The sequence below is a fragment of the Gordonia sp. 852002-51296_SCH5728562-b genome (assembly GCF_001665475.1).
GTDB lineage: Bacteria > Actinomycetota > Actinomycetes > Mycobacteriales > Mycobacteriaceae > Gordonia > Gordonia sputi.
This window is the reverse complement of sequence record NZ_LZMI01000134.1, coordinates 1-50,586: the sequence shown is the minus strand read 5'-3', so window position 1 is coordinate 50,586 and position 50,586 is coordinate 1. Positions and strand designations below refer to the sequence as shown.

The 50,586-nt window shown below is 66.0% G+C and carries 46 protein-coding genes and 1 pseudogene; 37 read left to right on the top strand and 10 right to left on the bottom strand.

Annotated elements, in window-relative coordinates; all coding sequences use genetic code 11:
- Nucleotides 1-209: 209 nt before the first annotated feature.
- Nucleotides 210-1,757: an MFS transporter gene (locus tag A5766_RS23115; protein ID WP_005204433.1), complete on the top strand. Its 1,548-nt coding sequence runs from the start codon at nucleotides 210-212 to the stop codon at nucleotides 1,755-1,757.
- Between the two features lie 472 nt (nucleotides 1,758-2,229).
- Here A5766_RS23115 and yaaA read toward each other — a convergent pair whose 3' ends face one another.
- A complete protein-coding gene (gene yaaA / locus A5766_RS23110) occupies nucleotides 2,230-2,970 on the bottom strand; it encodes a peroxide stress protein YaaA (RefSeq protein ID WP_039855077.1) in 741 nt (246 codons plus the stop codon).
- A gap of 83 nt (nucleotides 2,971-3,053) precedes the next feature.
- Between yaaA and A5766_RS23105 the strand changes: the two genes are divergently transcribed.
- Complete coding sequence (locus A5766_RS23105) at nucleotides 3,054-4,784, top strand: proline--tRNA ligase (protein ID WP_064906609.1); 1,731 nt, start codon at nucleotides 3,054-3,056, stop codon at nucleotides 4,782-4,784.
- Nucleotides 4,785-4,846: 62 nt separating this feature from the next.
- Here the strand turns inward: A5766_RS23105 and A5766_RS23100 are convergent, their stop codons facing one another.
- Nucleotides 4,847-5,281, bottom strand: a complete 435-nt coding sequence (locus A5766_RS23100) for a ferritin-like domain-containing protein (protein ID WP_005204438.1) — start codon at nucleotides 5,279-5,281, stop codon at nucleotides 4,847-4,849.
- Nucleotides 5,278-5,844: a hypothetical protein gene (locus A5766_RS23095; RefSeq protein ID WP_051993769.1), complete on the bottom strand. Its 567-nt coding sequence runs from the start codon at nucleotides 5,842-5,844 to the stop codon at nucleotides 5,278-5,280. The genes A5766_RS23100 and A5766_RS23095 overlap by 4 nt, the downstream gene beginning before the upstream one ends.
- 259 nt (nucleotides 5,845-6,103) lie before the next feature.
- On the opposite strand from A5766_RS23095, the gene rimP reads away from it, so the two are divergent.
- The 7 genes from rimP (at nucleotide 6,104) to A5766_RS23060 (ending at nucleotide 14,046) form a co-directional block, all read left to right on the top strand.
- Entirely contained in the window at nucleotides 6,104-6,649 is a 546-nt protein-coding gene (rimP, locus tag A5766_RS23090; RefSeq protein ID WP_005204442.1) for a ribosome maturation factor RimP, read from the top strand.
- Between the two features lie 69 nt (nucleotides 6,650-6,718).
- Nucleotides 6,719-7,759 (top strand): transcription termination factor NusA, encoded by a 1,041-nt coding sequence (nusA, locus tag A5766_RS23085; RefSeq protein ID WP_005204444.1) that lies wholly within the window; start codon nucleotides 6,719-6,721, stop codon nucleotides 7,757-7,759.
- 46 nt (nucleotides 7,760-7,805) lie between these two features.
- Entirely contained in the window at nucleotides 7,806-8,237 is a 432-nt protein-coding gene (locus tag A5766_RS24190) for a YlxR family protein (RefSeq protein WP_312029785.1), read from the top strand.
- Between the two features lie 79 nt (nucleotides 8,238-8,316).
- Nucleotides 8,317-11,130, top strand: a complete 2,814-nt coding sequence (infB, locus tag A5766_RS23075; RefSeq protein WP_039855059.1) for a translation initiation factor IF-2 — start codon at nucleotides 8,317-8,319, stop codon at nucleotides 11,128-11,130.
- A gap of 119 nt (nucleotides 11,131-11,249) precedes the next feature.
- Entirely contained in the window at nucleotides 11,250-11,708 is a 459-nt protein-coding gene (gene rbfA, locus A5766_RS23070; protein ID WP_064866821.1) for a 30S ribosome-binding factor RbfA, read from the top strand.
- Nucleotides 11,705-12,664 (top strand): DHH family phosphoesterase, encoded by a 960-nt coding sequence (locus A5766_RS23065; protein WP_005204453.1) that lies wholly within the window; start codon nucleotides 11,705-11,707, stop codon nucleotides 12,662-12,664. The genes rbfA and A5766_RS23065 overlap by 4 nt, the downstream gene beginning before the upstream one ends.
- Nucleotides 12,661-14,046, top strand: a complete 1,386-nt coding sequence (locus A5766_RS23060) for an MATE family efflux transporter (protein ID WP_051993773.1) — start codon at nucleotides 12,661-12,663, stop codon at nucleotides 14,044-14,046. The genes A5766_RS23065 and A5766_RS23060 overlap by 4 nt, the downstream gene beginning before the upstream one ends.
- A gap of 38 nt (nucleotides 14,047-14,084) precedes the next feature.
- Here A5766_RS23060 and A5766_RS23055 read toward each other — a convergent pair whose 3' ends face one another.
- Nucleotides 14,085-14,576 carry a hypothetical protein gene (locus A5766_RS23055; RefSeq protein WP_141630825.1) on the bottom strand — a complete coding sequence of 164 codons (492 nt, stop codon included), beginning with the start codon at nucleotides 14,574-14,576 and terminating at the stop codon, nucleotides 14,085-14,087.
- Between the two features lie 346 nt (nucleotides 14,577-14,922).
- Here A5766_RS23055 and A5766_RS23050 point away from each other — a divergent pair, with 346 nt between their 5' ends.
- Genes A5766_RS23050 through truB form a run of 3 tightly spaced genes read left to right on the top strand, consistent with a single transcriptional unit; the run spans nucleotide 14,923 to nucleotide 17,463 of the window.
- Nucleotides 14,923-15,909, top strand: a complete 987-nt coding sequence (locus A5766_RS23050) for a metallophosphoesterase family protein (protein WP_005204458.1) — start codon at nucleotides 14,923-14,925, stop codon at nucleotides 15,907-15,909.
- Complete coding sequence (locus tag A5766_RS23045; RefSeq protein ID WP_005204461.1) at nucleotides 15,906-16,562, top strand: 4'-phosphopantetheinyl transferase family protein; 657 nt, start codon at nucleotides 15,906-15,908, stop codon at nucleotides 16,560-16,562. The genes A5766_RS23050 and A5766_RS23045 overlap by 4 nt, the downstream gene beginning before the upstream one ends.
- Before the next feature lies 1 nt (nucleotide 16,563).
- Complete coding sequence (truB, locus tag A5766_RS23040) at nucleotides 16,564-17,463, top strand: tRNA pseudouridine(55) synthase TruB (RefSeq protein WP_005204463.1); 900 nt, start codon at nucleotides 16,564-16,566, stop codon at nucleotides 17,461-17,463.
- Nucleotides 17,464-17,502: 39 nt separating this feature from the next.
- Here truB and A5766_RS23035 read toward each other — a convergent pair whose 3' ends face one another.
- A complete protein-coding gene (locus A5766_RS23035) occupies nucleotides 17,503-18,207 on the bottom strand; it encodes a metal-dependent transcriptional regulator (RefSeq protein ID WP_005204465.1) in 705 nt (234 codons plus the stop codon).
- Nucleotides 18,208-18,412: 205 nt separating this feature from the next.
- On the opposite strand from A5766_RS23035, the gene A5766_RS23030 reads away from it, so the two are divergent.
- From A5766_RS23030 to A5766_RS25580, 6 genes and pseudogenes are all read left to right on the top strand, one after another.
- A complete protein-coding gene (locus tag A5766_RS23030) occupies nucleotides 18,413-19,387 on the top strand; it encodes a bifunctional riboflavin kinase/FAD synthetase (RefSeq protein ID WP_039855079.1) in 975 nt (324 codons plus the stop codon).
- Nucleotides 19,388-19,554: 167 nt separating this feature from the next.
- Nucleotides 19,555-19,824, top strand: coding sequence for a 30S ribosomal protein S15 (rpsO, locus tag A5766_RS23025; RefSeq protein ID WP_005204469.1), 270 nt, complete (start codon nucleotides 19,555-19,557; stop codon nucleotides 19,822-19,824).
- Between the two features lie 792 nt (nucleotides 19,825-20,616).
- Nucleotides 20,617-22,905: a polyribonucleotide nucleotidyltransferase gene (locus A5766_RS23015; RefSeq protein WP_005204471.1), complete on the top strand. Its 2,289-nt coding sequence runs from the start codon at nucleotides 20,617-20,619 to the stop codon at nucleotides 22,903-22,905.
- Between the two features lie 123 nt (nucleotides 22,906-23,028).
- The gene (locus A5766_RS23010) at nucleotides 23,029-24,525 is read left to right on the top strand and encodes a putative nucleotidyltransferase substrate binding domain-containing protein (protein ID WP_064906607.1); all 1,497 of its coding nucleotides are present in this window, start codon (nucleotides 23,029-23,031) and stop codon (nucleotides 24,523-24,525) included.
- A gap of 28 nt (nucleotides 24,526-24,553) precedes the next feature.
- Nucleotides 24,554-25,315 carry an NRDE family protein gene (locus A5766_RS23005; protein WP_005204474.1) on the top strand — a complete coding sequence of 254 codons (762 nt, stop codon included), beginning with the start codon at nucleotides 24,554-24,556 and terminating at the stop codon, nucleotides 25,313-25,315.
- Between the two features lie 155 nt (nucleotides 25,316-25,470).
- Nucleotides 25,471-26,096, top strand: a pseudogene (locus tag A5766_RS25580) (GAP family protein).
- A gap of 73 nt (nucleotides 26,097-26,169) precedes the next feature.
- Here the strand turns inward: A5766_RS25580 and ald are convergent.
- On the bottom strand, nucleotides 26,170-27,285 hold the full coding sequence (gene ald, locus A5766_RS22995) for an alanine dehydrogenase (RefSeq protein ID WP_005204479.1): 1,116 nt from the start codon (nucleotides 27,283-27,285) through the stop codon (nucleotides 26,170-26,172).
- A gap of 170 nt (nucleotides 27,286-27,455) precedes the next feature.
- Here ald and A5766_RS22990 point away from each other — a divergent pair, with 170 nt between their 5' ends.
- The 6 genes from A5766_RS22990 (at nucleotide 27,456) to A5766_RS22965 (ending at nucleotide 31,312) form a co-directional block, all read left to right on the top strand.
- Nucleotides 27,456-27,938, top strand: coding sequence for an Lrp/AsnC family transcriptional regulator (locus A5766_RS22990; protein ID WP_005204483.1), 483 nt, complete (start codon nucleotides 27,456-27,458; stop codon nucleotides 27,936-27,938).
- Nucleotides 27,939-28,013: 75 nt separating this feature from the next.
- The gene (dapB, locus tag A5766_RS22985; protein ID WP_005204484.1) at nucleotides 28,014-28,766 is read left to right on the top strand and encodes a 4-hydroxy-tetrahydrodipicolinate reductase; all 753 of its coding nucleotides are present in this window, start codon (nucleotides 28,014-28,016) and stop codon (nucleotides 28,764-28,766) included.
- A 6-nt stretch (nucleotides 28,767-28,772) separates the two neighbouring features.
- Nucleotides 28,773-29,288, top strand: a complete 516-nt coding sequence (locus tag A5766_RS22980) for a hypothetical protein (RefSeq protein WP_005204486.1) — start codon at nucleotides 28,773-28,775, stop codon at nucleotides 29,286-29,288.
- Nucleotides 29,285-29,854, top strand: a complete 570-nt coding sequence (locus tag A5766_RS22975) for a maleylpyruvate isomerase N-terminal domain-containing protein (RefSeq protein ID WP_005204487.1) — start codon at nucleotides 29,285-29,287, stop codon at nucleotides 29,852-29,854. Before A5766_RS22980 ends, A5766_RS22975 begins: the two co-directional genes overlap by 4 nt.
- Nucleotides 29,855-29,870: 16 nt before the next feature.
- Nucleotides 29,871-30,323, top strand: a complete 453-nt coding sequence (locus A5766_RS22970; protein ID WP_005204489.1) for a flavodoxin family protein — start codon at nucleotides 29,871-29,873, stop codon at nucleotides 30,321-30,323.
- A 311-nt stretch (nucleotides 30,324-30,634) separates the two neighbouring features.
- Entirely contained in the window at nucleotides 30,635-31,312 is a 678-nt protein-coding gene (locus A5766_RS22965; protein ID WP_064906605.1) for a GAP family protein, read from the top strand.
- A 38-nt stretch (nucleotides 31,313-31,350) separates the two neighbouring features.
- Here the strand turns inward: A5766_RS22965 and A5766_RS22960 are convergent, their stop codons facing one another.
- On the bottom strand, nucleotides 31,351-31,722 hold the full coding sequence (locus A5766_RS22960; RefSeq protein WP_039855063.1) for an HNH endonuclease: 372 nt from the start codon (nucleotides 31,720-31,722) through the stop codon (nucleotides 31,351-31,353).
- Nucleotides 31,723-31,828: 106 nt separating this feature from the next.
- On the opposite strand from A5766_RS22960, the gene A5766_RS22955 reads away from it, so the two are divergent.
- The 5 genes from A5766_RS22955 to A5766_RS22935 all read left to right on the top strand — a co-directional run bounded on the left by A5766_RS22955 (nucleotide 31,829) and on the right by A5766_RS22935 (nucleotide 37,207).
- A complete protein-coding gene (locus A5766_RS22955; protein ID WP_005204498.1) occupies nucleotides 31,829-32,662 on the top strand; it encodes a thymidylate synthase in 834 nt (277 codons plus the stop codon).
- Between the two features lie 229 nt (nucleotides 32,663-32,891).
- Nucleotides 32,892-34,583, top strand: coding sequence for a PE-PPE domain-containing protein (locus A5766_RS22950; RefSeq protein WP_005204500.1), 1,692 nt, complete (start codon nucleotides 32,892-32,894; stop codon nucleotides 34,581-34,583).
- Nucleotides 34,584-34,592: 9 nt separating this feature from the next.
- On the top strand, nucleotides 34,593-35,117 hold the full coding sequence (locus A5766_RS22945; protein ID WP_005204503.1) for a dihydrofolate reductase: 525 nt from the start codon (nucleotides 34,593-34,595) through the stop codon (nucleotides 35,115-35,117).
- Between the two features lie 11 nt (nucleotides 35,118-35,128).
- On the top strand, nucleotides 35,129-36,373 hold the full coding sequence (locus A5766_RS22940) for a winged helix-turn-helix domain-containing protein (protein WP_039855082.1): 1,245 nt from the start codon (nucleotides 35,129-35,131) through the stop codon (nucleotides 36,371-36,373).
- Nucleotides 36,374-36,442: 69 nt separating this feature from the next.
- The gene (locus A5766_RS22935) at nucleotides 36,443-37,207 is read left to right on the top strand and encodes an HAD-IIB family hydrolase (RefSeq protein WP_005204507.1); all 765 of its coding nucleotides are present in this window, start codon (nucleotides 36,443-36,445) and stop codon (nucleotides 37,205-37,207) included.
- 15 nt (nucleotides 37,208-37,222) lie between these two features.
- On the opposite strand, the gene A5766_RS22930 is transcribed toward A5766_RS22935, so the two are convergent.
- A complete protein-coding gene (locus A5766_RS22930) occupies nucleotides 37,223-38,632 on the bottom strand; it encodes an amidase (RefSeq protein ID WP_039855064.1) in 1,410 nt (469 codons plus the stop codon).
- Between the two features lie 147 nt (nucleotides 38,633-38,779).
- On the opposite strand from A5766_RS22930, the gene thyX reads away from it, so the two are divergent.
- The 7 genes from thyX (at nucleotide 38,780) to A5766_RS22890 (ending at nucleotide 48,810) form a co-directional block, all read left to right on the top strand.
- Entirely contained in the window at nucleotides 38,780-39,532 is a 753-nt protein-coding gene (thyX, locus tag A5766_RS22925; protein ID WP_005204511.1) for an FAD-dependent thymidylate synthase, read from the top strand.
- 127 nt (nucleotides 39,533-39,659) lie between these two features.
- On the top strand, nucleotides 39,660-40,565 hold the full coding sequence (dapA, locus tag A5766_RS22920) for a 4-hydroxy-tetrahydrodipicolinate synthase (RefSeq protein WP_005204512.1): 906 nt from the start codon (nucleotides 39,660-39,662) through the stop codon (nucleotides 40,563-40,565).
- Nucleotides 40,565-42,631, top strand: a complete 2,067-nt coding sequence (locus tag A5766_RS22910) for a ribonuclease J (RefSeq protein ID WP_005204521.1) — start codon at nucleotides 40,565-40,567, stop codon at nucleotides 42,629-42,631. Before dapA ends, A5766_RS22910 begins: the two co-directional genes overlap by 1 nt.
- Nucleotides 42,632-42,843: 212 nt before the next feature.
- Nucleotides 42,844-43,614, top strand: a complete 771-nt coding sequence (locus tag A5766_RS22905) for a tyrosine-protein phosphatase (RefSeq protein ID WP_064866807.1) — start codon at nucleotides 42,844-42,846, stop codon at nucleotides 43,612-43,614.
- 35 nt (nucleotides 43,615-43,649) lie between these two features.
- Nucleotides 43,650-44,282, top strand: a complete 633-nt coding sequence (locus A5766_RS22900) for a TIGR03085 family metal-binding protein (protein WP_039855085.1) — start codon at nucleotides 43,650-43,652, stop codon at nucleotides 44,280-44,282.
- Nucleotides 44,283-44,470: 188 nt separating this feature from the next.
- Nucleotides 44,471-47,533 carry an FtsK/SpoIIIE family DNA translocase gene (locus A5766_RS22895; protein ID WP_231894793.1) on the top strand — a complete coding sequence of 1,021 codons (3,063 nt, stop codon included), beginning with the start codon at nucleotides 44,471-44,473 and terminating at the stop codon, nucleotides 47,531-47,533.
- Nucleotides 47,534-47,799: 266 nt separating this feature from the next.
- Entirely contained in the window at nucleotides 47,800-48,810 is a 1,011-nt protein-coding gene (locus tag A5766_RS22890) for a TerC family protein (RefSeq protein ID WP_005204527.1), read from the top strand.
- Between the two features lie 50 nt (nucleotides 48,811-48,860).
- On the opposite strand, the gene A5766_RS22885 is transcribed toward A5766_RS22890, so the two are convergent.
- Both A5766_RS22885 and A5766_RS22880 read right to left on the bottom strand, forming a co-directional pair.
- A complete protein-coding gene (locus tag A5766_RS22885; protein ID WP_005204529.1) occupies nucleotides 48,861-49,145 on the bottom strand; it encodes a YciI family protein in 285 nt (94 codons plus the stop codon).
- 51 nt (nucleotides 49,146-49,196) lie between these two features.
- Nucleotides 49,197-49,730, bottom strand: coding sequence for an amino-acid N-acetyltransferase (locus tag A5766_RS22880; RefSeq protein WP_005204530.1), 534 nt, complete (start codon nucleotides 49,728-49,730; stop codon nucleotides 49,197-49,199).
- A gap of 37 nt (nucleotides 49,731-49,767) precedes the next feature.
- On the opposite strand from A5766_RS22880, the gene pgsA reads away from it, so the two are divergent.
- Nucleotides 49,768-50,454, top strand: a complete 687-nt coding sequence (gene pgsA / locus A5766_RS22875; RefSeq protein ID WP_064906601.1) for a CDP-diacylglycerol--glycerol-3-phosphate 3-phosphatidyltransferase — start codon at nucleotides 49,768-49,770, stop codon at nucleotides 50,452-50,454.
- The last annotated feature ends 132 nt before the right edge of the window (nucleotides 50,455-50,586 follow it).

Below are 50,586 nucleotides of genomic sequence, written 5' to 3'. Positions count from 1 at the left end.
CCCCCACCGAAGCCTTCACCGAACTGCTAACCTCACACACTCAGCCATAGGTGTTGCCACAATCCCTTGAACCCGCCCGTCGAGTGGGCGTCGCATCCCGTCGAGTGGGCGCAGCATCCCGTCGAGTGGGCGTTGTCACCCGCCGTACAGCGGCTATCCGCCAACGAGAATTGGCACATACGCGCAGGGGCGCGGTAGCGTCGAACCCTATGTCGTCACCTGGGCAAGCACACCGGCTGGATTTCGCGGCCGGGGCGTCGGACACCGACAATCAGTACCGGCCGGTGTTCGGGCTCGCGATCCTCGTGCTGTCGGGAATGCAGTTGCTGATGGTGCTCGACGGAACGGTCGCCGCGCTGGCGCTGCCGAAGATCCGTGAGTCGCTGCAACTCTCGGAGTCGGGTGCGAACTGGATTATCAGCAGCTACGTCCTCGCATTCGGCGGGTTGATGCTCCTCGGTGGCCGACTCGGTGACACGTTCGGACGCAAGCGCATGTTCGTGATCGGCGTCGCAGCCTTCACCCTGACCTCACTGCTGTGTGGCCTGGCCTGGGATGAAACGAGTCTCATCGTCGGACGCGCCCTGCAGGGTGCCTCGGCAGCCGTCGCTGCGCCGACCGCGATGGCTCTGGTAGCCACGACGTTCGCGCCCGGTAAACCACGCAGTCAGGCGTTCGCGATCTACGCGGCGATGACCGGTATCGGTTCTGTCGCGGGTCTGATCCTCGGTGGTGTGCTGACCCAGCTCTCGTGGCGTCTCGTCTTCCTGATCAACGTCCCGATCGGACTGCTCGTCGCGGTCGGAGCCTACTTTGTCTTGCGCGAATCCCAGGGCGTGCGACTCTCTCTCGACCTACCGGGAGCCGTGCTCGCGACGTTGGGATGCTCACTGCTGGTGCTCGCGGTGAACGAGGGTCCCAACGGTTGGGGCCGTCCGATCGTCATCGCCTCGTTCATCCTCGGTGGTCTCGCTCTCGTGGCGTTCGTCATAGTCGAGCGTCGTGCGAGTAACCCGATCCTGCCGTTCGTTCTCTTCGACAACACCAGTCGTGTCGCCGCTTTGGTCGCCATCTTCTTCGCCAGCATGATCATGATGTGTATGGCGGTCTTCATCTCGCTCTACCTGCAGGGAATCCTGAAGTACACCCCTGTTCAGAGTGGTCTCGCGGTGGTGCCGTTCGCGTTCGGACTCGGTATCGCCGCGGCGATCGCGTCGAAGCTCGCGCTGCATGTCCAGCCGCGGTGGCTGGTGCTGTGCGGTGGAGCGATCATCCTGGCCGGCTGCGTCTACGCGGCGTCGATCGCGCCGAAGGCTCCGGCGTACTTCCCGAGCATCCTCATCCCTGTCGTGGTGATCGGTGTGGGTGTCGGTTTCGCTGTCATCCCGCTGACCCTGTCGGTTGTCGCGGGCGTCGGGCCGAACGAGATCGGGCCGCTCACCGCGCTCGCGCAGGTCGCACAGAACCTCGGCGGTGCAATCGGGTTGGTCGCGGTCGGAGCGCTCGTGACGTCTCGCGCCCTGTCGCTCGGCGGCACCACCGCGCCCGTGGAGTCGATGAACAAGGCGCAACTCGCCGCGCAGGCCAACGGCTACGGACTGGCGTTCGCCTGTTGCGCGGGCATCGCGGTGATCGCCGCGATCGTCGTATTGTTCATGCGGTTCACGCCGGAGCAGGTTGCCGAGGGGCAGGCCGCGCAAGAAGCCGCCGACGCCGGGCTCGACTCCGACATCGCGCAGAACACCCACGACCACTGATCCGGTCTCAGGTGGAGTCCCAGAGACGCTGGTAGAAACTCATCCGCTCCTCGTCGAAGTCGACGCCGTACGACTCGACGAGCGGTCGTTCCCACCCGGGCCCGTAGACCCCGACCGAGCGCTGCGACGCTGATTTCGGGACGTTCGAGCCACGGCGTGAACACCGCCGAATCCCCCGGCGCTGCGGCCGTCAGCATCCACTCCGCGCTATCGTCGTATCCGGCGTCGAGCACGGTGGGACACGCGACGAACCGCGCCGCCCACGAGAGTCGGTGAGCTTCGGCGCGCAGGGAGACCTCGTCTGTCGGTGGCTGCCATTTCAGGTAGCGGGCGGACGGACCGTCGCCGAGTCGATAGGTGACGCCACCGACATCGTTGAGCCAGACCGGGGTGATCGGGTCGCCCGCCGGAACGCGAGAAGACGACGTCGGGAAATTCGTGCGCGGGGACGGCAGAGGTCATCGGGTGCGCGTCAGTCGGTCAAGACGACGATCTCGTCGGGTCGGGGGATCTCGACGCACTGCCCGGCGTCGGACAGCACGGCGGCGAGGGCGTTGATGTCGCGGACGTTTCGGCGCGTCCGTACCAGTTCGCGGGCCATCAGACCCTTGTAGTGCTTGTTGAAGTGGCTCACCACTTTTCGGGACCCGTCGGGCGCCTCCGTCATCACCGTGGCAGTCACCGCGCCCGAGATGGGCCCCAGCTGCTGGTAGATCCCCGAGCGCAGGTCGACGACGAAATCGTCCACCGCGTCGAGCGTGTTCGAGAGAGCAGGCTTCCACGCCGAGGTGAGCGTGCCGAAGCCGGGCAGCGTGGATCCACCCGAGAGGCGGTAGGCGGGTATCCGATCGCCGGCCCGGATGACCCCGAACAGCGCCGACCCGATCGCGAGGCGGTCTGCCGCTTTCGCTTTGCCCGCGCGGGTCAGCGATCGGTGGTCGAGGGCGTCGTAAAGCACGCCGGTGTAGCGCTCGATCGCAGGGCGCGTCGGGGAGAGCCAGAGGTCGGCGTTGCTGTCGACCTCGGCGAGCTGTGTCTTGCCGAGCCCGAGTGCCTTCACGCTCGCGTCGAGATCGCTCGCGAGGTCGACGACGGCGTCGGCGATCTGTTTGCGCACGGGATTGAGTTCGGTGAACGACAGTGTGTCGAGGTCGAGTGGGGCGCCGGAACCCCCGTCGGACTTGGTTTCCGAGGGCGGGAGGATGACGAGCACGTCGAACACTGTATCCGGCCACGTGGACGGGACCGAAAAGCGCGTGCGGTGGCCGACTAGACTGATCGACCGTGATCACACGGATGTCGACGCTGTTCCTGCGTACGCTGCGCGATGACCCGGCAGACGCCGAGGTTCCCAGCCACAAGCTGCTTGTTCGCGCTGGATATGTTCGGCGTGTCGCGCCGGGCGTGTACAGCTGGCTCCCCCTGGGGCTTCGGGTTCTCAGGGCGGTCGAGAACATCGTGCGCGAGGAGATGAACTCGATCGGCGCGCAGGAGATCCTGCTGCCCGCGCTGTTGCCGCGTGAACCGTACGAGACGACTGCCCGCTGGACCGAGTACGGCTACAACCTCTTTCGTGTGAAGGACCGCAAGGGCACCGACATGCTCCTCGGTCCGACGCACGAGGAGATCTTCGCGCAGCTGGTCAAGAGCGAGTACTCGTCGTACAAGGATCTGCCGGTCATCCTGTATCAGATCCAGACCAAGTACCGCGACGAGGAACGTCCGCGCGCAGGCATCCTGCGTGGACGCGAGTTCGTGATGAAGGACTCGTACTCTTTCGACCTCGACGACGACGGACTCAAGGCCTCCTACATCGCGCACCGTGACGCCTACCAGCGCATCTTCGCGCGCCTCGCGGTGCGATACGTCATCGTCGCCGCGACGTCCGGCGCGATGGGCGGCAGTGCCTCGGAGGAGTTCCTCGCCGAGAGCGAGGTCGGCGAGGACACGTTCGTGCGTTGCCTGGAGTCGGGCTATGCGGCCAACGTCGAGGCCGTCGTCACGCCTGCACCCGAACCGATTCCGTTCGACGGACTCGCGGAGGCGCAGGTTCACGAGACCCCTGACACCACCACCATCGAGACGCTCGTCGCGTGGGCCAACGACGCCCTCGACGGGACGTTCGACGCCGCGGACACACTCAAGAACGTCATGGTCAAGGTTCGCGAACCCGGAGGCGAGTGGGAGTTGCTCGGCATCGGGGTGCCGGGCAACCGGGAGGTCGACGTCAAGCGGCTCGAGGCGTCGTTGGAGCCCGCAGAAGTCGAGCTGCTGACCGAAGCCGACTTCGCGGCCAACTCGTTCCTGGTGAAGGGCTACATCGGACCGAAAGCCTTGCAGGAGAACGGCGTCCGCTATCTCGTCGATCCGCGCGTCGTCGACGGCACGGCGTGGATCACCGGTGCCGACCAGCCCAACCGGCACGTCGTCGGACTCGTTGCCGGGCGCGACTTCACGGTGGACGGGACCATCGAGGCGGCCGAAATCCTCGACGGCGACCTCTCTCCGGACGGCAAGGGACCGCTGGTGGCCGCGAAGGGCATCGAGATCGGTCACATCTTCCAGCTGGGCCAGAAGTACACCAACGCCTTCGAGGTGGATGTACTCGGCGAAAGCGGAAAGCCGGTCCGCCTCACCATGGGGTCCTACGGTGTCGGCGTGTCGCGGCTTGTCGCGGTGATTGCTGAACAGCAGCACGACGACAAGGGGCTGCGCTGGCCCGCAGAGGTCGCGCCCTACGACGTGCACCTGGTGATCGCCAACAAGGACGAGGCCGCGATCGGCGGCGCGACGTCGCTGGCCGAGGAACTCGACGCCGAGGGCCTCGACGTCCTGCTCGACGACCGCAAGTCGTCGCCCGGCGTGAAGTTCAAGGACGCCGAACTGCTCGGCATGCCCACCGTGGTCGTGGTGGGCCGCGGCTACGCCAACGGCGTCGTCGAGGTCCGCGATCGCTTCACCGGCGAGAGCGCCGAGGTACCGGTCGACAACGCAGTGTCGGCGATCGTCGCCGCGGTGCGCGGGTAGCTTCCGGCGGCCGGTCCGGCAACCCGGGTTGACCGGGCTGTCGGGCTACGCGGACTACCGGACTATTGCGGCTGTCCCGGGAATGGGACGGTCACCGGACTCTCGCGCAATGCTGCACGCCAGGTGGCCGCGCGCTGCGCGCAGTCGGTGAGCTGGTCGACGGCCAGGCGGCGCGCCGATTCGGAGTCGGCGCGCTCGAGCGTCGAGCGATATGCCGTGGCGCAGTCATTCTCGGCCGCCAGCGCGGCACGGGCAGCACTCGTCGGGTCAGTGACCTGCACGGGCAGCGTGTACCCGGCGGCCATATCGGGTGGAGTCGCGCCTGCCGCCGTGATGGCAGCGTTGAGTGCGTCGCGTGCCGCGCGGTGGGCGGCGATGTAGTCGGCGACAGTGCCGCGTCGAGTCGCGGAGACAAAAGCTGTCGTGACCCCGTACGTGAAGATCGCGGCATTCTCGGCCTGCGTCGCCGTGGCCAAAGCGTCGGTTGTTGCGGTCATGCGAGCTGCACCTCCACGAGTGTGGCGACCGAGGCGCTGACCGACCCGGCCAGCCCTGCCGAGTAGCCCTTCAGTGAGATCGCGGCGTCGTGTGCTGCACGCGTCGACGCACGGAGCGACGAGCACAGCTCGTCGAGCGTTCCCGCTGTCGACGACGACCCCGGTGTGGACGTCTCGGACGCCCCCGCACCGGTGGAGCCGGGCGTCGCGGAGGCCGACGGCGCTGCAGACAACTGGCTCGCGGTGTCGGAGTCGAGGCGTTGGACCTCCTGCGATAGCGCGGTCGCGTGGGCGTCACGCTGGTCGGCGATCACTCCGAGCGCTGCGCTGTAAGTCGGAAGACGTGGTGCGAGCGAACGAGCTGCCGCAGCGTCGGAGCGGGCAGCCTTGGCCAGGGGGAGCAGGGCGGTGGCGGTGATCTCATTCGGCGTCGGGCCGCTGTCACACGCGCTCGACGCGCCGATCACGAGTGCTCCGGCGCCGATCGCGAGGCTGCCTCGTAAGACGGTGCGACGATTCACGGCGTCGAGTACATCGGGGGCTGCTGGCTTCACCCGACACATGATGCCAGTCCGGCACACCCGTGGTGCGGGCCGCACGGACCACAGGAGGTCCGACGGTCTGCCCGGTGATCGCCAGTAGCCTGCCGGGTCCGGGACCGGTCGCAAGGTGGTCGGGAGCGGGTCGCGGATCGACTAGAATAGGGTGCCGTCGCATGCGGCAGACCAATTGCCGCGACAGCTGACCGACGACAATGAACGCACCTGAAGACCGCAACTGAAAGCACTGCGCGGCAAGCGAAGACGAGGAGTGAGGAGAGCAATGAGCATCGATACGCGACAACTCCGCACGCTCGTCGACACCTTTGTCGCCGACCGCGGATTCGACGTCGAAGACGTCGTGATCACCAACGGTGCAGACGGCGACGCGGTCGTCGTGACCGTCGATCGGGATGGGGGAGGTTCGCTCGACGAGCTCGCCGACCTCAGTCGCGAGCTGTCCGACGCGCTCGACGCCGATCCCGCCTACGCCGACATCGACACACTCGAGGTCACCTCACCCGGCGTCGACAGGCCGCTCACCACCGAACGGCAGTGGCGTCGTGCCACCGGACGCAAGGTGCTCATCGATCTCGCCGGCGACGACGGTCCGACCCGTGTCGCAGGCAGGGTCGGACCGCTCCACGACGGCCAGGTCGACATCGTGAGCAACGACCGCGGCCGTTTCCGAGTCCGCACCGTCGAACTCGACGCCGTCACACGTGCTGTGGTCGACGTCGACTTCTCGCGGCCGGGAGTCGCCGAGCTGCGATTGTGCGGCCTCGACGACGCGCAGATCGCGCAACGTCGCGACACCGTCAACTCGTAGCGACCGACCATAGAACTCAACCAACAGCCGAAAATTCCATAGCAGCCGACAAGTGAATAGGAGCGCCCCATGAACATCGACATCAATGCACTGCGCATGATCGAGGCCGACAAGGGAATCTCGATCGACACGGTCATCACCGCCATCGAAACCGCATTGCTCACCGCATACCGCCACACCGACGGATTCGCGCCGCACGCGCGCATCGACGTCAATCGCAAGAGCGGGGCGGTCAGGGTGATGGCGCAGGAGGTCGACGAGGACGGCACCGTCGTCCACGAATACGACGACACCCCCGAGGGTTTCGGCCGTATCGCGGCCACCACCGCCCGTCAGGTCATCCTGCAGCGTCTGCGTGACGCGGAGAACGAGAAGAACTTCGGCGATTTCGTCACCCACGAGGGCGAGATCGTTGGTGGCGTTGTGCAACAGGACGCCCGCGCCAACGCACGCGGCATGATCGTCGTGCAGATCGGTAGCGACGCCAACAGCGCGGAGGGAATCATCCCGCCCGCCGAGCAGGTGCCCGGCGAGAGCTACAAACACGGCGACCGCATCAAGTGCTACGTCGTCGGCGTCTCGCGTGGTCCGCGTGGACCACAGATCACGCTGTCGCGTACCCATCCGAACCTGGTGCGCAAGCTCTTCGCACTCGAGGTACCCGAGATCGAGGACGGCTCGGTCGAGATCGTCGCAGTCGCGCGTGAGGCGGGCCACCGCTCCAAGATCGCCGTGCACACCGGTGTCAGCGGACTCAACGCCAAGGGCGCGTGCATCGGACCGATGGGTCAGCGCGTACGCAACGTGATGAGTGAGTTGTCCGGCGAGAAGATCGACATCATCGACTACGACACCGATCCCGCTGTGTTCGTCGGGAACGCACTGTCGCCTGCGAAGGTCGTCTCGGTGGAGGTGGTCGACGCGGCACAGAAGGCAGCGCGCGTCGTCGTACCCGACTATCAGCTCTCGCTCGCGATCGGTAAGGAAGGTCAGAACGCACGACTGGCCGCTCGTCTGACGGGGTGGCGAATCGACATCCGCTCCGACGCCGACGACGCTCCCAGCGCACCCGCCGGCCAGTCGGGCGGGCCGGGAGCCGGACGGGCGTGATGAGGTCCGGTTGTCCAGTTCGGTACTCGGCGCGCTAGACTGATCGATGGTCACGCGAATGCGGCCGGCCGCCCCCTGTGGAGTTACTTCCGATGGTGGTGACCGGTCCGGTCGGCGGAACGATTCTTCGCAGAGTCATTCTCCGCAAGGTCCGATCCGTATGTGTCTGGGATGTCGGCAGCGAGCCGGTATCGCAGAGCTGGTCCGTGTCGTCGCCCCTACAGGTGCGAGCGGCCCGAGGATCGTTGTCGACATCGCGAAGACCATGCCTGGGCGAGGTGCGTGGCTGCATCCGGTGGCGGACTGTGTGTCCGCCGCGGTTCGACGCAACGCGTTTGCCCGGGCGCTGAGGAGTCCGGGACTGGTCGTAGACCAGTCCGACCTCAAAGAAGTGCTGTTCACCCGCTCGGGAGATGGCACGGACGAGAGCGGCCCTAACGGGCCAGAACAGGTAGCAGAAGACATGAGCACACCGTGAAGTCACCACGATGAGCACGTATCGGACGTAATCCGAGGCCGTGGCGGGCAAGCCGCTCGGCCTCCAAGTGAGGAGAGCAGTGGCAGGCAAAGCCCGCGTGCATGAACTGGCCAAGGAACTTGGCGTAACGAGCAAGCAAGTGCTCGAACGTCTCAAAGAACAGGGCGAGTTCGTCAAATCCGCGTCGTCGACCGTTGAGGCCCCCGTGGCCCGCCGACTTCGCGAATCCTTCCCCGCAGATAACGGGGGAGCAGCCAAGAACGACTCCACGAAGTCGGCAGCACCCAAGCCTGGTGCCGCGGCTCGTGACAACTCTGCTGCGCCCAAGCCCGGCGCAGCTCGCCCCGGCCCCAAGCCGGCGGCTCCGAAACCTGCACCCGCACCGACGCCTGCTGCCGCGCAGTCGGCACCGGCTCCTGCGCCTGCAGCCACCCCGGCACCTGCTGCGCCCACTCCGGCGCCGGCACAGAAGTCGACGCCCGCGGCAGCTCAGGCTTCCGCACCTGCGCCGACGAGTCCACGTCCCGGGCCAAAGCCCGGACCGCGTGCGCCTCGCGTCGGAAACAATCCGTATTCGTCTGCACCCGCACCAGCTCCGCGTCCGGCGGCACCACGTCCCGGACCCGGCCAGGGCGGACCCCGCCCCGGTGGTGGGCGTCCCACGCAGGGCCGACCCGGCCAGGGTGCAGGGCGTCCCGGTCCCGGCAGTGCAGGCGCACGTCCCGCACCGGGTCAGGGCGGACCTCGCCCGAATCCGGGCAACATGCCCCCTCGGCCCAACCCGGGTGCCATGCCCAGTCGTGCAGCACGTCCCGACGCGGGCCGACCGGGCCGCGGCGGTGGACCAGGCGGTCGCAGTGGCGGCGGTGGCGGAGGCTATCGCGGTGGCGGCGGAGGCGCGCCAGGCGGAGCACCGGGAGGTCCTCCCGGAGGTTTCCGCGGACGTCCCGGTGGCGGCGGTCGCGGTCGTGGCGGCGCAGCCGGTGCGTTCGGACGTCCGGGTGGTGCACCCCGTAAGGGACGCAAGTCCAAGCGTCAGAAGCGGCAAGAATACGACTCGATGCAGGCTCCGGCCGTCGGTGGCGTCAGGCTGCCACGCGGCAACGGTGAGACCATTCGTCTCGCCCGCGGCGCTTCGCTGTCCGACTTCGCCGACAAGATCGACGCCAACCCGGCATCGCTGGTCCAGGCGCTGTTCAACCTCGGCGAGATGGTCACGGCGACCGAGTCGGTCAACGACGAGACGCTGGAGCTGCTCGGCTCCGAGATGAACTACAACGTCCAGGTAGTCAGCCCGGAGGACGAAGATCGCGAACTCCTCGAGAGCTTCGATCTCTCCTACGGTGAGGACGAGGGCGGCGAAGAGGATCTCGAACAGCGTCCGCCGGTGGTCACCGTCATGGGTCACGTCGACCACGGCAAGACCCGCCTGCTCGACACCATCCGTAAGGAGAATGTGCGCGAGGGCGAGGCCGGTGGCATCACCCAGCACATCGGTGCCTACCAGGTGAACACGCACCTCAACGGCGACGATCGACTGATCACGTTCATCGACACCCCTGGTCACGAGGCGTTCACCGCCATGCGTGCCCGCGGTGCCAAGTCGACCGACATCGCGATCCTCGTGGTCGCCGCCGACGACGGCGTCATGCCGCAGACGGTGGAGGCCGTGAACCACGCGCAGGCAGCAGACGTGCCGATCGTGGTCGCGGTCAACAAGATCGACAAGGAAGGCGCCGATCCGTCGAAGATCCGCGGCCAGCTCACCGAGTACGGGCTGATCCCCGAGGAGTACGGCGGCGACACGATGTTCGTCGACATCTCGGCCAAGCAGGGCACCAACATCGAGCAGTTGCTTGAAGCTGTGCTGCTGACCGCCGACGCGTCGCTCGATCTGCGTGCCAACCCCGACATGGACGCTCAGGGTGTCGCCATCGAAGCGCACCTCGATCGTGGTCGCGGACCTGTGGCGACCGTGCTGGTTCAGCGCGGAACGCTGCGTGTCGGCGACTCCGTGGTGGCAGGCGACGCCTACGGTCGTGTGCGACGCATGGTCGACGAGCACGGCGACGACGTCAACGAGGCCCTGCCTTCGCGACCCGTCCAGGTCATCGGCTTCACGTCGGTGCCGGGTGCAGGTGACAACCTGCTCGTCGTCGAAGAAGATCGCACCGCCCGGCAGATCGCCGACCGGCGCAACGCGCGCAAGCGCAACGCGCTGGCCGCACGTAGCCGCAAGCGGATCAGCCTCGAGGACCTCGATTCGGCGCTGAAGGAAACCAGCCAGCTGAACCTGATCCTCAAGGGCGACAACGCAGGTACCGTCGAGGCGCTCGAAGAGGCGCTGCTCGGTATCGACATGGGCGACGAGGTGTCGCTGCGCGTCATCGACCGTGGTGTCGGTGGCGTGACGGAGACCAACGTCAACCTCGCTGCGGCGTCGGATGCGATCATCATCGGCTTCAACGTCCGTGCGGAGGGCAAGGCCACAGAGCTCGCCAACCGCGAGGGCGTCGACATCCGGTACTACTCGGTGATCTACCAGGCCATCGACGAGATCGAGAGCGCGCTCAAGGGCATGCTCAAGCCGATCTACGAAGAGGTGGAGCTCGGCCGCGCCGAGATCCGCGCCATCTTCAAGAGCTCGAAGGTCGGCAACATCGCCGGTTGCCTGGTGCAGTCCGGTCTCATCCGCCGTAACGCCAAGGCTCGTCTGCTTCGCGACAACGTCGTGGTTGCCGAGAATCTCACGATCTCGTCGCTGCGACGCGAGAAGGACGACGTCACCGAGGTTCGCGAAGGCTACGAATGTGGTCTCACGCTGACGTACAGCGACATCAAGGTCGACGACGTCATCGAGAGCTACGAGTTGCAGGAGAAGCCGCGCGACTGACGCGCGGATCGTCGAACACGCTCCCCTTCCGGGGTCTGAGGGCACTTGGTGCCCGACGGCCCCGGAAGGGGAGTACGTTCCTCACTCACAGTGCTTCGATTCTGGAGGAAGGACACCCCATGGCTGACCCGGCACGGGCACAGCGAATGGCCAAGCGGATCTCGTCGATCGTGGCGTCGTCGATCGCCCACGACATCAAGGACCCGCGGCTGGCCCACGTCACGATCACCGATACCAAGGTGACCAACGACCTGCACGACGCGACGGTCTTCTACACCGTCATGGGCGAATCGATCGATGCCGAACCCGACTACGAGGCCGCTGCCGCGGGACTCGCCAAGGCGACCGGGATTCTCCGCTCGAAGGTCGGCGCCGGAACAGGCGTGCGCTTCACCCCGACATTGAGTTTTGTCCTCGACACCGTTCCCGACGCCGCGCGCCACATGGAAGAACTCGTGGCGCGCGCACGCGCCAATGACGAACTCGTCGCGCGCCAGGCGAAACAAGCGCAACCTGCCGGTGACGCAGACCCGTATCGAAGCAAGGACGAAGACGGCGAGGACGGTTCACGCGAGTGACCACTGCCTCCCCTGCGGCGATCGCAGATGTCCTCGGCGGGGCATCGGCGGTGACAATCCTCTGCCACGTCCGACCCGACGCCGACACCATCGGTAGCGGACTCGCGCTGGGACTCGCGTTGACGACACGAGGCCTCGACGTCGAGGTCTCCTATCCCGGTCCCGAGAGCCTGCCCGTGGCCCTTCGTGACCTGCCAGGGGTGCGGGGGCTACTCGTCGAACCGGACGCACTCAAGGGGCACGACGTGACCGTGTCGGTCGACGCCGCCGGACCTGATCGGCTCGGCGATTTGGCCGCGGTCTTCGAGGGCGCGGTCACGTCGGTCGTCGTCGACCATCACATGTCCAACGGGGGTTTCGGTGACCTCGACTTTGTCGACCCCGACGCCGACTGCACCGCCGTACTCGTCCTGCGACTCATCGACGAACTCGACGTTCCGCTGAACGCCGACATCGCGACGTGTCTGTACGCGGGTCTCGCGACAGATACCGGATCGTTCAAATGGGCGCGCCCCGACTCGTTTCGGGTCGCGGCGCGACTACTCGACAGCGGAGTCGACGGTCGACGGTGGAGTCGGGCGCTGTTCGACACCCATCCCTTCTCGTGGCTGTCGATGGTGGCCGGGGTTCTGGCGTCGGCGACATTCATCCCGAAAGCAGCCGACGGTGCGGGACTCGTCTACGCCGTCGTCGATCACGACGCGATGGTCGGCATGAGCTGGGAAGAGTCCGAAAGCATCATCGACATCGTGCGAACCACGGCAGGCGCCGAGATCGCGGCGGTGTTCAAGGAGATCGAACCGGCGAGTTGGACGGTCTCGTTGCGGTCGAAGGCATCGGTCGATCTGGTTCCGATCGCGCGCGCACTCGGCGGCGGCGGTCATCGACACGCCTCCGGGTACAGCGATATCGGGAGTGCCCAGGAGGTCGTCGACCGGCTGGTGGGGTTGCTCTGACCGAGCCCGCCCGACAGGCCGACGCCCAGGCGATCGCCCCGGACACGGGGATACGCCGCATCGCGGTGTTGTCGGTGTCGGCTCTTGCGGTGCTGACCGCGCCGCCGCTGTATCTCCTCCTCGACCTCGCCGTTGTCGGGCGCCTCGGCGGCGACGAATTGGCCGCGCTCGGCGTCGGTGCTCTGGTGCTCTCGGTGATCAGTACCCAGCTCACCTTTCTCTCGTACGGGACAACCGCGCGTTCGGCTCGACGCTTCGGTGCGGGCGACCGCGCGGGCGCGGTGGGAGAGGGCGTGCAGGCGACGTGGATCGCGCTCGGCGTCGGTGGTGTGATCGTCGCCGTGATCTATCCGCTGGCACCGTGGGTGATGCGACTCATGGTCGGCACGTCAGGTCCGGATGCGAGTCACGTTGCGGCGGAAGCAACTTCGTGGTTGCGAATCGCATGCTTCGGCGTGCCACTCATTCTCGTGTCGATGGCGGGCAACGGCTGGATGCGTGGTGTCCAGGAGACCCGACGACCGGTCGTGTACGTCGTGGTCGGATTGTCGGTCGGGGCAGTGCTGTTGGTGGGGCTGGTCCACGGGCTGTGGTTCTTCCCGCGGCTCGGCTTGCAGGGCAGCGCAATTGCCAACGTCGTCGGACAATCGATCACCGGTCTATTGTTCGCGACGCGACTCCTGCGCGAAGTGCTCCCCGATGGTGGGCGCCGCGCGTTGCGTCCTCGGTGGGCGGTGATCCGAGCCCAACTCGTGATGGCGCGCGACCTCGTGGCGCGCAGCCTCTCGTTCCAGGTGTGCTTTCTGTCGGCGGCTGCCGTCGCGGCCCGCTTCGGGGTGGCCGCCGTTGCTGCTCATCAGCTGACACTTCAACTGTGGGAGTTCATGTCACTGTTCCTGGACTCGGTGGCCATCGCGGCTCAAGCGTTGGTCGGTGCCGCGCTCGGGGCGGGTGCGGTCACAGCGGCCCAGAACGTGGCTCGCAGGGTGACTGTCGTGTCGGTGGTGGCTGCGTCGGCAATGGCAGGGGTCTTCGCCATCGGCGCCGGCGTGCTGCCGAGACTGTTCACGAGCGATGCCAGGGTGCTCGACGCGATCAGCACGCCCTGGTGGTTCTTCGTCGCCATGCTGCCGATTGCGGGAGTCGTATTCGCGCTCGACGGTGTGCTCCTGGGCAGCGGCGACGCCGCATACTTACGGTCTGCGACGTTGGTGGCCGCGCTCGTCGGATTCTTACCGCTGATCTGGCTGTCCCTGGCGTTCGACTGGGGATTGGCCGGCATCTGGACGGGCCTTGTGGTGTTCATGGTGATTCGCATGCTGACCGTCGTGTGGCGGATTCGGTCAGGCCGGTGGCAGCGGGTCGGACACGAGCGCGGTTGATCGACGGCACCAATGTCGACGGCTCGCGCGGCGTCCACTCAGTAGCCGGGCTGTGGGTACGCAGGTCGCGGTCTGCTCTGAGTGCGTCCGCGTCGGATGGCCAGGCCGATTCCGTCGCAGGCCCACACACTGAGGATGCCGAGCACACAAAAGCCTATGAATACGACGCCGTCGAGAAGCGACGCAGTTATGTACGACTTCGGATAGTGGATTGCCTGCTCGATCCATCCCCCCGCCGCGCTGAGCGCGAGCGCCGGGATGATGCCGATCAACGCGAAGGCAGTTCTTCTGCGTGCGAGTGACCACCCCACCACGACGCCAAGAATGACGAGTCCGTTATTGGCGCTGTACCACCATTCGAATTCGGCGTAGGTCCAGCCCGAGTAGAGGCGTGGGCCGGAGATAGCCCACAGTGCGTCGAGTACACGTTGCAATCCCAGGAGCACCAAGGCGGCGCCGGGACCGAGGATTCGTTGCGGAGTGGATCGGGCCCACACGGCGAGGACGCCCATGTATAGCAGGGCTGCCAACGTCCAGACGCTGAATCTCCACCAATCGTGCAACCCGAACTCACTCAGAGCGATTTGGAGCGCGCAGCTCACAACAAAGAAGAATCCGCCGATCGCTGCGCTGACCAGGGCTTGTGCCCACCACGGGCCGCGGTCGCCGAGAGGTGTGCGGGCGGGGCGGCGTGGCGGGTACATCGGGTACGGGGGCTGGTAGGAATGACCAGGTGGTTGTGCAATAGGCGGCTGGGGTTGGCTCGGATACACGTGCGCATCCTGACACAAGGTGGAACGCAACATCGAGTGGGTCACCGGTGATTCATTCGGTTGAAAACAGTGGCGCCGCGGCCATCTGGCACGATGGATCCTCGTGGCTACACTCTGGGCGATCAGCGATCTTCACGTCGCGCACCGCGGCAACGAGAGCATCGTCGACCAGATTCGACCGTCGGCTCCCGACGACTGGCTGATCGTCGCGGGCGACGTGTCCGAACGTACCGACGACATCATCGACACCCTGCGTCGACTCAAGGCTCGATTCGACACGGTGATCTGGGTGCCGGGCAACCACGAGCTCTACACCACCGCCAAGGACCCGCTGCAGATCTTCGGTGTCGCGCGCTACGACTACCTCGTCCAGGCGTGCCGCGACATCGGGGTGGTCACGCCGGAAGACATCTACCCGCTGTTCGACGCGGGCGATGGCAGCGAACCCGTCCGCGTCGTGCCGATGTTTCTGCTCTACGACTACACGTTCCGCCCGGAGGGCACCTCGACGGCGCTGCAGGCGCTCGCTGTCGCACGGGAACGCAACGTGGTGGCGACAGACGAGTTCTTGCTGTCCGCCGAGCCGTACCCGACCCGGGACGCGTGGGGGAGGGCGCGCATCGAGTCGACGCGCAAGCGTCTCGAGGCACTCGACCCGGCAGAGAAGACCATCCTGATCAATCACTGGCCGCTGCGGCGCGAACCGACCGACGCGCTGTTCTACCCCGAATTCGCACTGTGGTGCGGCAGTGAACTCACCGCCGACTGGCACACGCGGTTCAACGCCACATGCAGCGTCTACGGACATCTGCACATCCCGCGCACCACCTGGTACGACGACGTGCGGTTCGAGGAGGTGTCGGTCGGATACCCGCGCGAGTGGAAGCGACGCGGCCTACCCGAACCGCTGCTACGTCAGATCGCACCCGATCCCGGTGTGCGCGAACAGGATCTACCCGATCACGGCGCGCGCTTCAACCTGCCGCCGGATTACGCCGAGCGTGCCCGCGAGTTCGCCGAACGCGTGGCGCAGCGTCGAGCACAGCGAAGCTCGGGTCAGACGAGCTCAGGTCAGGAGGGCGACAAGTGATCGAACGACTCCTCCCACCTGGCGTCGCCTCCGCCGAATCCTTCGGCGACCCACCGGGTCTCGAGCCGATGCCCGCCGAGGAATCGCTGATCTCGCGCGCCGTCGAGAAGCGTCGTCGTGAATTCATCACGGCGCGTCACTGCGCCCGTCAGGCGCTCGGACAGCTCGGGATCGAGCCGACGCCGATCATGCGCGGCGACAAGGGAATGCCGTTGTGGCCGAACCAGATCGTGGGCAGCCTGACGCACTGCGACGGATATCGTGCCGCCATCGTCGCGTACGCGATGGGCGTCAGGACACTGGGGATCGACGCCGAGCCGCACGACGTGCTGCCCGACGGCGTGCTCGAGCACACCAGCATTCCTGCCGAACGTGACGTCATCGCACAGCGGCCGTCGGGGCTGCACTGGGATCGACTTCTGTTCTGCGCCAAGGAGACAACCTACAAGGCATGGTTTCCGCTGACCCAACGCTGGCTCGGCTTCGAGGATGCCCACATCACGTTCGAGCAGACCGCGGAGAATATGGGGACCTTCCGCTCCCGAATCCTGATCGACGGCTCGGTCATCGACGGGGGAACACCGATCACCGAGTTCTCCGGGCGCTGGCTGGTCGACGACGGCTACATCACCACGACGATCGTGATGAGCTGACGTGGCCGACTCATCGATCGAGAACGCCGGATTGGTCATCGTCGACAAGAATGAGGGCATCACGAGTCACGACGTCGTCTCTCGTTGCCGAAAGCTGTTCAACACCAGACGAGTTGGCCATGCGGGCACACTCGACCCGATGGCGACCGGAGTGCTCGTGGTCGGCGTCGAGCGGGCGACAAAACTGCTCGGATTGCTCGCACTGACCACCAAGTCGTACACCGCGACCATCCGCCTGGGCGCCGCAACCGACAGCGACGACCGTATGGGCGAGGTCATCTCGAGCGCCGACGCGTCGTCGATCACCGACGAGCAGATCGCGGCAACGGTCGCGACACTCACCGGCGACATCGAGCAGGTGCCTGCCAAGGTCAGCGCGATCAAGGTCGACGGCAGGCGCGCGCACGCGCTGGCACGGACCGGCGAGGAGTTCGAGCTCGCCGCGAGGCCGGTCACCGTCTCGCGATTCGACGTGTTGGCTCGACGCGACGAGGGGGAGTTCGTCGACCTCGACGTCGTCGTCGACTGTTCCGCAGGAACCTACATCCGCTCTCTCGCACGCGATCTCGGCGCGGCACTCGGAGTCGGGGGACACCTGACCGCGCTGCGTCGAACCGCGGTCGGCCCGTTCACATTGGAACACGCACGGACCCTCGAGCAGTTGGCTGAGCGTCCCGAGCTCAGTCTCACGATCGACGAGGCCGCCCTGATCTCCTTCCCGCACCGCGATATCGACGACGACGAGGCCGAATCCATTAGTCAGGGACGGTGGTTGACGCCGATCGGGCGCAAGGGCATCTACGTGGTTGTCGACCCCGCCGGGCAGGCCATCGCGCTGGTGCAGGAAAAGGGGCGTCGGGCGAGTTCTGTGATGGTCGTGCGGCCGGCAACGCTGCGATAGCGACGCGTGGCTTGACGCGCTCCTGACAGTGCGTCGTGTTCAGTGCTCGGCGACGAGGAAGATCGCGCGAGCGGCGATGTCGCCGAGCACGATCGGCTCGGCGCCGTCGATCGAGATCGAGATCGTGCCGGCGAACGGGCGTTTCTCGGAGACGTGGACCACGCAGTCCAGAGCGACTCCGAGTTGGTCGAAGTAGCGGAGCACCTCGGGATCGGTATCGGAGATTCGTGCGATTCTGCCGCCCTCACCCGTGTCGAGATCGGCGAGTGAGAACGCCTCCGGTGCGGGTATCGAGCCGTCGACACGCGGGATGGGGTCGCCGTGCGGGTCGCGGTCCGGATGACCGAGTTTCGTGTCGAGGCGCGCCATGAAGCGGTCGGACATCGCGTGCTCGAGGACCTCGGCCTCGTCGTGCACCTCATCCCACCCGTAGCCGAGTTCGCGGACGAGGAATGTCTCGATCAAACGGTGGCGTCGCACCATCAGCACCGCGGCCGCCCGACCCTCGTCGGTGAGGGTGACTGCGCCGTACCGCTCGTGTGAGACGAGGCCCTGATCGGCGAGTTTGCGGATGGCCTCCGACGCCGTCGACGCCGATACGCCCATCTTGTCGGCGAGCATCTTGGTGGTCACCTTGACCTCGGCCCACTCCTGGCTGGTCCAGATGACCTTGAGGTAGTCCTGGGTGACCGTCGACAACTCGGCCACGGACGTATCGGGACCGGCAGCTCGGGTTTGAGGCATGAAACGAGCTTAGCCCCGCCTACCTACGCCGAAGCTCCGTGGCCGACCCAACCCGGCGCCATCGCGGCATGGACAACTGTCATTGGTGTGGTGGCATGCCGCGATTCACTGTGTGGACGTGCGTGATTCACGATGCGCGTTCGGATCGGCATCGGGCGGGCGCGGGTGCTGGTTCACCGGCGTCGGTCGCCGTAGGCTTGTCGGCGTGTTGCGATGGCGAGGTCTGGACGAGGTGCCCGCGGATTGGGGCAGGTGTGTGGTCACCATCGGTGTGTTCGACGGCGTCCACCGGGGGCACGCGCAGTTGATCCACGCCGCGACCTCCGCGGCGGCCGAGCGTGGCATCCCGTCGGTGTTGATGACGTTCGACCCGCACCCCGCCGAGGTGGTCCGCCCCGGAACGCACCCACCACAGTTGACGACGCTGACTCGTCGGGCCGAGTTGGCCGAGGAGTTGGGAATCGACGTCTTCTGCGTGATGCCGTTCACCCCCGAGCTGGCGTCGCGTTCTCCGAAGGACTTCGCGCACAACGTTCTCGTCGAGAGCCTGCATGCCGCCGAAGTGGTGGTCGGTGCCAATTTCACCTTCGGGAAGAAGGCCGCGGGCAACGTCGAGAAGCTCACAGAGCTCGGTCAGCGCTTCGGGTTCGAGGTGCAGGCCATCTCGCTGTTCGGCGAGCACGCGGTGACCTACTCGTCGACCTACATCCGCTCGTGCGTTGCTGCGGGCGACGTCGAGCGCGCGGCAGAAGCCCTCGGACGGCCCCACCGCGTCGAGGGAGTGGTGGTTCGCGGTGACGGACGTGGACGCGAATTGGGTTATCCCACAGCCAATGTCGCACCGCCGATGTACGCGGCCATTCCGGCTGACGGGGTGTACGCCGCGTGGTTCACGGTTCTTGGACCCGGACCGGTTGTGGGCCAGGTGATTCCGGGGGAGAGCTACCAGGCGGCTGTGTCGGTGGGTACCAACCCGACGTTCTCCGGGCGTACGCGGACTGTCGAGGCATTCGTCCTCGACACCACGGCCGACCTCTACGGTCAGCACGTCGCCGTCGACTTCGTCGACAGAATCCGCGGCATGGAGAACTTCGACAGCATCGACGATCTGCTGACCGCGATGAGCGGAGACGTCGACAAGACCCGAGGCATTCTCGCCGCGACCCAGAGCGGCTCGTAGGACCCAGGGCGCTTTGGCGCGATTTGGGCTGGGACCTGCGCGGTTGGTAGCCTGACATGTCGGTGCCGCTGCAGTCCGCGGTGGCGCACCGAATCAGCGTTGACGATCCCGGGTGGGATTGCCGCTGGTCACAGATGACGCGGGACTGAAACAACAGGAGTATCTCCATGGCATTGACTGCCGAGCAGAAGAAAGAAATCCTCACCGAGTACGGCCTCCACGAGACCGACACCGGCTCGCCCGAGGCTCAGGTCGCGCTGCTGACCAAGCGCATCACCGACCTCACCGAGCACCTCAAGGAGCACAAGCACGATCACCACAGCCGTCGTGGTCTGCTGCTGCTCGTCGGCCGTCGTCGCCGCCTGCTCAAGTACGTCGCCAAGGTCGACATCGCACGCTACCGCTCGCTGATCGAGCGCCTCGGCCTGCGTCGCTGAGCGACCCCGAGCTGCGGTCGCTGAGCGACCCCGAGCTGCGGTCGCTGAGCGACCCCGAGCTGCGGTCGCTGAGCGACCCCGAGCTGCGGTCGCTGAGCGACCCCGAGCTGCGGTCGCTGAGCGACCCCGAGCTGCGGTCGCTGAGCGACCCCGAGCTGCGGTCGCTGAGCGACCCCGAGCTGCGGTCGCTGAGCGACCCCGAGCTGCGGTCGCTGAGCGACCCCGAGCTGCGGTCGCTGAGCGACCCCGAGCTGCGGTCGCTGAGCGACCCCGAGCTGCGGTCGCTGAGCGACCCCGAGCTGCGGTCGCTGAGCGACCCTGGGTTCCGTCGCTGAGCGACACACGAACTGAACGGACCGGTCATCTCCCACGTGGAGGTGGCCGGTTCGTCGTTTCCCGGCCTCGTCGTTTCCTGGTCTCAGGGGCAGCGATGATAGGCTGATAAGCGGAACGTTGCAGATTTGTGTGCTCACACACATGTCGTAGAGTCAGATCGGTCCTCGGTAGTGGCCGCCGGAATCGCCAGATGATTCCGGCCGCTTCGATCGAAGGCCGTCTGAGCACCCACGGGTCGCACTAGGGCGGCCCTGGCATGCAGTGGCCATTTCGCGCGATGTTCTGGGCCGGTAGTGGCGCTACGCGCGCCCCGGTGCGCGAGTTCATTCGCGCAGTTCATCGGGAGCGCACGTCAGTCTGTCGCTCCTGGTCCCAATCCGCATATTCGGGTCGCTATGGGCGGCCACCACCACGGTCGCGTCGAATGCGACCGGCACGAAGGGATTCATAGCCCACATGACAGATGTCACCACCACTGAGGTCGTCGAGGAGTTCGACGACGCGATCACCGAGGCAACGGCCGTCATCGACAACGGCAGCTTCGGCACCCGCACCATCCGGTTCGAGACCGGACGTCTCGCCCTGCAGGCAGCCGGTTCGGTAACCGCCTACCTCGATGACGAGACCATGCTGCTGTCGACGACAGCGGCGTCGAAGCATCCCAAGGAGCACTTCGACTTCTTCCCCCTCACCGTCGACGTCGAAGAGCGTATGTACGCCGCGGGACGCATTCCCGGGTCGTTCTTCCGCCGTGAGGGCCGTCCGTCGACCGATGCCATCCTGACCTGCCGTCTGATCGACCGTCCGCTTCGTCCGTCGTTCGTCGACGGCCTGCGCAACGAGATCCAGGTCGTCGTCACCGTCCTGAGCCTCGACCCCAAGGATCTGTACGACGTCGTCGCGATCAACGCGGCATCGGCGTCGACCCAGCTCGCGGGCCTGCCGTTCTCCGGTCCTGTCGGTGGCGTGCGTGTCGCGCTCATCCCGACCGAGGAGAACAAGGCCGGCCAGTGGGTGGCGTTCCCGACCGTCGAGCAGCTCGAAGGCGCAGTCTTCGACATGGTCGTCGCCGGCCGCATCGTCGGAGAAGGCGATGACGCCGACGTCGCGATCATGATGGTCGAGGCCGAGGCAACCGACAACGTCATCGACATCGTGGCAGGCGGCGCGCAGGCGCCGACCGAGGCCATCGTCGCCGAGGGCCTCGAGGCTGCCAAGCCGTTCATCGCTCGTCTCTGTGAGGCGCAGAAGTCGCTCGCAGCGGCCGCTGCCAAGGAGACCGCTGAGTTCCCGCTCTTCCCGGCCTACGAGTCCGAGGTCTACGACGCCGTCTCGGCTGCTGCCACCGAGCGTCTCTCGCAGATCCTCACCATCCCGGGCAAGCAGGAGCGCGACGAGAAGACCGACGAACTCAAGGCCGACATCCTCGCCTCGCTCGGCGAGCAGTTCGAGGGTCGTGAGAAGGAGATCGGTGCGGCATACCGCTCGGTCACCAAGAAGCTCGTGCGTCAGCGCATCCTGACCGACCACTTCCGTATCGACGGTCGTGGCATCACCGATATCCGGTCGCTCTCGGCCGAGGTCGCCGTGATCCCGCGCGCCCACGGTTCGGCACTGTTCGAGCGCGGCGAGACCCAGATCCTCGGTGTCACCACACTCGACATGGTCAAGATGGCGCAGCAGATCGACTCGCTCGGACCCGAGACGTCGAAGCGCTACATGCACCACTACAACTTCCCGCCGTACTCGACCGGTGAGACCGGTCGCGTCGGATCGCCCAAGCGTCGCGAGATCGGCCACGGCGCGCTCGCCGAGCGTGCCCTCGTGCCGGTGATCCCGAGCGTCGAGGACTTCCCGTACGCGATTCGTCAGGTGTCGGAAGCGTTGAGCTCCAACGGTTCCACCTCGATGGGTTCGGTCTGTGCGTCGACCATGTCGCTGCTCAATGCCGGTGTGCCGCTGCGCGCTCCGGTCGCGGGTATCGCGATGGGCCTCGTGTCCGACACTGTCGACGGCGAGACCCGCTACGTCGCGCTCACCGACATCCTCGGTGCCGAAGATGCCTTCGGCGACATGGACTTCAAGGTCGCGGGCACCAAGGACTTCGTCACGGCGCTTCAGCTCGACACCAAGCTCGACGGCATCCCGTCGAAGGTGCTGGCCGGCGCATTGAGCCAGGCCAAGGACGCGCGCCTGACCATCCTTGACGTCATGGCCGAGGCCATCGACGAGCCCGACGAGATGAGCCCGTACGCCCCGCGGATCACCACCATCAAGATCCCGATGGACAAGATCGGCGAGCTGATCGGCCCCAAGGGCAAGACGATCAACGGCATCACCGAGGACACCGGCGCCAACATCTCGATCGAGGACGACGGCACCGTGTTCATCGGTGCTGCCGACGGCGTCTCGGCGCAGGCCGCGATCGACAAGGTCAACGCTATCGCCAACCCGCAGCTGCCCAAGGTGGGCGAGCGCTTCCTTGGCACCGCGGTGAAGACCACCGCCTTCGGCGCGTTCGTGTCGCTGCTGCCGGGCCGCGACGGTCTGGTGCACATCAGCAAGCTCGGTAAGGGCAAGCGCATCAACAAGGTTGAGGATGTCGTGAAGGTCGGCGACAAGCTTCAGGTCGAGATCGCCGACATCGACGAGCGCGGCAAGATCAGCCTCGTCCCGGTCGACGACAGCGACAAGTCCGGCAGCGATGCGGAGCAGTCCGAAGACAAGGCTTCGGCAGACGCCTGATCTGCTGACGCCGCGGCGCTCGCCGCGAGAACTCGACGGCCCGTCGTCCACAATGGAGTGGACGACGGGCCGCCGTCGTCGGTGACGACATGGTGACGAGGATGTTCGGTGAGGGGAGTGGCGATGGCGGAAGATGAGCGGGGCGGTGAGGCTGCCGGAGTCGTCGCGGACAAGCTCACCGTCGCACACCGGCGTGAGCCCGCCGGATCGGTCGACCACACCGTCGAGAGCCTCATCCGCTCAGCCCCGGTTGTCGGCACGGCCGACATGTCGGTGCGGGAAGCGGCGCAACTGATGACCGAGCGCAATCGCGACCACGTGCTGATCCCGTTGCGCGACGGCGGTTTCGGAGTGCTCACCGACGCGATCCTCCGTGAGCGAGTTGTCGCGGCGGGCGCATCGCTCGATACCCCGGTGACCGCGCTGACGCAGCGTCGCGCAACCGTGGTCGCGCCGCACGTCGCGGCCACCGACGCGCTCACCACGATCCTTGAGAACGACCTGACGGCACTGCCCGTCGTCGACGCAGGCGGAGTGGTGCACGGCGTTGTCGCGCCGTCGGACTTCGTGGCGGCACCCGGAGGGCCGAGTGTTGCTCTGCGCGAGCAGATCTCACGTGCGCGCGACGTCGTCGAATTGCAGGAGCGTGCGTCTCGGGTGCCGTACCTGATCGCCGACCTGGTCCGTCGCGAGCAACCAGCACACTCGGTTACCACGATGGCGTCTCTTGTCGTCGATGCAGTGGTCCGTCGTGCACTCGAACTCGTCCTGGCCTCACATCCGGAGTTGGACCCGACCAAGTTGACGTGGATGTCGTTGGGCAGCAACGCTCGTCGGGAGACCGTGTTGAGTTCCGACATCGACTCGGCCGTCTCGTTCTCCGACGACGTCAGCGACGAGCAGGTGCAGGCTTATCGGGTGGCCTTCGGAGAGGTCGACGCTGTGCTCCGCGGAGCGGGCATGGCCGTCGATGACAACGGCGCGATCGCCTCGATGCCGTTGTTCTCGCGCACTCACGCGCGGTGGCGCGCTGCCGCGGAACGGTGGCTCGCCGAGCCGTTGGAGAACAAGGGCATGATTCTCACGTCGTTGTTGATCGACGCCCGCCCCATCTGGGGCGATGAAGGGCTCCCGGCGGTCGGCGAGGTGTTCGCCGACCTTCGACGACACCGAGGAACGCTGAATCTCCTGCTGGCAGAAGCTCTTGCCACCAGAGCGAAGATGCGGTCGATGCGTGATGTTCTGACTCGTCGCGGCGATGACTTCGACATCAAGCAACATGCGATCGGTCCCCTGGTGAACTTCGCCCGCTGGGCGGCGTTGTCGGTGGGGTCGCCGCAACTCGAAACACGCGGTCGGTTACGCGCCGCGTCGGGAACCGAGTTGTTGTCCAACGACCAGGCCGACACCTTGATCGAGGTCTTCGAGATCTTGCAGCGAATCCGCCTCAATTACCAAGTCGCACAGTTTGATCGGGGTGAGGAGGTGAGTGACGTGCTGGACATGAAACGGTTGTCTCCGCTCGACCGCAGCATGGTCGCGCAGGCCGTACGCGAGATCGCCGGGGTGCAGCGCCGGGCCGCCAACCGCGCGCACTATCTGCCGGTAGGTTCGGCGTAATGAATTCTGTGAGAAGGGGTCGCGCGCGGTGTGTTTGATTCTGTTCGCCGTCGACGCCGCCCCGGGATACGAGTTTCTCCTGGCCGCCAATCGTGACGAGATCTACTCGCGACCGACCGACGGCATTCACCGGTGGGCCGACGCCCCGATCATCGGTGGTCGTGATCTGACGGCCGGCGGCACGTGGATGGGTGTGTCGACGACGTCGCCACGACGCATGGCGGCGGTGACGAATGTGCGCATCGGCGAGCCGAAAGTGCTGCCGGACAAACGATCACGCGGCGACCTGCCCGTCGACTTCCTCGTCGGTGAGGCCACCCCGCGGGAAGCGGCGGAGCATCTTTTGCGACACGCCGACGAATACGCGCCGGTCAACCTGCTGGTGGCCGACGGCGTCGACGTCTGGTGGGCGACGAATGCGCCCGTGCCCGAGGCGAGGGCCGTGGCGCCCGGCTGGCACGGATTGTCGAATGGCGTGCTCGACAGCGACTGGCCCAAGGTGACCGATGGTGTTCGACGGTTCCAGCACGTCGCGGCCGAGCCGGGCGCGCTGCCGGACGACTACCTTGCGATGCTCGACGATCGGCGCCTGGCCGACCCCGCGCGACTGCCGGACACGGGCATCGACCCCGAGCGTGAACACGAGCTCTCAGCGATGTTCGTCGACATGGACGGCTACGGCACCCGCGCCTCGTCGGTGCTGCGCATGGGACGCGACGGCCGCGGCGACCTGACCGAACGTCGTTTCCACGAGGGAAAGGCCGCCGCGACCACGGTGCTGTCCTGGTGATCTCCGCAGTGACTGGTCGCCGCCGGCTGGTTTCCGCTATCGACACGGGTCGTCGTGCTGCACCCCGAGTGTGCGCATCGCAGCCGCCGTCCGGTTATGTTGCTCAGGTGATTCGCGCTGCAGTCGACGTTCTACCCATTGCACTCGGCCTACTGATGGCGTCGGCGCCACTGGTGATGGTCAGCATGGCGCTGGTGATCAGACGGTCGGTGGGGGCTGGTTGGAGCTTTCTGCTCGGTTGGATTCTCGGGCTCGTAATCGTCTGCGGGGTGGTGGTCGCTGTCGCCGACCTGGTGTCCCTCGCCGGTGAGACGGGGACCGTCGGCGGCGTGGTCGGCGTCGTTGTGGGCGTCATCCTCCTCGGCCTCGGCGTGTGGAAGTGGTATGGCGAGTGGCGGAACCCGAACAAGGGCGACGTGCCGTCGTGGTACGAGTCGATCGAGCGTATGCGCGGGTCAACGGTCTTTGCCTTCGGTATCGGTATGGCGGCGCTGAACCCCAAAACCTCTTCCTCGCTGTCGCGGCCAGTGTCGCCGTCGCCGAGGCGACGGACAACATCGGCGCTCAGGCCGTCGGAATCGTCGTGTTCGTCGTCGTCGGCAGTATCGGAGTGGCCGCACCCACCGTGGCAACGCAGTTGGCAGGGGACCGCGCGGGAGCGACGCTGGCGCGGGTCGACGAGGTGATCACGCGGTACAACGCAGTGATCGTCGGTGCCGTGCTCATCATCCTGGGCGCCGTCGTGACGACCAACGGGATCGATGCCCTGCTCGCGTCCTGAGTTGCAGGCACGCACGACAACCGCCGGGCCCGAGGCGATCTCGGGTCCGGCGGTTTCGCGATGGAGGTCGTGGTCAGCTGGTGGCGAACGGATTCTGCTCGGCGGGGATGTCGAGCGCTGCGCCGACCTCGGCATTGAACAACGTGCCCGCGTGGGTGCTCAGGCCGCCTGCGAGTGCGGCATTGTCTGCCAAGGCCTTCTCCCAGCCCTTGTCGGCGAGCTGCAGCACGTAGGGGAGCGTGGCACCGGTGAGTGCCTGCGTCGACGTACGGGCAACGGTGCCGGGCATATTCGCGACGCAGTAGAACACGGTGTCATGCACGGTGAAGGTCGGGTCGTCGTGGGTGGTGGGACGCGAATCCTCGAAGCAGCCGCCCTGATCGATGGCGATGTCGACGAGCACCGCGCCCGACTTCATCTGCGCGACAAGGCTGTTGGGGACGAGCACAGGCGCCTTCGCGCCGGGGACGAGGACCGCGCCGATCACCAGGTCGGCCTGCTTGACCGCGTCGGCGAGTGCCAGCGACGTCGAGTAGCGGGTGTGGACGCGGCCGCCGAAGCGTGCGTCGACCGCGCGCAGTTTGGCGATGTCGAGGTCGAAGACGGTGACCTGTGCGCCCATGCCCATGGCGATGGTCGCGGCGTTGACGCCGCTGACGCCGGCACCGATGACGACGACGTCGGCGGGCTCGGTACCGGGGACGCCGCCCATCAGCACGCCGCGGCCGCCTTCGGAACGCATGAGGTGGTAGGCGCCCACCTGAGGAGCGAGTCGGCCTGCGACCTCGCTCATCGGGGCGAGCAGGGGAAGCGAACCGTCGGCGGCGCGGACCGTCTCGTAGGCGATCGACGTGGTGCCAGACGCGAGCAGCGCGTCGGTGCACGGGCGGCTGGCCGCAAGGTGCAGGTAGGTGAAGATCGTCTGGCCCTCGCGCATGAGTCCGTATTCGGCCTCGATGGGCTCTTTGACCTTGAGGAGCAGGTCGGCCTGCTCCCAGACCGCGGCGGCGGTGTCGAGGATCTGTGCGCCGGCGGCCTTGAAGTCGGTGTCGTCGATGGCGGAACCGAGGCCTGCACCTGCCTCGATGATCACGTCGTGGCCGCGTTTGGTCAGCTCGGCGACGCCTGCAGGCGTGATGGCGACGCGGTATTCGTTGTTCTTGATTTCGGTGGGGATGCCGATACGCATCGGGTGCTCCTCGGAAGTGTTGGGGTGTGGTCATGTGCTGCGCGGCGGAGGCGCTGCTCTGCGCTGAACACCTTCAAGCGTGAAGGAACGTCGAATGGTGCACAATATTGATGAGGAAAGTTCTGTAGATTGCGGTTCAAGGTGAAGAATCGTCAGATCGAGGAGTTGTGATGGCCGCCACGCCGAAGGATGTTCGGGCAGTCGAGCTCGACGCGACCGATCGTGAACTACTGCGCGTCCTGCAACTCGATGCGCGTATCCCCAACAGTGAGCTTGCGGCACGAGTGGGGATCGCGGCGTCGACAGCACACGGACGCCTCCGACGGCTCGTCGACGCCGGTGTGATCCGCGGATTCTTCGCCGACGTCGATCCGGCCGCGGTCGGACGGCCATTGCGGGCAATGGTCGCCGTGAGCTTGCAGTCGGATGCGCGTGGGCAGATCCGCCAGTTCGTCGGCGAGATCGCACAGCGAGATGAAGTGATCGACGTCTTCTTTCTCGCGGGTGCCGACGACTACCTGCTGCACGTCGCGACCGCCGACACCGAGGCATTGCGCACGTTCGTCGAGATGCTCAATGCCAGACGCGAAGTCGCAGGTACCACGACGTCGCTGGTCTTCGACCACCAGCGCGGCGATGCGCCGATCTACTGAGGGTCGGCACGAAAGTGCCGCCCACTAGACTCGGACAGGAATGTTCGACCGAGCACGCGAGGAGAGGGAGCACCGATGAGTGACGAGATCAGAGTGGGCGTGTTCGGCAGTGGGGGCAAGGTCGGGCAGGCCATGGTCGACGCTGTCGAGGCCGCCGAGGATCTCGTCTTCACCACGGGCGTCGACAAGGGCGACGATCCCGCTGCCTTCGTCGACACGGACACCTCCGTCGTCATCGACTTCACGCATCCGAGCGTGGTCATGGACAACCTGAAGTTCTTGATAGAGAACGGAATTCACGCGGTCGTCGGTACGACCGGATTCACCGCGGAACGTCTTGCGCAGGTGCGCGAGTGGTTGTCCGATGCGCCGGGCGTCGGAGTGCTGATCGCACCCAACTTTGCGATCGGAGCCGTCCTGTCGATGCGTTTCGCGCAGCAGGCGGCGCGCTTCTTCGACTCCGTTGAGGTCATCGAGCTGCACCATCCGCATAAGGCCGACGCGCCGTCCGGCACCGCGTATCGCACGGCGGCGCTGATCGCTGAGTCGCGTGCCCAGGCGGGCGTCGGGCCGAGCCCCGATGCCACGACCGAGGAACTCCCCGGCGCGCGGGGAGCAGTTGTCGACGGCGTGCGCGTGCACTCCGTCCGACTCGCCGGTCTCGTCGCGCACCAGGAGGTCCTCCTCGGTACACAGGGCGAGACGCTGACCATCCGTCACGACTCGATCGATCGCAGTTCGTTCGCGCCGGGCGTGCTACTCGGCGTTCGCCAGATCGGCACCCGCCCGGGCCTGACCGTCGGACTCGACGAACTGATGGACCTGTAACTGCCGATGTCTGCCGAGCCGAACAAGAAGCACAAGAAGGATCCGACGCAGCGCGACGCCCGCCCGATCGTGTGGATGATCGGGTTTCTCGTTGTCGCCATGATCGTCTACTTCGTGCTGCTCGGCAGGACCGGTGTGCAACTCATCGCGCACGGCGGCGTCGTGGCGGTGGGGCTCGGCATCGGTGTGTTGATCCTGCCGTTCCTCGGTGCGTGGCTGATCTGGTCGACGCTGCGTGCGGGTATCGAACATCAGAAACTGGCGCGGATCATGGCGCAGGAGGGGCGTGAACTCAACGTCTCCGACCTGCCGCGTCGAGCGTCGGGTCGCATCGAACGCGAGGCCGCGGACGAACTCTTCGCACAGGTCAAGCAGGAGTGGGAAGCGAACCCCTCCGATTGGCACAACACGTATCGGATCGCGCGCGCCTACGACTACGCGGGAGATCGCTCCCGAGCCAGAGAGATGATGAAGCGTGCTGTGGCCCAGTTCCATGGACGTGACGAGCGGCCCAGCACATGAGTGACGCTGTCCGTGCGCTGCTGGATGCGGAGCAGCTCTGGGCCGACGCGCTCGCGCAGGTCGGTCCGGCTGCGCTCGATCGCCGCAGTGGCGCCGATGGCTGGACCAACCGCGACCTCATCAATCACGTCACCGGCGGTGGCCATCGATACGCGATGCTGCTCGCGGGTGCGAGTGCCGGCGATGTCGAGACGACCAGGGACTCCGACTACATCGTCGACGATCCGGTTGGTGAGTTCTGGTGCTACGAAACCATGCTGCGCGAGTCCGCAGCGGCCGCTGACCTCAGCGCTGCCGTGGATCATCGGGCCGGGCAGCGCTCGGGTGACGACCTGCTGATCATGCGCGCCATGGATCTCGCGCTGCACACCCACGACCTCTGCGTCGGTATCGGAATCAGGTGGGAGCCGTCGGACGATCTCGTCGAGTACCTTCTCAGCGACGCGTCGCCTCTCATTGAAGAACTCAGGGGCTTGGGCCTTTTCGGCGCTGCTCTCGAGTGCGCCGACACCGACTCGGCGAGCGCGGCCGATCGGCTCCTGGCGTTTTCCGGACGGGCACGATGACCTCGGGGAGCAGATCATGAGTCGCCTGCTGATCATCCATCACACGCCGTCGCCGCATTGCCAGGCGATGTTCGAGGCGGTGGTGTCCGGCGCGACCGACCCCGAGATCGAGGGGGTCGACGTCGTGCGCCGGGCCGCGCTGTCGGTATCGACGAGCGACTTCCTCGACGCCGACGGCTACGTCCTTGGCAGCCCGGCGAACCTCGGGTCGATCTCGGGCGCACTCAAGCACGCCTTCGACTGCTCCTACTACCAGATCCTCGACTCGACGCGCGGTCGCCCGTTCGGCCTCTACCTTCACGGCAACGAGGGAACGGAAGGCGCGGTGAACGCTGTCGACCGGATCACCGCGGGGCTTGGTTGGGAGAAGGCCGCGGAGTACGTGATCGCGTCGAACAAGCCGGACAAGGCGGTCCTCGAGGCGTGCTGGGAGTTGGGCGCGACCGTGGCCGCGGGTCTCTCGGACTAGGCTCCCCGGGCAGATCGACATCACAGACGCGGCTCGAATTGGCAAACGCGGCCGGTACACCAGCCGCGTCTGCCGACTCGAGCCGCGTGTGGAACGTCGAGTTTCGACAAGCGGCACCACCGCCCAGTTTGTGCCGACTTTGCCGTGATCTACGACGAATCTGCGCAACTGCTGGAAGACTTGCGCAGTCAATCGTCGGTGAGTGCGGAGGGCGTCAATCGTGAGAGGTTCAGGCTCGTCGTGGCAGGCAGTGGCTTCGTGGCAGGCAGTGGCTTCGTGGCAGGCAGTGGCTTCGTGACGGGAGTACCGGCGTGATCGCCACCGCCGTTGGAGATGTGTTGCCGATCGCGGTGACGGTCGCGATCAGTCCGGTCGCGATCATCTCGGGTGTCGTGCTCCTGTTGTCCGAACACGGCCGCGCCAAAGCGGTTCTCTTTGCTGTGGGGTGGATCATCAGTCTGCTCGTCGTGACGGGCATCGCGGTCGCGGTGACGGACGTGGCAGAAGAGGATTCACCCGCCGCCACGGATGACGGAGTCAAGATCTTCACCCTGATTCTCGGGGTGATCTTCCTTGGACTCGCAGTGGTTGCCTGGCGAAAGCGACCCGCACCAGGTGAGCCGGCGAGCGAAGCGAAACTGCTGGCCAGGGTGACGGCGATGTCGGGGCTGTCGGTGTTGGGGCTCGGACTCATCGAGGCGGTGGCAATCGTGAAGAACGTGCCACTCAGTTTCGGCGCGGGGGCGCGCATAGCCGAGGACACCGGGAACCGGTCAGAGGCGTGGATAGTGCTGGTGATCTTTGTCCTCATCGCCAGTCTCGGCATCCTGCTTCCGCTGCTCATTGCGATAGTGGGAGGTCACCGGCTCGATCCGGCGCTGAACAACTTCAGGGAGTGGCTCGAGGCAAACATCTCGCCGATCACCATCATTACGTGTCTCGTCGTCGGCGTGTACTTCATCGGCACAGGTCTCGCAGTGTTCTCATGAGGGCGGTTCTCACGAGGGCTGGTCATTCCGCGGACTGGTCATTCCGTGGGTTGCGCTTCGTCGACGGTGTCGGTCAGTTCGGCGATGATCTGCGCCTGCCGGACCAGGAACAAACGTTCGTCGAGCTTCTTGCGACGCATCCAGGTGGTGACCTCGGTATTGCACTTGCTGGCGTTGCACGAGCGGCAGCACGGCACCACGTTGCTCAGGGTGTAGCGACCACCACGGGAGATCGCCAACATGCAATCGCGTTGTAGCGCAACACCATCGGCGTGGCAGTACGCGCATCCGCCCCACGCCTCCTGAAGTGCTTCCCACTGGAGTGGAGTCAGGTCGTGTGACTTCGACGCGACTCGTGACCTGCGACGTCGTGCGTAGCGGTTGGCGCGGGTACGCGGGCGGGGAGGCACGCGTCGAGCCTAGTCTGTTGTCACCACACATCACACGAGCCACACGCAACCCACAAGGGGTGTCGCAGGGGCAGGGGGCAGGTGCGGCGGCCCTAGACTGGCAGTCGTGAGTACGGCCATCCGCGACCTCAGCTCGACAGAGACGATTCCGACGCCATATGAAGACCTGCTGCGTCTGGTGATGGACACCGGCACGCCCAAGGCCGATCGCACCGGGACCGGAACGCGCAGTCTGTTCGGGCATCAGCTCCGCTACGACCTCGCTCAGGGTTTCCCACTGATCACCACCAAGAAGGTGCATCTGAAGTCGATCATCTACGAATTGCTGTGGTTTCTGCGCGGCGACTCGAACGTGCGATGGCTTCAGGACAGGGGCGTGACGATCTGGGACGAGTGGGCCGACGAGAACGGCGAACTCGGCCCTGTCTACGGCGTCCAATGGAGAAGCTGGCCGACGCCGTCGGGCGAGCACATCGACCAGATTTCCGCGGCGCTCGAGATGCTCAAGACCAATCCCGACTCGCGACGCAACATCGTGTCCGCGTGGAACGTGGGGGAGATCCCTCAGATGGCGCTACCGCCGTGTCACGCGTTCTTCCAGTTCTATGTGGCCGACGGCAAGCTGTCGTGTCAGCTCTATCAGCGCAGTGCTGATCTGTTCCTCGGAGTGCCGTTCAACATCGCGTCGTACGCGTTGCTCACGCACATGATGGCGCAGCAAGCTGGTCTCGACGTCGGGGAGTTCGTCTGGACCGGCGGCGACTGCCACATCTACGACAACCACGTCGACCAGGTCAACCGGCAACTCTCGCGTGAGCCGTATCCGTATCCGACGCTTCGGCTGACTCCGCGCGAGTCGATCTTCGACTACGAGTTCGACGACGTCGAGATCGTCGACTATCAGTCACACCCAGGCATCAAGGCGCCGGTCGCGGTCTGATTCGAGAAGTCTCCGTTCGTGTCCTCCGAACGGAGGGTTTCTTGCGGCCTGATTTTCAGTACCGATGGTATCGAAGTGTGATGTGTGTTACATCATGACGTGCCGAGCGGAGATCTGATGGGCCTAACCGCACTCTGCCGGTCTCGTTGATCGGGCGCACCGTGCGACCAACGGGCTGACTATCGAAGTCGGGTCGGGAGCGGTAGGCCCGATCGGTTGGTAACTACATATGGGATCGATTCTGCGTGTCTGCGCCGCGATGGCGTCGGCGATCGGTGGCGTCATCGGAGCTGTCTGGGCGGCTGCCGCCATGACGGTGGCGAACGCGGCGACCGTCACGGCACTCATCATGGGTGGTACCTGGAATCCGTTGGTGGACTTCGGTCCTCAAGCGCAAACCGACGAGTTCGTCGACACCTATCTCAATCTCATCGCGTCGAACTACCTCGCGCAGGCCAGTGGTGTGAACGCGGCCGACCTCAACAAGGTCGCCGTGTACACGCCGGAGGAGTTCGCGCCGTTCACCGCGGGCGACCTGAGTTTCGATCGTTCGGTCGCGCTCGGAGTGGCGAATCTGAGCGCCTGCATATCGGGAGCCACTGCGTGTCCGCGCAATCTCTCGTTCGGCACGCCCGCAGCGGGCGATCAGCTCGTCGTGTTCGGATACTCGCAGAGCACCAGGATCGCGGCGATCACCAAGCGATCGCTGATCGACTACTACTCGAGCGTCGGCTGGGCGTCGGCCCCCGACGTCTCTTTCGTTCTGGCCGCGGACGTGAACAGGCCCAACGGGGGAATCCTCGCGAGGTTCGCTGGATTGTCGATTCCGTTCCTCGGCATCAGCATGGACGGCGCGGCGCCGACAAACAGTTGCGTCGACGGCCAATGCTATTTCCGCACAACCGATATCAGCTTCCAGTACGACGGCTTCTCGGACTTCCCGTCACACCCTCTCAACGTGATCGCCGACCTGAACGCGGTTCTCGGCATCGCCTATCAGCACGGCCTCTATCCATTTGAATCACCGTTGGGCGCACCGGGAACCGTCGATCAGGGCGAGTACGGCGACACGCACTATTACATGATCCCGGCAGAGGTCCTGCCGATCCTCGTTCCACTGGTGGGCGTGCTACCCGCGACGTGGATCACCGCACTGGACATGCCACTGCGGACCATCATCGAGATGGGCTACAACCGAGAGCTCAGCCCCGGGGAACCGCTTGCGGCGCAGTGGTTCCGGTTCTCTCCGGTGCGTGACGCCATCACCGTCGCGATCGCGCTTGCGACAGGGATCGACGACGCCGTCGCGCAGAAGACCGGAGATCCGTCCAACCGGCCACTGGGCACCACCGCGATCAGCGGACCGTTCGGGGTGCCGGAGTTCAGCTTCCGTGACTGGTTCGACGCCGCGCATCCCGGCAGTTCAGCGGGTTCGTCGCTCAGTTCGAGCGTCGAGGTCTCAGCGGCTCCTGTCGCCGCTGACACACCGACGGCTCCCGCCGTGGCCGGAGCGCGATCCGCGGTGGTGAACGATCCGATCTCGACGCCGTCCGGTCAGCGCGGAACAGATGCGATGGCGCCGCAGGGCGTCGAATCCGGCGGGGCGTCGGCGAATGCGACACCACCGACTGATCAGTCGGATTCGGACCCATCCGCAGCTTCGACGACGCCCCCGCAGGTGACGAAGCCCAATGCCCAACCGCAGGTGCACCCGGAGGGCGAAGCGAAACGCCCCGCGACGGTAGGTGACCCGGCAGGCGGTGGCAGTCGACCGGGCGACGACGCGCCGGGTGCCGCCGCCACGGGAACGACACAGTCTGGTGGTGTCACGGATGCCGGGAACAGTGCAGGACAGGATGATTCGACGAAGGGTGACCGGGAAGGGTCCGCGCTGGGAGAGCCTGTCGGACCCCGGCGGTAGTCTCTGTCCATGGCCACTGGCATCACACTCATCTGGGCGCAGGATCGTGTCGGCGCCATCGGGCGTCAGAACACGATCCCGTGGCGCGTCCCCGAGGACATGCGCCGGTTCCGCGAACTGACAGGCACCGACCCGGTCGTGATGGGACGAAAGACGTGGGAGTCGCTGCCCGAGCGATTCCGCCCGCTGCCGGAACGTCGCAACGTCGTGGTCACCCGGAACACTGACTACGTCGCGCCAGGGGCAGAGATCGCTGGCTCGCTGCGCGAAGCGCTGGATCGGATCGTCGGCGCCGTCACGGTGATGGGTGGCGGCGCGATCTACGAGGCCGCGATGGAACACGCCACGCGCTTGCACGTCACCGAGATCGATCTGCTCGTCGAGGGAGCCGACGCGTTTGCGCCCGAGATCGACCCATACGGATGGGAGGTCGCGCAGGCCACGTCGTGGGAGACGTCGTCTGGCGGGCTTCGCTATCGCTTCGTCGACTACTCGCGTCACCGCACGGCGTCGGATGTGCGTCGAGGAGCTTGATCATCTCCGCGATGGCACCTCCCGAGCTCTCGGCCGCGCAGGCGGCCCGAATCGCCCTCACCGCACAGGGATTCGGTCCTCGACCTTCCGCGGGAACCGTCACGCGCAGACAGGTCTCGCGGATCGTCGAACGCACGCGACTGATCCAGATGGATTCGGTGAACATCGCGGTGCGAGCGCACTATCTGCCGTTGTTCTCGCGGCTCGGCTCCTACGACCGAACCCTGCTCGACCGCGCCGCGTGGCATCCCGGGCGGGCCACTCGGATGCTCGTCGAATATTGGGCGCACGAGGCCGCACTGATCCCGGTCGACGACTGGCCGTTGTTCGGCTGGCGGATGGAGGAGTATCGGGACGGACGGTATCTCCACACGCGAGAACTCATGCGCGACAACCGGGTTCTCGCGGCGGACATTCGGGCGCTCATCGGCGAGATCGGGCCGTCGACGCCGCGTCTGATCGAGAGTCATCTCGGGATCGAGCGCGAACCCAGCGCACCCGGCGGCTGGTGGAACCGCGGCGATGTGAAGCATCTGTGTGAGGCGATGTTCGCCTCCGGTGAGTTGTCGGCTGTGCGAGACGCGAACTTCGGACGCCACTACGACCTCACCGAGCGCGTCGTCGGCGAGGTCGCGCAGCGTCGCATCGACAGGGTCGATGCGCACAGGCAGTTGGTGACGAATGCTGCTGCGGCGCTTGGCGTCGCGACAGTCGCCGACCTCGCCGACTACTACCGGCTCAAGCCTGCCGAGGTTCGCGATGTCGTCGCTGAGTTGGTGGAAGACGCAGCGCTGCAACAGGTGTCGGTGCGTGGCTGGAAAGACGCCGCGTTTATGCACGCCGACACCGTGATTCCGCGTCGCATCGCCGCTGCGGACGGGCGGTCGACGCTGCTCTCGCCCTTTGATCCGCTGGTCTTCTTTCGTCCGCGCGCCGAACGGCTCTTCGGTTTCCGGTATCGCATCGAGATCTACGTCCCCGAGCACAAGCGCGTACACGGCTACTACGTGCATCCCTATCTACTCGGCGACGAGATCGTCGCCCGCGTCGATCTCAAGGCCGACCGCGCCGCGGGTGTGCTTCGGGTGCCTGCGGCTCACCTCGAGGAGGGGCGTGACGCAGGCATGGTCGCCGAGCGTCTCGCGACCGACCTCGCGACGACCGCGCAGTGGCTCGGACTCGACGGCGTCGAGGTCGGTTCCCGTGGCGATCTGGCTGCCACGTTGGCTCATGCCACCGTCGGGGCTTCGGCATGACATGCTGTTTCCGGCTTTGAGTCAATCCAGCAGGCATTCACCACATCGAAGAGTTCACGAGAGGTACCGATGACGGTCACGCACGACGGGCGCACCTACCAACTGGTCATGTTCGACCTCGACGACACCCTGGCACCGTCGAAGAGCCCCATGGACGACTCCATGGTCGAGGTCTTCGGCCGACTACTCGACCGCAGCATAGCGTGCATCATCTCGGGCGGTAATTTCGATCAGTTCCAGGTGCAGGTGCTCGACCGACTCGGCGACGACGTGAATCGTGCGAACCTGCATCTGATGCCCACGAACGGCACGCAGTACGTGCGGTGGGACGGCTCCGAATGGAAGACCGTGTACGCCGAGTACCTCACCGACGACGAGAAGCAGCGCACCCTGACGACGCTCGAGACCGGCGCGAAAGAACTCGGCCTGTGGGAAACCGAGACGTGGGGGCCGGTACTGGAGGATCGGGGCAGCCAGATCACGTTCAGCGCGTTGGGGCAGGCTGCTCCCGTCGACGCGAAGAAGGCATGGGATCCCGACGGCCGTAAGAAGGAGTCGCTGCGCGCGTACGCGGCCGAACGTCTTCCCGACCTCGAGGTCCGCAGCGGCGGATCGACGTCTGTGGACGTGACCCGCAAGGGCATCGACAAGTCCTACGGTGCGCGCCGACTGATGGAGATCCTCGACCTCACCGTCGACGACATCCTCTTCTACGGTGACCGGCTCGACGAGGGCGGCAACGACCGGCCGGTGATGGAGCTGGGCATCACGTCGATCAGCGTGACCGACTGGCATGACACGCTCGCCAAGCTCACCGCGCTCCTCGACGAGTGAGCAGAGTCGGCGTGCTCACCGTTCGGTGACGTGTGGCCGATGCTCGGCGAACCCGACGATCTCCTCGATCTGCGTGGCCAGCGACACGAGTAGCAACTCGCTGTTCGCCGGTCCGACAAGCTGAGCGCTCTGCGGCAGGCCCGACCGATCCACTCCGATGGGTACGGCCGCCGCAGGGTTGCCCAGTACGTTCCAGGCTGCCGTGTACGACGCGGTCTCCCCGGCTGCGCGCAGAAGGCCCACGAAACCGCGTCGGTCGAGCTGTCCGGCCTTGACGGCCGTGGTGAGGGTGGTCGGCGTCAGCAGGACGTCGTAGTCGTCGAAGATCTGTGCAAGGAGCGTCTCGGCGATCCGCTCCGCACGTCGTTCTGCCCACCCGGCGCCCGCGTGGAGGACACGTCCGACGCGGGCGATGCGTCGAGTGTTGCGCTCGAGCCTGTCCGGATGTTCCACGCGCGCAGCCTCTTCGGAGACGCCCGACGCGGTTTGCACCAAGAAGACCCCCGACAGCAGTGGGTAGTCGGGATCGGATTCGACGACGTCGTGGCCGGCCTCGCGCAGGCGGTCGGCCAGCGCGCGTATCGCGGCGGCCGACTCATCGTCGACCATGCCCGCCCGCATCGGATTGCGAAACGACAGTCGGATTCGCAGGCGGCCGGGCGGCGTGGCCGCGGCGTCGACGAAGGAGCCGGGGAGCGCGGCGGCATGAAACCTGTCGGTCGACGTCGCGCCGGAGATCACGTCGTAGATGAGTGCGCTGTCGGCGACGGTGCGGGTCAACGGACCCAGGGTGCCCAGGGCTCGCCACAGGTCGGGGTTGGGTGCCGTACTGACCCGCCCTCGCTGCGGTTTGAGTCCGAACAGACCGCACCAGCTCGAAGGGAGACGGATCGACCCACCGCCGTCGCCGCCGATCCCTGCGGCCACCATCCCCGACGCGACCGCTGCCGCGGTGCCTCCGCTCGAGCCGGCGGGGGATCGGTCGAGGTCCCACGGGTTCCGTGTCCAGCCGTGCGCCGCCGTTTCGGTGAAGGGCCAGATGCCGAATTCGGGCATCCGTGTCTTGCCGATGATCACAGCGCCCGCATCGCGCAGACGCGTGACCACCTCCGAATCGGCCCGTGCCGGCGTCGTCACCGACGCCCCACCAAATGCCGTGGGCACACCGCGCACGTCGTTCTCGTCCTTGATCGCGATCGGTACCCCGTGCAGCGGGCCGGCAGGGGCGCCGTCGCGTAGTGCGGCGTCGAGTCGATCGGCTTCGGCTCGCGCCTCGTCGTGCAGGACGGTGGAGAACGCGTTGAGCGTGGGGTCGAGGCGAGCGATCTCGGCCAAGCTGTGCTCGACGAGTTCGCGAGAGGTGACCTGGCCGTCGACGACCCAGGAGCGCTGGCTGTGAACAGAACTGAAGTGCAGATCGGGCATGCCACCCATCGTCCCCCGTCGGGCACCGGGGCGGGTGCTGAAACTCCGCAGGTGTTGCCGAGAGCTCCCTCGGACGACGGGGTGCTCGGGTCGTGAAGGTCGCGCTGATGGACAATCATGGATGCCCACTAGGTGAGAGGAGGCGGCATGTCGGACATGGTCCCGTTGAAGGTGCAGATGGTCGCCGCGACCACGTTCAACCCGCCCGAGGACGTCCCGTGGAGCACCGACGCCGACGGCGGCGAGGCGCTCGTCGAGTTCGCGGGCCGCGCTTGCTATCAGAGCTGGGACAAGCCCAATCCCCGAACCGCGACGAACGCCGGTTACCTGCGGCACATCCTCGAGGTCGGTCACCTGTCGCTACTCGAGCACGCGAACGTGACCTTCTACATCACCGGGATCTCGCGGTCGTGCACGCACGAACTGATTCGGCATCGTCACTTCTCGTACTCGCAGCTCTCGCAGCGGTTCGTCCCCGAACACGACTCGAACGTGGTCGCACCACCGGCAATCGAGGGCGACGCGCACCTCGAGGCGTTGTTCGCCGAAGCCACCGACGCGAGTCGCAAGGCGTACGGCGAACTACTCGACGCCCTGGAGGCGAAATTCGCTGACGTGCCCAACGCGATCCTGCGCCGCAAGCAGGCACGGCAAGCCGCGCGGTCGGTGCTGCCCAACGCGACCGAAACCAAGATCGTCGTCACCGGCAACTACCGCGCGTGGCGACACTTCGTCGGCATGCGCGCCACCGAACACGCCGACGTCGAGATCCGCCAGCTCGCCGTCGAATGCCTGCGTCAACTCATGGATGTCGCGCCGACCGTGTTCGGCGACTTCGAGATCGGCACGCTCGCCGACGGCACCGAGGTCGCCACATCGCCGTTCGTGCTCGAAGGCTGAGCAGCGGGACCCGCGTGGAGTTGTGCGGGGCTTAATCGGCGTGGCCCGCTCGCTCACGCTCCCGGCGCCACGGCGCTGATGTGGCCCGCTCGCTCCCGCTCCCGGCGCCACGGTAGCCTTGACCACCATGAACGCAGGAGCGCAGCAGCTGCACACGCACCCCTTCGGGACCAACGTGGTGGCAATGGTGACCCCCTTCCGCGCCGACGGCTCGCTCGATCTCGACAAGGCCGCTGAACTGGCAGATCACTTGGTGTCCAAGGGATGCGACGGACTCGTCGTCTCCGGGACGACCGGCGAGTCTCCGACAACCACGCCGCAGGAGAAGCTCGACCTGCTGCGCGTCGTACTCTCGGCAGTCGGCGACCGCGCCCGCATCACGCAGGGCGCGGGAAGCTACGACACCGCGGAGAGCATCCGATTCGCGCAGGCCTCCGAGCAGGCCGGTGCGCACGCGCTTCTCGTCGTCACCCCCTACTACTCCAAGCCGCCGCAGGCAGGGTTGCTGGCACACTTCCGGGCCGTCGCCGATTCGACGTCGCTTCCGGTCCTGCTCTACGACATTCCGCCGCGCTCTGTGGTCCCGATCGCCAACGAGACACTCATCGCGCTCGCCGAGCACCCGCGCATCAAGGGCGTCAAGGACGCCAAGGGAGATCTGCACTCGGCGGCAGGCATCATCGCCACGACCGGCCTCGAGTACCTCTCCGGCGAGGACGCACTGAACCTGCCGTGGCTCTCGGTGGGGGCGACCGGATTTGTCAGCGTGATCGGACACCTCGTGCCTGATCGCCTGCGAGACATGCAGATCGCCGTCGAGAAGGGCGATCTCGTCGCAGCACGCGCGATCAACACGTCGATCCTGCCGCTGGTCAATGCGATGGGTCGCCTCGGTGGGGTGACCATGGTCAAGGCGTCGCTGCGTGTTCTGGGCTTCGACGTCGGAGATCCGCGTTTGCCGCAGGTGCCCGCGACGGGCCCGCAGATCGAAGCGCTGATCACCGACCTGCGTGCGGCGGGGGTGCTCGCCTGATGGCAACCCAACGTCGACGCAGCGCCTCACGCCAAGCGGGACCTCCCACGCCTGCCGCCGAACGTCCGGTGCAGGCACCCGAGCAGAAGCAGGCACCAGCCCAGGAAGTTCCTGCCAAGCAAGCGCCTGCCCAGCAAACTCCCGCGCAGGAAGCTCCTGCCCAGCAAGCCGCCCGGCGTGAGACCCGCGGGCAGGATGCGCCCGCGCAGAAGCAAGCCCCGGCGCAGCAGGGTTCCAAGCCGTCCGGCGAACAGAACCAGGGGCGCGGTCGGCGTCGCGGCAGGCACGAGCGTCGTGACGATGCACAAGCCTCGGGTGGCGGCAAGCAGTCGGGGGCTCAAGGACAGGCCGGTCGTCGTGAGTCGATCCCCGTAGACCCGGCGGTCGACCGGCTCGGTACCCCGCGCAAGCTGCCACGTGGCGGACTCCGTGTGGTCGCGCTGGGCGGGATCGGCGAAATCGGCCGCAACATGACTGTTTTCGAGTACAACGGGCGGCTGCTGGTCGTCGACGCGGGAGTCCTGTTCCCCGAGGACGCGCAGCCCGGCGTCGACCTCATCCTCCCCGATTTTCGCTATATCGAGGATCGCATCGACGACGTCGAGGCGGTCGTCCTCACCCACGGGCATGAGGATCACATCGGCGCAGTACCGTTCCTGCTGCGTTTGCGGAGCGATATCCCGGTCGTCGGCGCGAAATTCACTCTCGCGCTCGTCGACGCGAAGTGCAAGGAACATCGCCTGCGGCCCAAGCTCGTCGAGGTGCGTGAGGGTGATCGGCTCGATTACGGGCCGTTCGACCTCGAGTTCTTCGCGGTCAACCACTCGATCCCGGATGCGCTCGCGGTGGCGATTCGCACGCCCGCGGGTCTGGTGTTGCACACCGGCGACATCAAGCTCGACCAGCTCCCACTCGACAACCGCCTCACCGACCTCGCAGGCTTCAGTCGTCTCGGCGACGAGGGCGTCGACCTCTTCCTGGTCGACTCCACGAACGCCGAGGTCCCCGGGTTCGTGACGCCGGAACGCGAGATCGGCTCGGTTCTCGACCAGGTCATCGGCAAGGCCAAGCAGCGCGTGATCGTCGCATCGTTCGCCAGCCACGTGCACCGCATCCAACAGATCATCGACGTCGCGCACGCCCACAACAGGCGCGTGACCTTCGTCGGGCGGTCCATGGTGCGCAACATGCAGATCGCCCAGGATCTGGGATACCTGCACGTGCCCGACGGCGTCGTCGTCGACATGGATACCGCCGCGACGCTCCCGGATCACCGGCTGGTGCTGATCTCCACCGGTTCGCAGGGCGAGCCGCTCTCGGCGTTGTCGCGGATGGCTCGTGGCGAACATCGTCAGATCAACATCCGCGCCGACGACCTCGTCGTGCTGGCATCGTCGTTGATCCCGGGCAACGAGAACTCGGTGTTCGCCGTCGTCAACGGGCTCGCCAAGCGAGGCGCGACCGTGATCACGCAGCAGAACGCCAAGGTCCACGTCTCCGGACATGCCTCGGCCGGCGAGCTGCTCTACCTCTACAACGCCGTGCGGCCCACCAACGCCATGCCGGTGCACGGGGAATGGCGTCATCTACGCGCCAACGCGGCTCTCGCGGTGGCGACAGGTGTGCACCCCGATCGCGTGATGCTCGCCGAGGACGGCGTCGTCGTCGACCTCGTCGACGGTAAGGCGCAGATCGTGGGACGGGTGCCCGTCGGCCACGTCTACGTCGACGGCCTGTCGGTTGGCGACGTGGGGGAGTCGACGCTGTCCGAACGTCTCGTCCTCGGGGAGGGCGGGTTCATCGCGATCACGGTCGCGATCGACGCCACCACCGGTCGTGCTGTCAGTCCGCCCGAGGTCGCCGGACGCGGCTTCTCCGACGATCCGGAAGCGCTCAAAGAGGCTGCGAACCTGGTCGACCAGGCGCTCGATTCGCTTGCGGCAGAAGGGGTTACCGACGCGCATCGGATCGCCCAGACGATTCGACGGGTGGTCGGACGATGGGTTGCCGACACGTATCGTCGACGCCCGATGATCGTGCCGACGGTGCTCGCGGTCGGTTCGTAACGGGCTGTGGTTGGTCTCACGTCTCGACGTGAGGCGCCAGTCGATATGCTCACTGCGGCCCGCGGTTTCGCGGGTGGGCGACGGGGCGCGGTGTCTCGTTGTGCGGTGACATGACGCCCCGAAAGGCCAGCCCCGAAGTGACTTCGAATACGTGTAGCGATGCCCGGTCTCGTGCCACAGCCGCAGCCAGAAAAATCACGATCGCCGCGACCGTGCTGAGCACCACGCTGATCCCACTCGGGGTTGCGACAGCAGCGCAGGCGCACGCCGCTCCCGCCGCGATCACCGCGCACGCCGCTCCCGCGCCGCTGGCCATCTCGGTGCCCGGTGTCCAGAACGCCCGCACCTTTGCCAATTACACGACGATCAGCGGAATGCGCATCTCCGACAAGGTGATTCGCAGCGCCAATCTTGCTTCCCTCACTCCCGCAGGCGTCGGTGTGCTCGAGCGACACCAACTGCGCTCGATCATCGATCTGCGCACTCAGCTCGAGTCCACTGTGCAGCCCGACAAAGCGGTTCCCGGTGCCACGCGCCACAATTTCGACGTCCTCGGTGCGGTCCCGGTTTCGTACCTCGTCGATCTGCCGAGCGCCTACCGCGCCTTCGTGACCGATTCGCACGCGCGCGAGGCATTCCGCGCGTCGCTGCTCGACATCAAGAACACCGTCGGCGCAGGCGGATCGGTGCTGTTCCATTGCAGCGCGGGCAAGGATCGTACGGGGTGGCTCGCGGCGGTCCTGCTCACCGTTCTCGGTGTCGATCGGCAGGTCGTCGACGCCGACTTCCTCGCCAGCAACACATTCCGCCACGCATCGCCCAACGATCCGCTCAACGGCGTGAACATCGGCCTGCTGAACACCGCGTTTGCTGCCGCAGACAAGACCTACGGCAGCTTCGAGAACTACGTCCACAAGGGACTGCGGCTTTCCGATTCGGATATCGCGGGACTGAAGAAGGCATTGCTGCTGCCATCGATCTGAATCGCGACGCCGTCCGGCCTGGCTAGGGTGGAGTGGTGACACTTGCACAGTCGGAACGGGCGGCGTTGGCCGCGACGCTGCGGACCGTCGGACCAGACGCGCCCACGCTGTGTGGCGACTGGGATACCCGCGACCTCGCGGCACACCTGGTGATCCGCGAGCGTCGGCCCGACGCAGCGCTCGGAATCGTCGTCAGTCCGTTGGCCGGGCACACCGAGAAGGTCCAGGCGCACACCGCTGCCCAGCCGTGGCCCGACCTCGTCGAGGAGGTCGCCGACGGTCCGCCGTGGTATTCGATGTTCCGCCTTGTCGACAGGTGGGCCAATCTCGCTGAGATGTTCATCCACCACGAGGACGTGTTGCGCGGTGGCGCTGATCCGGACGGACCGTGGACTCCCCGCGAGCTGAGTGCTGACATGACGCAGGCACTGCGTACCCCGCTGAAGGGTATGGGGAAGCTCACGCTGCGGTCGATGCCTGCCCAGGTCACGCTCGCGACACCGGACGGCGAGAACCTGCTGGTCGTGGGGTCAGGTGAACCGGTTATGGCCACCGGGACCGTCGGCGAATTACTTTTGTTCGCCTACGGCCGTGCGCCCGTCGCGATCACCTGGTCTGGCGACCCCGACGCGATCGCGGCGGTCTTGGCAACCACCCGCTCCGTATGAACTTCCCAGTATGAATTTCCCAGTGTGAATCTCCCCGTCTGAATCCCGCTGATTCTTCCGTTGAGCTGCGCGTTCGTACGTCGGCGTCGTAGCGCGTGATCCGGGCAACGGTTACGAATTCGACACACAGTCGTGTTGCCTGTGTTGTGCATGTGACTCAGGTGATGGGTGACCACTAGTCTGTCCGTATGGCTTCGAAGGCAGGCACGAGTTCGGCCGCGGCCGCGTCACGCGCAAGCGGTGGACAGCGCGCAGCGGCGGGACGGGGTGCAACGGGGGGACGGACAGGCCGTCAGCAGAGCACGGGCGGGCGGCGACAGACTGCGTCGTCGGGAAGTAGGTCGTCGGGAAGTCGCTCGTCAGGATCGCGCGCCAGCACCACCGGGCGTACACGCACAGCGTCGTCGACGTCGGCGCGCAAGCAGGGTTCGGGACGCAAGCAGACTTCGGGCAGTCAACAGCAGGTCCGCAAGCAGCAGTCCGCCGACATCAGTCGACGCTCCGCAGGCCCTGTGGTCGGTAGGGGAGTCGGCCGTGGTCTCGGCGGTGCGTGGTCGCTGCTCGCGAGGGGGGTCGGTTCGGTCGCACGGGCGGGCACCGGGCACTCCACGACAGCGCCGGTTGTCGACGGGGATTTCGCAGACGGGGATTTCACAGACGGGGACTTCAGGGATGGGGACTTCAGAGACGGGGATGTCACCGACGACGGCTATCTGACCTCCGATGACGTCTCCGGTTTCGAGGGCCGTCGCGACCGGCACCCATCCGGTGCGCAGGGACATTCGCATCGGCGCGACGGGACGGGGCTGGCGTTGCTCGCCCTGGCACTGCTCGTCTCTGTCGGAGTGTGGCTCGGGGCGGCCGGTCCGGTCGGCGCGTTCATCGATGCTCTGGTGCGGGCCGTCGTCGGTACCGCTGCACTGTTGGTACCGGTCGCCCTCGTCGCAGGCGCGATCGTGCTGATGCGGCGGGGTCCAAACCCCGAGAAGCGCGCGCGGTACATCGGCGGCACATTGCTCATCGTGTTGCCGCTGCTGGGTCTGATGCACCTGGTGGCCGGGGCGCCCGAGGACCTTCCCGGCCGGTCACATGCGGGCGGATTCGTCGGATACGTGGTCGGAACGCCGCTCACCGCGGGTGTCACGGCGTGGGTGTCGGTGCCGATCCTGGTGCTGTGCATCGCTTTCGGTGTCCTGATTCTCTCCGGCCGCACGATCCGCGAGGTCGTCGACGCTGCCGCGGGCTGGCTCGGACTGGGCGGCGGGCGCATCGACGACGATCTCCCGTGGGACGACGACGCAGAGTACGGCGACGCCGAGTACGAGGACGATGCGGCCTATGACGATGACGCCGTCGATGCTGACGACGACTTCGCCACCGGCGGATGGTCTCGTTCGGCATCGGGTCTCCGGTCCGACGACCCGTACGAGAACTACCCGCCCGACGACGATTCGACGGTGCGTCCGCGGCGGCGCACTGCGCGCTCGGATCGGCGTAGCGCACCCATCGCGGTGCCGACACCGACCGTCGACGTGGCAGACGTCCCGACCGACAACTTCGACGACATGCTGACCGAACCCGTCGTCGACGAGGTCACCGAGCAGATCGCGCGGCCGGCTACCGGGACGACCCGCAAGCGCGCAGGCGAGGTTGCCAAGTCGCGCAGTCGCGAGACGTCTGCGCCCACACGGCCCGCAGCATCGGAGCCTGCCGTCGACACCGCCGTCGACTCGGATGCCCTTGTGCTCGCCGATGTCGAAGGCGACTACCGCCTGCCGCCGGCCACGTTGCTCGTCGACGGTGACCCGCCCAAGCGCGGTAGCCAGACCAACGACGACATGATCGATCGCATCACCGGGGTGCTCGAGCAGTTCAAGATCGACGCGGCGGTCACCGGGTACACCCGCGGACCGACCGTCACGCGATACGAGGTGGAGCTCGGTCCCGGTGTGAAGGTTGAGAAGATCACCGCGCTGCAGCGCAACATCGCCTACGCGGTGGCCACCGACAACGTTCGGTTGCTCGCACCTATCCCGGGTAAATCCGCGGTCGGTATCGAGGTGCCCAACTCCGATCGGGAGATGGTGCGCCTGGCAGACGTCCTCAAGGCGCCGTCGACCCGCAAGGACTCGCATCCGCTGGTGATCGGCCTGGGTAAGGACATCGAGGGCGATTTCGTGAGCGCCAACCTCGCGAAGATGCCGCATCTGCTGGTCGCTGGTTCGACGGGTTCGGGTAAGTCGAGCTTCGTGAACTCGATGCTCGTGTCGCTGCTGACGCGCGCGACGCCGGAGCAGGTGCGGATGATCCTCATCGACCCGAAGATGGTGGAACTCACGCCGTACGAGGGCATTCCGCACCTGATCACGCCGATCATCACGCAGCCCAAGAAGGCTGCTGCTGCGCTCGCGTGGCTCGTCGAGGAGATGGAGCAGCGCTATCAGGACATGAAGGCGTCGCGGGTGCGCCACATCGACGACTTCAACAGCAAGGTGGCCTCGGGGGAGATCACGACGCCTCTCGGTTCCGAACGCGTCTACAAGCCGTATCCGTACATCCTTGCCATCGTCGACGAGCTCGCCGACCTGATGATGACCGCCCCACGCGACGTCGAGGATGCGATCGTCCGCATCACACAGAAGGCACGTGCTGCCGGTATCCACCTCGTGTTGGCGACCCAGCGACCCTCCGTCGACGTCGTCACCGGTCTGATCAAGACCAACGTGCCGTCGCGATTGGCGTTCGCGACGTCGTCGTTGACCGACTCCCGCGTCATCCTCGATCAGCCCGGCGCCGAGAAGCTCATCGGCATGGGCGACGGACTGTTCCTTCCGATGGGCGCGAACAAGCCTGTCCGTATGCAGGGAGCGTTCATCACCGACGAGGAGATCGCGGCCGTCGTCGACTATGCACGTGAGCAGGCCGATCCCGAGTACACCGAGGGCGTGACGACAGCCAAGGCCGGCGATAAGAAGGACATCGACGGCGATATCGGCAACGATCTCGACGATCTGCTGCAGGCCATCGAACTCGTCGTGTCGAGCCAGTTCGGCTCGACGTCGATGTTGCAGCGCAAGCTGCGCGTCGGGTTCGCCAAGGCAGGGCGACTGATGGACCTCATGGAGACGCGTGGTGTCGTGGGTCCGAGCGAGGGGTCGAAGGCGCGCGAGGTGCTCGTGAAACCGGACGATCTCGCAGGGGTCATCGCGTCGATCACCGGTGGTGGCGACACGGGGAGCAGCGACGAATGACGCGTTTCGGGCATAGCGGACGAACGGGATATACCTCGGCTTCATTCAACTGTTAAAGTGGTCGGCAGATCGAAGAGGGGAGTATCCCCAACCTCGCAGTCTGTCCGTCAATACGGTCGGGAGGTCGACGATGCAGATCATCGCGCGACACCCCCGGCCCGGACAACTGGTCCGGATTCATCGCTGCACAGTACGAGGCGGCGCCGGGCGGGAGAGACCTCTGGCATCGCAACCGTTTTGTGCTGCGCGCTGGAGGTAGATCTTTCGTGAATGTTTCACCTACCGTCTGGGCGATCACCTGTGTGGTGATCCTCGGCCTCTTCGTCTTCGACTTCTTCGCCCACGTGCGTGTTCCACACGCGCCGTCGCTCCGCGAATCCGGAATGTGGTCGGCAATCTACATCTCGATCGCCGTCGTCTTCGGTTTCTTCGTCTGGTGGCAATGGGGCGGAACCTACGGCGGTGAGTACTTCGCCGGCTACGTCACCGAGAAGGCGCTGTCCGTCGACAACCTCTTCGTGTTCGTGATCATCATGAGCAAGTTCGCGGTGCCACGCGAGTTCCAACAGAAGGTACTGCTTCTCGGCATCGTGATGGCGCTGGTGATGCGTGGCGCGTTCATCGCCGTCGGCGCCGCCGCGATCAACGCCTATAGCTGGGTGTTCTACCTCTTCGGCGCCTTCCTCATCTTCACGGCGATCAAGCTGCTCCGCGAGAGCGACGACCCCGTCGAGCACGAGGAGGAGCGCGAGACGAGGCTCGAGCGTTTCCTCAAGAAGCGTTTGCGCACCAGCGACGAGTACGACGGCGACAAGCTCTTCACCAGGATCAACGGCAAGCGGTGGGCCACGCCGATGCTGCTCGTCCTGATCGTCATCGGTTTCACCGACGTCTTGTTCGCGCTCGACTCGATTCCCGCGATCTACGGCCTCACACAGGAGCCGTACCTCGTGTTCACGGCCAATGCGTTCGCGTTGATGGGCCTTCGCCAGCTCTACTTCCTGCTCGGCGGGCTACTCGACCGGCTGGTGTTCCTGTCCTACGGTCTCTCGTTCATCCTCGGCTTCATCGGCGTGAAGCTGGTGCTGCACGCGCTCCACGAGAACACGCTGCCGTTTATCAACGGCGGCGAGCACGTAGCGGTACCGGAGATCTCGACGGTGCTGTCGTTGTCGGTTATCCTCGCGACACTCGTGATCACCACGGTGGCGAGCCTGCTCTGGTCGAAGCACAAGGGTGCGTCATCGAGTGAACCGGCGGTCCGACACGACGAGTAGCGTCGTCGACCTGCCCGGGTGTGCGGCGGCTCCTACGAGCTACCTGCGAGCTAGTCGGTGAAGGGGCCGTACACCTGGGTCCACTCGACGACCCGTACGCCGTCAATGGCCTGGTGCGCGTTGAACGGATCGTTGGCGATGAACACCTCGGCCTCGTCGAGGTCGGTGCCCCGTACGAGGATCAACGCGCCCGAGCCGTCGGGGTAGGGACCGGTCATCAGCACATTGCCTGCCTTGAACTCCTCGGACAACCACTCGCGGTGCAATGCCCGGTGCTGGTCTCGCATGGCGGCTTTGGCCGGGCCGTAGGTGTAGTGGACTGCGAAGATCGCCACGATGTCGCTCCTGGTGTGTGGTTGGTCAGGGTGTTTGCTGGGTCAGGGTTTCTAGTCGCCAGAACTCTTGTCGAGATGGGCGAGCATGCGGGTGTTGCCGAGGGTGTTCGGCTTGACGTAGCTCAGGTCGAGGAACTCGGCGACGCCGGTGTCGTACGAGCGGCACATCTCTTCGTACACCTCGCGGGTGACGGGCGTGCCCTCGATTTCGCGGAACCCGTGCCTTCCGAAGAATGCGGTCTCAAAGGTCAGCACGAACACTCGGGACAGTTGGAGTTCCCGCGCAACCGACATAAGCTGACCCACCAGCAGGTGCCCGATCCCGCGGCCGGCGAAGCGCGTGTCGACCGCGACGGTACGTACCTCGCCCAGATCGGCCCAGAGAACGTGCAGCGCACCGCAACCCACGACGACGTCGTCGAGTTCGGCGACCCAGAACTCCTGGACCGCTTCGTACAGCGTGACGAGGTTCTTCTCGAGCAGGATTCTGCCCGCGTAGAGGTCGATGAGCTCCTTGATGCGGGGCACGTCGGACGTGCGGGCGCGTCGAATGAGGGGCACCGTTTCCTGTTCGGCAGTGGGCACGGCATATGAGCCTAGTCGCGACAGATAGGCTGGAGGGGTGCGGACTCCCGATCACATCACCGACCCGGTCGACCCGGTGCCGGTGGTCAACATCGCCAATGCACTGACGGTGTTCCGCATCCTGCTGGTTCCCGTGTTCGTCGCAGTGCTCTTCATCGACGGCGGGCACAACACGGTGTGGCGGGTCGTCGCCGCCGTCATCTTCGCGGGTGCCGCGTTCACCGACAGGGTCGACGGCAGGCTCGCCCGCGAACGCGGACTCGTGACCGACTTCGGGAAGATGGCGGATCCGATCGCCGACAAGGCGCTGATCGGTGCGGCACTCATCGGTCTGTCGATCCTGGGTGATCTGAGCTGGTGGGTGACCGGCATCATCCTGGTCCGCGAGTTGTGGGCGACGCTCCTGCGCTTCTGGGTGATTCGATACGCGGTGATCCCGGCGAGCCGCGGCGGCAAGCTGAAAACGTTGCTGCAGTCGGTCGGTATCGGGCTCCTCGTGCTCCCGTTGCACGGTGTGTGGCACACGATCGCGATGGTGATCATGTGGGCCGCCGTCGCTGTGACCGTGGTGACGGGCGTCGACTACACCTGGCAGGCGCTACGCGTGCGCGTGCGGGCAGCTCGGTCGGACTCGACGACCGGTTCGCTACGCAAGGCTCCCGGGTCCCGCAAGACTTCCGATTCCCTTCCGCCTTCGCCGCACCGCCATTCCGACACCGTGTGATGGGTACGCGCCACTAGTGTCCTGAGTCATTAATTGTCATTCGGTTGTTAGGCTAGGGAATGGCAACCCGGGGTCCGCGAGCAGTGGATATTGTTCTGACCGATGACGAGCGCCGTGAGCTCGAAGGGTGGG

What these genes read in the sequence shown, in the direction of transcription:
- A5766_RS23115 (WP_005204433.1), top strand. Translation starts at nt 210, where the DNA reads ATGTCGTCACCTGGGCAAGCACACCGGCTGGATTTCGCGGCCGGGGCG.
- A5766_RS23105 (WP_064906609.1), top strand. Translation starts at nt 3,054, where the DNA reads ATGTCGACGCTGTTCCTGCGTACGCTGCGCGATGACCCGGCAGACGCC.
- A5766_RS23100 (WP_005204438.1), bottom strand. Translation starts at nt 5,281, where the DNA reads ATGACCGCAACAACCGACGCTTTGGCCACGGCGACGCAGGCCGAGAAT.
- A5766_RS23095 (WP_051993769.1), bottom strand. Translation starts at nt 5,844, where the DNA reads ATGTGTCGGGTGAAGCCAGCAGCCCCCGATGTACTCGACGCCGTGAAT.
- rimP (WP_005204442.1), top strand. Translation starts at nt 6,104, where the DNA reads ATGAGCATCGATACGCGACAACTCCGCACGCTCGTCGACACCTTTGTC.
- nusA (WP_005204444.1), top strand. Translation starts at nt 6,719, where the DNA reads ATGAACATCGACATCAATGCACTGCGCATGATCGAGGCCGACAAGGGA.
- A5766_RS24190 (WP_312029785.1), top strand. Translation starts at nt 7,806, where the DNA reads ATGGTCACGCGAATGCGGCCGGCCGCCCCCTGTGGAGTTACTTCCGAT.
- rbfA (WP_064866821.1), top strand. Translation starts at nt 11,250, where the DNA reads ATGGCTGACCCGGCACGGGCACAGCGAATGGCCAAGCGGATCTCGTCG.
- A5766_RS23035 (WP_005204465.1), bottom strand. Translation starts at nt 18,207, where the DNA reads ATGCCTCAAACCCGAGCTGCCGGTCCCGATACGTCCGTGGCCGAGTTG.
- rpsO (WP_005204469.1), top strand. Translation starts at nt 19,555, where the DNA reads ATGGCATTGACTGCCGAGCAGAAGAAAGAAATCCTCACCGAGTACGGC.
- A5766_RS23015 (WP_005204471.1), top strand. Translation starts at nt 20,617, where the DNA reads ATGACAGATGTCACCACCACTGAGGTCGTCGAGGAGTTCGACGACGCG.
- A5766_RS23010 (WP_064906607.1), top strand. Translation starts at nt 23,029, where the DNA reads ATGGCGGAAGATGAGCGGGGCGGTGAGGCTGCCGGAGTCGTCGCGGAC.
- ald (WP_005204479.1), bottom strand. Translation starts at nt 27,285, where the DNA reads ATGCGTATCGGCATCCCCACCGAAATCAAGAACAACGAATACCGCGTC.
- A5766_RS22990 (WP_005204483.1), top strand. Translation starts at nt 27,456, where the DNA reads ATGGCCGCCACGCCGAAGGATGTTCGGGCAGTCGAGCTCGACGCGACC.
- dapB (WP_005204484.1), top strand. Translation starts at nt 28,014, where the DNA reads ATGAGTGACGAGATCAGAGTGGGCGTGTTCGGCAGTGGGGGCAAGGTC.
- A5766_RS22980 (WP_005204486.1), top strand. Translation starts at nt 28,773, where the DNA reads ATGTCTGCCGAGCCGAACAAGAAGCACAAGAAGGATCCGACGCAGCGC.
- A5766_RS22975 (WP_005204487.1), top strand. Translation starts at nt 29,285, where the DNA reads ATGAGTGACGCTGTCCGTGCGCTGCTGGATGCGGAGCAGCTCTGGGCC.
- A5766_RS22970 (WP_005204489.1), top strand. Translation starts at nt 29,871, where the DNA reads ATGAGTCGCCTGCTGATCATCCATCACACGCCGTCGCCGCATTGCCAG.
- A5766_RS22950 (WP_005204500.1), top strand. Translation starts at nt 32,892, where the DNA reads ATGGGATCGATTCTGCGTGTCTGCGCCGCGATGGCGTCGGCGATCGGT.
- A5766_RS22945 (WP_005204503.1), top strand. Translation starts at nt 34,593, where the DNA reads ATGGCCACTGGCATCACACTCATCTGGGCGCAGGATCGTGTCGGCGCC.
- A5766_RS22940 (WP_039855082.1), top strand. Translation starts at nt 35,129, where the DNA reads ATGGCACCTCCCGAGCTCTCGGCCGCGCAGGCGGCCCGAATCGCCCTC.
- A5766_RS22935 (WP_005204507.1), top strand. Translation starts at nt 36,443, where the DNA reads ATGACGGTCACGCACGACGGGCGCACCTACCAACTGGTCATGTTCGAC.
- A5766_RS22930 (WP_039855064.1), bottom strand. Translation starts at nt 38,632, where the DNA reads ATGCCCGATCTGCACTTCAGTTCTGTTCACAGCCAGCGCTCCTGGGTC.
- thyX (WP_005204511.1), top strand. Translation starts at nt 38,780, where the DNA reads ATGTCGGACATGGTCCCGTTGAAGGTGCAGATGGTCGCCGCGACCACG.
- dapA (WP_005204512.1), top strand. Translation starts at nt 39,660, where the DNA reads ATGAACGCAGGAGCGCAGCAGCTGCACACGCACCCCTTCGGGACCAAC.
- A5766_RS22910 (WP_005204521.1), top strand. Translation starts at nt 40,565, where the DNA reads ATGGCAACCCAACGTCGACGCAGCGCCTCACGCCAAGCGGGACCTCCC.
- A5766_RS22895 (WP_231894793.1), top strand. Translation starts at nt 44,471, where the DNA reads ATGGCTTCGAAGGCAGGCACGAGTTCGGCCGCGGCCGCGTCACGCGCA.